48 protein-coding genes and 1 pseudogene are annotated in these 57,386 nt (G+C 70.0%); 26 read left to right on the plus strand and 23 right to left on the minus strand.

Translation table 11 applies throughout. The features are described 5' to 3' along the window. A partial coding sequence (locus Y09_RS17900; protein WP_053917783.1) for a hypothetical protein occupies positions 1–315 on the minus strand: 315 nt, incomplete at its 3' end. A 248-nt stretch (positions 316–563) separates the two neighbouring features. Between Y09_RS17900 and Y09_RS11195 the strand changes: the two genes are divergently transcribed. The 4 genes from Y09_RS11195 to Y09_RS11215 all read left to right on the plus strand — a co-directional run bounded on the left by Y09_RS11195 (position 564) and on the right by Y09_RS11215 (position 6,672). Beyond that, positions 564–1,649 carry a hypothetical protein gene (locus Y09_RS11195; protein ID WP_148639628.1) on the plus strand — a complete coding sequence of 362 codons (1,086 nt, stop codon included), beginning with the start codon at positions 564–566 and terminating at the stop codon, positions 1,647–1,649. 258 nt (positions 1,650–1,907) lie between these two features. Continuing rightward, complete coding sequence (locus Y09_RS11200) at positions 1,908–3,185, plus strand: exonuclease domain-containing protein (protein WP_053917785.1); 1,278 nt, start codon at positions 1,908–1,910, stop codon at positions 3,183–3,185. Positions 3,186–3,189: 4 nt separating this feature from the next. Continuing rightward, positions 3,190–6,027: a DEAD/DEAH box helicase gene (locus Y09_RS11210; RefSeq protein WP_159419654.1), complete on the plus strand. Its 2,838-nt coding sequence runs from the start codon at positions 3,190–3,192 to the stop codon at positions 6,025–6,027. Positions 6,028–6,099: 72 nt separating this feature from the next. Beyond that, positions 6,100–6,672, plus strand: coding sequence for a hypothetical protein (locus tag Y09_RS11215; RefSeq protein ID WP_053917788.1), 573 nt, complete (start codon positions 6,100–6,102; stop codon positions 6,670–6,672). A 361-nt stretch (positions 6,673–7,033) separates the two neighbouring features. Here the strand turns inward: Y09_RS11215 and Y09_RS11220 are convergent, their stop codons facing one another. Next, complete coding sequence (locus Y09_RS11220) at positions 7,034–7,531, minus strand: SRPBCC family protein (RefSeq protein WP_053917789.1); 498 nt, start codon at positions 7,529–7,531, stop codon at positions 7,034–7,036. A 312-nt stretch (positions 7,532–7,843) separates the two neighbouring features. On the opposite strand from Y09_RS11220, the gene Y09_RS11225 reads away from it, so the two are divergent. Continuing rightward, positions 7,844–8,878, plus strand: a complete 1,035-nt coding sequence (locus Y09_RS11225; RefSeq protein WP_053917790.1) for a Vms1/Ankzf1 family peptidyl-tRNA hydrolase — start codon at positions 7,844–7,846, stop codon at positions 8,876–8,878. Positions 8,879–9,124: 246 nt separating this feature from the next. Here Y09_RS11225 and Y09_RS11230 read toward each other — a convergent pair whose 3' ends face one another. Further along, positions 9,125–9,826 carry a class II aldolase/adducin family protein gene (locus tag Y09_RS11230; protein ID WP_371440362.1) on the minus strand — a complete coding sequence of 234 codons (702 nt, stop codon included), beginning with the start codon at positions 9,824–9,826 and terminating at the stop codon, positions 9,125–9,127. Between the two features lie 38 nt (positions 9,827–9,864). After that, positions 9,865–10,131: a hypothetical protein gene (locus Y09_RS11235; protein WP_053917792.1), complete on the minus strand. Its 267-nt coding sequence runs from the start codon at positions 10,129–10,131 to the stop codon at positions 9,865–9,867. 186 nt (positions 10,132–10,317) lie between these two features. Between Y09_RS11235 and Y09_RS11240 the strand changes: the two genes are divergently transcribed. Next, on the plus strand, positions 10,318–12,060 hold the full coding sequence (locus tag Y09_RS11240; RefSeq protein WP_053917793.1) for a helicase: 1,743 nt from the start codon (positions 10,318–10,320) through the stop codon (positions 12,058–12,060). A 42-nt stretch (positions 12,061–12,102) separates the two neighbouring features. Here the strand turns inward: Y09_RS11240 and Y09_RS17550 are convergent, their stop codons facing one another. After that, on the minus strand, positions 12,103–12,243 hold the full coding sequence (locus Y09_RS17550; RefSeq protein ID WP_159419655.1) for a hypothetical protein: 141 nt from the start codon (positions 12,241–12,243) through the stop codon (positions 12,103–12,105). Between the two features lie 129 nt (positions 12,244–12,372). Here Y09_RS17550 and Y09_RS11245 point away from each other — a divergent pair, with 129 nt between their 5' ends. Continuing rightward, complete coding sequence (locus tag Y09_RS11245; RefSeq protein WP_053917794.1) at positions 12,373–13,857, plus strand: C69 family dipeptidase; 1,485 nt, start codon at positions 12,373–12,375, stop codon at positions 13,855–13,857. 47 nt (positions 13,858–13,904) lie between these two features. On the opposite strand, the gene Y09_RS11250 is transcribed toward Y09_RS11245, so the two are convergent. Beyond that, positions 13,905–15,974 (minus strand): DUF262 domain-containing protein, encoded by a 2,070-nt coding sequence (locus tag Y09_RS11250; protein ID WP_053917795.1) that lies wholly within the window; start codon positions 15,972–15,974, stop codon positions 13,905–13,907. A gap of 732 nt (positions 15,975–16,706) precedes the next feature. Here Y09_RS11250 and Y09_RS11255 point away from each other — a divergent pair. Continuing rightward, entirely contained in the window at positions 16,707–19,346 is a 2,640-nt protein-coding gene (locus tag Y09_RS11255) for an AAA domain-containing protein (protein ID WP_371440363.1), read from the plus strand. A 266-nt stretch (positions 19,347–19,612) separates the two neighbouring features. Here the strand turns inward: Y09_RS11255 and Y09_RS11260 are convergent, their stop codons facing one another. The 8 genes from Y09_RS11260 to Y09_RS11295 all read right to left on the minus strand — a co-directional run bounded on the left by Y09_RS11260 (position 19,613) and on the right by Y09_RS11295 (position 31,311). Beyond that, entirely contained in the window at positions 19,613–20,626 is a 1,014-nt protein-coding gene (locus tag Y09_RS11260; RefSeq protein WP_234695707.1) for a LacI family DNA-binding transcriptional regulator, read from the minus strand. Positions 20,627–20,701: 75 nt separating this feature from the next. Further along, positions 20,702–21,799, minus strand: coding sequence for a sugar-binding protein (locus Y09_RS11265; protein WP_053917797.1), 1,098 nt, complete (start codon positions 21,797–21,799; stop codon positions 20,702–20,704). Between the two features lie 129 nt (positions 21,800–21,928). Beyond that, a complete protein-coding gene (locus Y09_RS11270; protein ID WP_053917798.1) occupies positions 21,929–23,209 on the minus strand; it encodes a sugar ABC transporter permease in 1,281 nt (426 codons plus the stop codon). A gap of 25 nt (positions 23,210–23,234) precedes the next feature. After that, on the minus strand, positions 23,235–24,782 hold the full coding sequence (locus Y09_RS11275) for an ATP-binding cassette domain-containing protein (RefSeq protein WP_053917799.1): 1,548 nt from the start codon (positions 24,780–24,782) through the stop codon (positions 23,235–23,237). Positions 24,783–25,014: 232 nt separating this feature from the next. Further along, complete coding sequence (locus Y09_RS11280; protein ID WP_234695708.1) at positions 25,015–28,050, minus strand: glycoside hydrolase family 32 protein; 3,036 nt, start codon at positions 28,048–28,050, stop codon at positions 25,015–25,017. Positions 28,051–28,548: 498 nt separating this feature from the next. Continuing rightward, positions 28,549–30,258, minus strand: a complete 1,710-nt coding sequence (gene dld, locus Y09_RS11285; RefSeq protein ID WP_053917800.1) for a D-lactate dehydrogenase — start codon at positions 30,256–30,258, stop codon at positions 28,549–28,551. Between the two features lie 159 nt (positions 30,259–30,417). Beyond that, positions 30,418–30,819: a GNAT family N-acetyltransferase gene (locus Y09_RS11290; RefSeq protein ID WP_053917801.1), complete on the minus strand. Its 402-nt coding sequence runs from the start codon at positions 30,817–30,819 to the stop codon at positions 30,418–30,420. Between the two features lie 30 nt (positions 30,820–30,849). Further along, positions 30,850–31,311 (minus strand): carboxymuconolactone decarboxylase family protein, encoded by a 462-nt coding sequence (locus tag Y09_RS11295; RefSeq protein ID WP_053917802.1) that lies wholly within the window; start codon positions 31,309–31,311, stop codon positions 30,850–30,852. Between the two features lie 309 nt (positions 31,312–31,620). Here Y09_RS11295 and Y09_RS11300 point away from each other — a divergent pair, with 309 nt between their 5' ends. From Y09_RS11300 to Y09_RS11330, 7 genes are all read left to right on the plus strand, one after another. After that, positions 31,621–33,342, plus strand: coding sequence for a glycoside hydrolase family 32 protein (locus tag Y09_RS11300; RefSeq protein ID WP_053917803.1), 1,722 nt, complete (start codon positions 31,621–31,623; stop codon positions 33,340–33,342). A gap of 108 nt (positions 33,343–33,450) precedes the next feature. Further along, positions 33,451–34,866 carry a family 43 glycosylhydrolase gene (locus Y09_RS11305; protein WP_053917804.1) on the plus strand — a complete coding sequence of 472 codons (1,416 nt, stop codon included), beginning with the start codon at positions 33,451–33,453 and terminating at the stop codon, positions 34,864–34,866. Between the two features lie 44 nt (positions 34,867–34,910). Continuing rightward, complete coding sequence (locus Y09_RS11310) at positions 34,911–36,251, plus strand: ABC transporter substrate-binding protein (RefSeq protein ID WP_053917805.1); 1,341 nt, start codon at positions 34,911–34,913, stop codon at positions 36,249–36,251. Positions 36,252–36,283: 32 nt separating this feature from the next. Next, positions 36,284–37,162 (plus strand): carbohydrate ABC transporter permease, encoded by an 879-nt coding sequence (locus Y09_RS11315; protein WP_053917806.1) that lies wholly within the window; start codon positions 36,284–36,286, stop codon positions 37,160–37,162. Positions 37,163–37,223: 61 nt separating this feature from the next. Then, positions 37,224–38,165: a carbohydrate ABC transporter permease gene (locus Y09_RS11320; RefSeq protein WP_053917829.1), complete on the plus strand. Its 942-nt coding sequence runs from the start codon at positions 37,224–37,226 to the stop codon at positions 38,163–38,165. Next, entirely contained in the window at positions 38,162–39,193 is a 1,032-nt protein-coding gene (locus Y09_RS11325) for a LacI family DNA-binding transcriptional regulator (protein WP_053917807.1), read from the plus strand. The genes Y09_RS11320 and Y09_RS11325 overlap by 4 nt, the downstream gene beginning before the upstream one ends. A gap of 176 nt (positions 39,194–39,369) precedes the next feature. Continuing rightward, positions 39,370–40,941: a glycoside hydrolase family 32 protein gene (locus tag Y09_RS11330; RefSeq protein WP_053917808.1), complete on the plus strand. Its 1,572-nt coding sequence runs from the start codon at positions 39,370–39,372 to the stop codon at positions 40,939–40,941. A gap of 130 nt (positions 40,942–41,071) precedes the next feature. Here the strand turns inward: Y09_RS11330 and Y09_RS11335 are convergent, their stop codons facing one another. Next, a complete protein-coding gene (locus Y09_RS11335; RefSeq protein WP_053917809.1) occupies positions 41,072–42,646 on the minus strand; it encodes a glycoside hydrolase family 68 protein in 1,575 nt (524 codons plus the stop codon). Between the two features lie 378 nt (positions 42,647–43,024). Between Y09_RS11335 and Y09_RS11340 the strand changes: the two genes are divergently transcribed. Beyond that, positions 43,025–43,261 (plus strand): helix-turn-helix domain-containing protein, encoded by a 237-nt coding sequence (locus Y09_RS11340; RefSeq protein WP_053917810.1) that lies wholly within the window; start codon positions 43,025–43,027, stop codon positions 43,259–43,261. A 19-nt stretch (positions 43,262–43,280) separates the two neighbouring features. Here the strand turns inward: Y09_RS11340 and Y09_RS11345 are convergent, their stop codons facing one another. Then, entirely contained in the window at positions 43,281–44,324 is a 1,044-nt protein-coding gene (locus tag Y09_RS11345; RefSeq protein WP_053917811.1) for a CPBP family intramembrane glutamic endopeptidase, read from the minus strand. Between the two features lie 391 nt (positions 44,325–44,715). On the opposite strand from Y09_RS11345, the gene Y09_RS11350 reads away from it, so the two are divergent. After that, on the plus strand, positions 44,716–45,204 hold the full coding sequence (locus Y09_RS11350; protein WP_053917812.1) for a helix-turn-helix domain-containing protein: 489 nt from the start codon (positions 44,716–44,718) through the stop codon (positions 45,202–45,204). Positions 45,205–45,212: 8 nt separating this feature from the next. Beyond that, positions 45,213–45,770 (plus strand): PIN domain-containing protein, encoded by a 558-nt coding sequence (locus tag Y09_RS11355; RefSeq protein WP_053917813.1) that lies wholly within the window; start codon positions 45,213–45,215, stop codon positions 45,768–45,770. Positions 45,771–45,783: 13 nt separating this feature from the next. Here Y09_RS11355 and Y09_RS11360 read toward each other — a convergent pair whose 3' ends face one another. Then, complete coding sequence (locus Y09_RS11360; RefSeq protein ID WP_053917814.1) at positions 45,784–46,548, minus strand: SDR family NAD(P)-dependent oxidoreductase; 765 nt, start codon at positions 46,546–46,548, stop codon at positions 45,784–45,786. Between the two features lie 150 nt (positions 46,549–46,698). On the opposite strand from Y09_RS11360, the gene Y09_RS11365 reads away from it, so the two are divergent. Together Y09_RS11365 and Y09_RS11370 are read left to right on the plus strand one after the other, a co-directional pair. Continuing rightward, positions 46,699–47,487 (plus strand): SDR family oxidoreductase, encoded by a 789-nt coding sequence (locus Y09_RS11365; RefSeq protein ID WP_053917815.1) that lies wholly within the window; start codon positions 46,699–46,701, stop codon positions 47,485–47,487. After that, the gene (locus Y09_RS11370; protein WP_053917816.1) at positions 47,484–48,173 is read left to right on the plus strand and encodes a FadR/GntR family transcriptional regulator; all 690 of its coding nucleotides are present in this window, start codon (positions 47,484–47,486) and stop codon (positions 48,171–48,173) included. Before Y09_RS11365 ends, Y09_RS11370 begins: the two co-directional genes overlap by 4 nt. Here Y09_RS11370 and Y09_RS18120 read toward each other — a convergent pair. Then, positions 48,145–48,270 carry a hypothetical protein gene (locus tag Y09_RS18120; RefSeq protein WP_255351683.1) on the minus strand — a complete coding sequence of 42 codons (126 nt, stop codon included), beginning with the start codon at positions 48,268–48,270 and terminating at the stop codon, positions 48,145–48,147. The two genes, Y09_RS11370 and Y09_RS18120, sit on opposite strands and share 29 nt — an antisense overlap. A 227-nt stretch (positions 48,271–48,497) precedes the next feature. Here Y09_RS18120 and Y09_RS11375 point away from each other — a divergent pair, with 227 nt between their 5' ends. From Y09_RS11375 to Y09_RS11395, 5 genes are all read left to right on the plus strand, one after another. Next, positions 48,498–49,121 carry a DUF4282 domain-containing protein gene (locus tag Y09_RS11375; protein WP_053917817.1) on the plus strand — a complete coding sequence of 208 codons (624 nt, stop codon included), beginning with the start codon at positions 48,498–48,500 and terminating at the stop codon, positions 49,119–49,121. Positions 49,122–49,210: 89 nt separating this feature from the next. Further along, positions 49,211–49,882, plus strand: a complete 672-nt coding sequence (locus Y09_RS11380; RefSeq protein WP_053917818.1) for an RNA polymerase sigma factor — start codon at positions 49,211–49,213, stop codon at positions 49,880–49,882. Continuing rightward, complete coding sequence (locus Y09_RS11385; protein WP_053917819.1) at positions 49,879–51,258, plus strand: protein kinase; 1,380 nt, start codon at positions 49,879–49,881, stop codon at positions 51,256–51,258. Before Y09_RS11380 ends, Y09_RS11385 begins: the two co-directional genes overlap by 4 nt. A 114-nt stretch (positions 51,259–51,372) precedes the next feature. Continuing rightward, positions 51,373–52,059, plus strand: coding sequence for a hypothetical protein (locus Y09_RS11390; protein ID WP_053917820.1), 687 nt, complete (start codon positions 51,373–51,375; stop codon positions 52,057–52,059). Between the two features lie 2 nt (positions 52,060–52,061). Further along, positions 52,062–52,637: an OmpA family protein gene (locus Y09_RS11395; protein ID WP_053917821.1), complete on the plus strand. Its 576-nt coding sequence runs from the start codon at positions 52,062–52,064 to the stop codon at positions 52,635–52,637. 96 nt (positions 52,638–52,733) lie between these two features. On the opposite strand, the gene Y09_RS11400 is transcribed toward Y09_RS11395, so the two are convergent. From Y09_RS11400 to Y09_RS11415, 4 genes are all read right to left on the minus strand, one after another. Then, the gene (locus tag Y09_RS11400) at positions 52,734–52,964 is read right to left on the minus strand and encodes a sulfurtransferase TusA family protein (RefSeq protein WP_010552177.1); all 231 of its coding nucleotides are present in this window, start codon (positions 52,962–52,964) and stop codon (positions 52,734–52,736) included. A 62-nt stretch (positions 52,965–53,026) separates the two neighbouring features. Next, positions 53,027–54,109: a YeeE/YedE family protein gene (locus tag Y09_RS11405; protein WP_053917822.1), complete on the minus strand. Its 1,083-nt coding sequence runs from the start codon at positions 54,107–54,109 to the stop codon at positions 53,027–53,029. A gap of 81 nt (positions 54,110–54,190) precedes the next feature. Then, positions 54,191–54,514: a hypothetical protein gene (locus Y09_RS11410; protein WP_053917823.1), complete on the minus strand. Its 324-nt coding sequence runs from the start codon at positions 54,512–54,514 to the stop codon at positions 54,191–54,193. A gap of 120 nt (positions 54,515–54,634) precedes the next feature. Next, positions 54,635–55,525 (minus strand): PD40 domain-containing protein, encoded by an 891-nt coding sequence (locus Y09_RS11415; protein WP_053917824.1) that lies wholly within the window; start codon positions 55,523–55,525, stop codon positions 54,635–54,637. A gap of 143 nt (positions 55,526–55,668) precedes the next feature. On the opposite strand from Y09_RS11415, the gene Y09_RS11420 reads away from it, so the two are divergent. Next, positions 55,669–56,919, plus strand: coding sequence for an MFS transporter (locus tag Y09_RS11420; protein WP_053917825.1), 1,251 nt, complete (start codon positions 55,669–55,671; stop codon positions 56,917–56,919). Positions 56,920–57,038: 119 nt separating this feature from the next. Here Y09_RS11420 and Y09_RS11425 read toward each other — a convergent pair. Continuing rightward, a pseudogene (locus tag Y09_RS11425) lies at positions 57,039–57,321 on the minus strand (DUF2277 domain-containing protein). Positions 57,322–57,386 lie beyond the last annotated feature (65 nt).

A 57,386-nucleotide genomic window follows, 5' to 3' on the forward strand; every position in this document is an offset into this window, starting at 1 on the left:
CCGCTCCACCGGCGCGCCCACACTCAACTCTGAAGAGCCTGATACCCCCTGAGCGATCCTGTTCCGTACCTGCCTGTCGAAGCCCACGACGTCCCGGGCTCGAGGCTGCCCGTTGAGCATCTCGGCCCAGAGGAACGACCAGGGAGAGACGTCATCGAATACCCCGTGCTCGCGGGCCGCACAGGCAGGCCGGTCGTACGTATGCCATCCGCTTGTGGGGGATGTGCAGTACGCCCTCACTCGGGCGATTCCGTCCTCGACGGGTATCGGCTCGATACCGCCGACTGAGGGCGGAGTGAACTTCAGGATCGGCATGGTGTTCTCCCTTGTGACTGCGGCGCATTGGAGCTGCGAACCTGCTCAGGGATAGCTTCGCCCGAAGGACCCTTCCGTGTCCGGCAGATCTGGGAGCACCGGTGCACAAGGCTCTTGACCGTCACAGTCGGATGAGAAGATGCGTCCAACGACTCAGGACTGGAGAGACTGTGGATTCCTCGCAAGAAGCTGTCATCGTTCCGCTCATCCCGCTGACGACGGAGCCGAGCACAGAGATGGCGCTCCGCATGCTTCTGAACCGCGATGCGCTCCTCATCGATCATGTCCCCACGCCACAGAAGAGCGCATCGTCCGGGATGGTGGCGCAAGGGTCCGGCGCATTCGCCAAGGCGATCAGCCAGGTCACGGCGCAGTTCAGCCGTTCCGAGACCTACCAGGGCCTCTACCGTGCAGTGACTCCCACCGGCGCGATTGCGCGGGATCTCGTTCCCGCCGTAGGCGGAGGGTTCAGAGGACTCGTACGTGGGGCGAACTCTACGAAGATCGCAGGTCAAGCCCGGCTGATCCCCGTCGCCGCGGGCGCGGGCGCTACTGTTGCTGCTGGCCCGCTCATTGCCACAGTCGGCCTGGCGGTCTCCGCCGAGATGCTCGCGCAGCATCAGATGAACAAGAAGCTCGAGTCCATCTCCAGAGTGCTGGTGGATCTGCAGAGCAGGGCAGACCAGGAGGAGCGGTCGATCCTCGCGACTGCAAGCCGTCAGGCCAGCAAGGTCGCCGGTTACCTGTTGGACCAGGCGAGCATCCCCTCCATCTCCTCCGCCTCTCATGCCTTCGGTGAGCTCGACACGCTGACCAACAGCTACATCAGCCGCCTCGACCGCTGGTCCGGTGCGGTCGCCAAGCACGCCGATGCGGACCGTGTGTACGCCCCCGATCTGCTGAAAGAGCTGGTGGGAAAGCGAGACGATCCGACTGTGGACTTCGAGCGGATGGTCGCCCAGACCTACGAGGCTCTCGCCCTCCGGGCCCGCGTGGTGGTCTTGGAGAAGGTGGCTGCCGAGTTCTCGAATCCCCACCGTTCCCTCTCGCACATCGAGGGCGTGCTGCGCAGCGAGCTCTCCGATATCGCGGAGAACCAGTCTCGGCTCGTGCGGCTGCTCGAGGATCTCAGCGTCATGCAGCTCGACTCCAGCAAGGTCCCCGTCGCCTTCGCCGGCAAGGGAACCCTCACAGCGCGCACGAGCTTCAGTCTGCTGTCTCGCATGCTCCACTCCGCCCCCGACGGGATCCCCATCCTCTCCGAGTCCGATCAGACCGTCCTCGAGCTGGAGCCCGGTACCGGCGGGATGAAGGTCGTCAAGCCGGCGGAGTGATGCATCCACCACCTCGATGGCCAAGCCGGCCCTGAGGACCACTCCGGACTCGCCGCTTCATGTTCCCTTCATATCTCCGTGCGGGCCGGCTCGACGGCGAAAACTGGCCCGGGACCCCGACCGAGCCGATCTGTGCCCCACCCATGTCTTTCCCCGCACGAGTCGCTACGTGATCACCTCGAAACCTGGTTCCCCCATCATCTGTCCCCTGGTGATGCAAGGATCCCAGTAACCACAGGCTGACAGAAGGGAAACTCCGTGCCGGGCTACGCAGTCATCGACCTCGAGACCACTGGGTTCTCGCCGGAGAAGCATCATCGGATCCTGGAGATCGGAGTTGTCGAGGTCGACGAGACTGGAGAGATCGAACGCGAGTGGGCCTCGCTCGTGAACCCCGGCCGCGATATCAGCAATTCTCACGTCCATGGGATCACCGCAACCACCGTCGCGGACGCGCCGCGCTTCGCAGATCTCGCCGGCACCGTGCTGCAGAGCCTCCAGGGCCGGACGATCGTCGCCCACAACGCCCCCTTCGATCTGAGATTTCTCGAAGCGGAGCTGCTGCGGGCCGGCGTCGCCCCGTCTCAGCTGCCCCTCACAGGGCTGTGCACCATGCAGTGGTCGAGCGTCTTCCTCGAAGCCCCGTCCCGGAAGCTCGCCGACTGTTGCGCTGCATGCGGCGTCGAGCTCGTCGAGGCGCACTCGGCCCTCGCGGACGCACGCGCTGCCGCTGGTCTCCTCACGCACTACCTCTCCCTTGCCGAAGGTGCCGGCGCCCTCCCGTGGCAGGGCCAGCTCGATTACGGAGCGAGAGTGACGTGGCCGGCCCCCGTCGGAACGTCGACCGCACGCCTGCTGCCCCGGGAAGCCGCACTATCCGCGCGGCCTGATAGCTGGCTCGACCGAATCCTCTCGCGCATGCCCCGCACTGCGGACGCACGCGTCGACTCGTACCTGGAGACCCTCGAACGCGCGCTGCTGGACGGCGTGCTCGCCGAGCACGAGAAGGACGAACTGGTGGAGGTCGCCTCCGGACTCGGCCTGACGCGCGGCGCAGTGCTCGACCTCCATGCCCGCTACCTCGAGGCCATGGCTGAGGTCGCATTTGAGGACGACATCGTCACCGACGAAGAGCACGCCGAGCTTGCTCGGATCGCGTCTCGGCTCGGCCTGCGCCCGGCCGACGTCGGCCGGGCCCTCGATGCTGCAGCCACACGGCGCTCCCGGGTCGAGCCTTCCACCAGCGCAGGGACCTCCGATCCGAAGGAGGGTGCGGCATCGCTGCGTCTGGGCACAGTCGGGATCGATCTCGCTCCCGGCGACCGGATCGTCTTCACCGGGGCGATGGTCCGGGACCGCTCCGCGTGGGAGGAGCACGCGCGCGAGCTCGGCTACGTTCCCGGCGGGATCACGAAGAAGACCAAACTCGTCGTGGCCTCCGACCCGAACTCCCAGTCGGGCAAGGCTGCCAAGGCACGCTCCTACGGGATCCCGATCATCACCGAAGCGGCATTCGCACGGCTGGTCGGGGCCTAGCTCGATGGCCACCATGGATCGAGCAGCCCGGACTCAGCTGGTCGCCGACGCCACCGCGCTACACGAGTTCGCCGGCCGGTTGCTGGCCGCCCGACAGACAGCACGCCGTTCTGGCGAGAGCGCGCGCCGGATCATCTCCTCACGAACATTTCCCTTGTCTGTGCCCGGCGCCTTCGAACTCGATGCGCATGACCGCGATGATCCGAGCAGTACCAGGGAGCAGGCCTCCGGGCGGCTCCTGCTGCTCCGCCCGGACGATGCATCGCTGCTGCGCACCGTGAGCGAAGCACAGCGGCTGGACGAAGTCGATCCCGGAGTTGATGACTGGCTCGGCCTCGTGACCGCCACCTTCCCCGAACAGATTCCTCTGGCAGCACCACAGGGCTTCTTCCGCCGGCTCTTCGGCCAAGGAGCCGACTCGACCACTCAGGAACGGGCTACCGAAGAGCTGACTCGTCATCTCACCTTCATGAACACCCCGGAAGCCAAGCAGGGCATCGAACGCGCCTGGCCAGCCCGTCCGAGCGAGCCGACACTCGGGATAGAGCAGATCCGCCATGCTGCAGCCACCTCCCTGGGGAGCACACCACGGAACATCGTGGTCCTGCCCACCGAACAGCTGCACGACGCCGCTCTCGCTATTCGCTCCACAGCACGAACGGCGGCCGCGGGCGAGAGCCTCACGCACGACGTCCATGCTGCAGTGGCCGCGCAGGCGAGGTCCACTGCCACCGCGCTGCTGGCAGACATCGACATGGAACGCTTCCGCTCGCGAGTGCCCCTCACTCGATTCCCGGCGAGCGCACTCGAACGGGCAGGTATCCGAACCGTCACCGATCTCCTTTCCCGCACGCACGGACGGCTCACAGCAGTCGACGGCATCAGCTCGTCGACCGCCAGCACCCTTCTGAACACTGCCGAGAAGTTGCGCACCGTGGCGCAGGACGAAGCCCGAATCGACCTCACCGCCGGCCCGGCGAAGGGCACGCCCCGATTGTTGATCGCACTGAAAGCAGTCCTCGATCACCGGCTGCGTACGCGCGGTGCCGACCACGATGGTGCCTTCAGCATGCACAGCGCAGAGCTCGCTGAACGAATCATCAACGAGACGCAGCGCCGTCCCTCGGATTCGCCGTATGCCTCGGAAGCTGGCCCTGCGCCGGCGCTCCTCGTCACCGACAGCGCCTACTCGTCAGAGATTCTCCGAGAGGCATTGCTGTCGTTCACGCGACGGGCGGCGCATCGGGACGCCGGCCTGCACCTGCTCCCTGAAGAACGAGAACGGCTGACCGCGCGTTCCACCGACGACTTCGCCGCGCACGGGAGCGAGTACTTCGCTCTGCTGACCGAACTCGGCTACGAGGACCGGATCGCGCAGAACACGCACGGCGACCTCCCGGATGAACTGATTCAGCTCGTCGAACGCACCGAGCTGGATACCGAACTGCTCACTCTGGACAGCCTCCGCCAGTACCAGCACTTCGCCGCACGATTCATCGTCCGTCAGAAGAAGGTGATCATCGGGGACGAGATGGGGCTCGGCAAGACGGTCGAGGCGTTGGCCGCCATCGCCCACCTCACCCGTGCAGGGAGCAGCCACACGCTGGTGATCTGTCCTGCCGCAGTCCTCGCGAACTGGATCCGGGAGATCGAGTCGAAGTCATCGATTGCCGCACATAGGCTTCACGGCGCTGACCGCGACCATGCCGCCGCACAATGGCAAGCCCACGGAGGCATCGCCGTCACCACGTTCGATACTCTCGGGCAGCTGCTGGCACGACGCGACTTCCCGCGTCTCGACACCGTCGTCGTCGACGAAGCGCACAAGATCAAGAACCCCGCGGCGAAGAGAACCCGTCACAGCGTCGCCCAGATCCAGCGCGCATCTCACGCCGTCCTCATGACCGGCACTCCTATCGAGAATCGACTCGAGGAGTTCCGCACGCTCATCAGCTATCTCGCGCCCTCGCTCTCACACTCCGCCGAAGGTCTGCTGCCAGCAGCATTTCGTCGCCACATCGCACCGGCCTACCTTCGCCGCAACCAGGAGGACGTGCTCAAAGAGCTGCCCGAGCTCAATGAGATCGAGGACTGGATCGAGTTCTCCGACGCAGATCGTCGCGCCTACACCTCGCGCGTTGCCGACGGGCACTTCATGGGCATGCGCCGAGCAGCGATGGAAGCAGGACGGAAATCGAACAAGGTGGAGCGGCTGCTGGAGATCGTCGACGATGCGACGGCCAATGGCCGCAAGGTCATCGTCTTCTCGTTCTTCCGTACCGTCATCGACGAGCTGGTGGAGCTCCTGCCGGGACCTGTGCACGGCCCGATCAGTGGAAGTGTGAGTGCCGCCCGGCGACAGGAGATCGTCGACGAATTCTCCGACTCACCCAAAGCCGGCGTTCTTCTGTCCCAGATCCAAGCCGGAGGCGAGGGCCTCAACATTCAGGCAGCCTCTGTCGTGGTGCTCTGCGAGCCCCAGCTCAAGCCCTCGCTCGAAGTGCAGGCCATCGCTCGAGCGCACCGCATGGGACAGAAGCGATCCGTACAGGTTCACCGCCTTCTGTCCGATGAGGGGATCGATCCGCGCATCGTCGAACTGCTCGGAGAGAAGACGAGGATCTTCGACGAGTATGCCCGCGAGTCGGCTACGAAGGATGCCGATAGGGATGCCGTCGAAGCCGGGGAGATCGCCATCGAGAAGCGGCTGATGGCAGAGGAGAAGGCTCGCGTGCTGGGTGAAAGCCTTGCGACGACAGACTCCATCTCCAAGGAGCCTTCAGCGGCGAGGGACGGCAGCGATCAGAGCACTCGACCGCCGAGCGCGGATCCCGGTACCTGACCGCGCACCCCGTCCGAGACACATCGGTAGATTGATCAGAGTCAGAGTTCCCGCCACGTAGGAGCAGGCACAATGGAGACCACTACTCTCGCCGAGGCGTTCGCGTTCTTCGACTCAGCTCCCGCAAATCCCAGGTGGTCCTGGTCCGCTGTGAGCCCCGATTCAAAGAAGGTCACCATCACGATGTGGGAACACGAGGTGGACGCCGACGGGTCGGTCAACTTCTTCGGCGACCCCGCCTTAGCGACCTGGTCCTCGAAACCGGGAAACCAAGAGCGCATCCGGAATCTGCGGATCGCCCGCGACAACTGTGACTCTCTCTGTCACGTCATCTGGGTCACTGCACGCGATCCCGAGGAGACCCCTCTGAAGATCGCAGGACGGTATCCCGAGCAGCACCTGATGATGAGAATCATCGACCTGGACGAAGTGACCGGTGAGTTCTCGGCCGCCCTCGTCGATCCGACGACTCCGGGCCATGCACGACGAAGGATGGCCGACCGACCCACCCTCCCGCCCACGCCGAGCCGACCGGACAGAGCCCACGGAAGAGTGAGTGACAGGACGCCCCAACGCGCCCTCGCAACCTGCCCGAACTGCTTCATCCAGCTCCCCGCGACCGGTGTCTGCGGAAGCTGCGAATAGGAACAGTCGACAACGAAGGGACCGGTAGCGGTGTTCCGCGCAACGGGCCGAGGGCACCAATTCTTGGTGCCCACCAGGAGGTCGCGGCCAGCGCCCTCACCGCTACGGCAGCACGTTCCCTGGCCCTCAATCCTCCTGAGTGGAGTACGCGAGCACGATCAGCAGCTGCCCTGCCTGGTAGCCGCCCAGCGGGCTCTTGCGCCACCTCGTGGTCTCCTCGAGGAAACTGACGAACAGGAGCAGATCTGCGGCGGCGGGGTGCGGGAGCGGGGCGGGCGGCTGCTCGGCGTTGAAGGGGCAGGGTATCCGGCGGCACCGCTGCGCAAGCCCCGCCGACGGGCCGGCGCCTCGCCCGCGAGGCTCAGGCCTCCAGATCAGCCTTCAGCCGCTCCAGGGTGCGGCGGATGTTGCCCGCCTGGAACTGATCGAAGGTGCTGCCGCGGGTGACCAGTCGGTCGAACCGCGCCGCCCAGGCGTCCGACCACCCGGTCCGGTCGTCCTGCCAGGTCTCGGTGACGCGGCAGCGCCCCGCGCCCACCGGCTCGAGGGTGTAGCTCCAGGTCGCGATCGCGCCGCGCAGCAGCGGCCGACGCAGACCGATCCGGTTCACCCTGAACGCGAACCTCTCCCCCGGCTCGGCGGCGATCACGGTGCAGGCGGTGGACCATCGGCCGGGGCCGCGCCGGTTGCGACCCACGAACCCGTCGCCCACCGTGAGGGGGCCGCAGCTCGGCGCGGCCGTGCCCAGGTTCTCCGGGCTCCAGCGGCCCATCCGGGAGGGGTCGGCGAGCTGGCGGTAGATCGTCATCGGGTGGGCGTCGATCTCGATGCTGTCGGAGACCTGCATGGGGCGTGACATCGCGCCAGGGTGTCACAGGGTGACGCCAGCCGGTGCGCACGGGCCGAGCCGGTGCGCCCCGGGCCGACGGGGCCGACGGGCGCACCGGTCGACGGGGCTGAGCCGCGGGGCGGCAGGGCCGAGCCGCGCGGCGGCGGGCCCCACCGCCGGCCGGCACGGTCGGACTCGCGGCGGTCAACCCCCGCCTGCGTCCGTTGACCTCGCGAACGCGCCGTCCGTAGCGTGCGGGAGTGTCCTGGCGATAGGCGGAACGGCCCCGTCGGCCGCGCCGACGGCCCGCCACGTATCGCCCCGCCGAACAGAGGAGGGACCGTGGAACTGGACGAGATGCGCAGTCTGTACGAGGGTCGGCCGCCGTTCGCGACCGTCTACCTGGAGGCGCGTTCTCCCGCGGAGGACTCGGCCCAGCAGGTGAGGCTGCGATGGGAGGAGCTCCGCCGCGACCTGGTCGCCCAGGGCGCCGGCGAGGAGGCGCTCGAGGCTCTCGACCGGGCCGTCCTCGGCGAGGAGGCCGGGGAGGTGCAGTCCTCCGGGCGGGTGCTCGTCGCCGACGCGTCCGCGGTGCGTCTGGACGCCCCGTGGGATGCCGCGCTCGGCGCCGGCGACGCGGCGCACCTGGCGCAGGAGCCGGAGCTCGGCGCCTACCTCCGCGAGCGCGCACGCTCCGTCTCGATGCTGGTGGCCGTCGCGGACCAGCACGGCGCCGTGATCCGCGACCTGACGGTCTCCGAGAGCGACGTCCCCGAGCCGGAGGACGAGACCGTCGTGGCCGATGACTCGGGTACCGTGGACAAGCCCCGGGAGGGCGCGCTGTCCCACAAGCAGATCCAGCGCCGTGCCGACGAGGTCGCCAAGCAGAACCTCCGCGAGGTGGCCGAGCACCTCGAGGACTCCGCGACCCGGCGCAGGCCGGATCTGGTGGTGCTCGCCGGCGAGGTGCAGGGACGCACGACGCTCCGGGACGAGCTGCCCGCGAACCTGCAGCAGCACTACGCGGAGGTGCAGGCCGGAGGGATCTCCGACGACGGGGCCGAGGAGGCCCTCGCCGACGAGCTGCGCGCACTCGCGGCCGGCATCAGCGAGGACCGGGCGCGGGAGCACCGCGAGCGGTTCGAGGCCGGGAAGGCCCACAGCCTCGCGGTCGAGGGATCCGAGGCCGTCGCGCAAGCCGCCGAGAGGGGCGCCATCGAGATGCTGCTGCTCGAGGAGGACCGGTCCGCGAGAGAGGAGGCCGCCCACCTGGGCGGCGCCGTGCGGACGGGCGCCGCCGTCGGCCTCGTCGACACCGAGCTCGCCGACGCCATCGCCGCGATCCTGCGCTTCCAGATCGCCGAGGGGACGCGCTGAGCGGGGCGCGGGGCGGTGGTCGGAGTAGACCAGCTGGTCCGGGCCTCCGTGGCCGTGCAGCTGCACGGCGGTCATGGTCTCGGGGATCGACATGGTCGCCGCCTCACGAGCGCCCGACATCTCGAGGTACCGGTCGGACTGCTGCTGGTCGAGGCGGTGGCCGAGCTGATGGAATACCCCCATGAGCCGACGCCACCGCGACCACAGCCCGCTCGGCCAGGGTGCCGCCCGCCAGCGCCGGAACCGTCACGCCACGCGACGCGCGTCAGCGCCCGCCCAGCAGACGGCGGCCTTCGAGCAGCCGACGGAGAACCCCCTGATCCAGATGCTGCGCCCCGCACTGCGCTCGGAAGTCCCGACGGACTTCTGGGTGCTCACCGCGCCGCTGGTCAGGGAGCTCACCGAGCTCGAGCGCAACGCCCCGCAGCAGCTGCCCGAGGACGTGGACCTGCTGGACACCTTCCTCGAGGGCGCGAGGCTGACGGCAAGCCGACACGCCTCGTCGATCTCGACCGTCGCGACGATCGCCGCATCGACTGTCTCGGCGTACAGGATCAGCCCGTGGTGCGCCAGGAGGGCCGCGCGGAAGTCCAGCTCCCTCTCGTCGAGCAGATCTCCTAGCGTCGGGTCGCCCGGGTGCCGATAGGGGCTGAGCAGGAGGTTCCCGATGGTCATCGCGAAGTACGGCGCATAGGGAGGAACGGCGCAGTGCTCCGCCCACGGGGGCAGGCAGGAGGCCTGCACCGCGAGGAACGAATGGGTGTGGACGACGACTCCGGCGCCGAACCGCCGGTACATCGCCGCATGCATCGCCATCTCCTTCGACGCCTTCGGGCCGGACTCAGGCACGAGTTCCAGTCGCCCCGTGCTCGGTGAAGTTGTACGACTAGTCGATTCCGGCCCGCTCCTCGCCGTCCGAGGGACAGCCGCGGCCGGTGCGGCGCGCACCGCTGTGAGCGATCAACGTCGCTCCCAGCGGGCGGGCCTCATGCCTTCGGCGAGTTGCCCCTTCCGGCATTGCGGGAGGCGTCGGACTCCTCCGGCTCGAAGGTGTCCTTCGAGCCGACCGTGCCGCCGACGCCCTCGTCGTTCAGCTCGTCGAGATCGGTGTCCGAGGAAGCGGCGTCCTGGGAGGATCGCGACGAGCCCGCGTCGGCGGAGTCCTCCGAGCCACCCTGGTGGGAAATTCCCTGGTCCTCCGGGTGGGGATTCGCCTCGTCGTCATCGGGGTGGTACAGCGGGGTGCTGCTCATGTCCGAACCTCCTGAGATGGGGTCGTGCGGACACCCACCTTCTCACCGGCATCTGCCCAGTGCCACGGGAACGCCACGACCTGCGCGTCCTGCAGGAACCACTCGGTAGCGCGGATCGCCGTCGAGGCGCCCGCGAGCACGCCGAGCAGCGAAGCACCCGCCGCCGCGCCCCGCTAACCTCGAGCGGTGCCCACCTCCCGCCGCTCCCCCTCCACTCGCCGCCGCAGGTCCTCACGTCGTCGCTCATCGAGCACCTCCCGCCACGCTCCGCGCGAGCTCCCCTTCGTCGGCCCCGGCGAGCGGCTGTGGATCCTCGACGTCCCCTACGGCACGCAGGTCGAGGGCGCCTCCTGGCATCCCGCGGTGAAGATGCACGTGCACGTCGGCCGGACGCTCCCCGACCATCTCGCGCCCTACTCCCCCGGCCCGCACACGCTGGGCCGCTTCTTGGAGAACCTCCACAACCCCGGCTCCCCCGCCGAGCTCCCGGCGCCCACCGACGGCTTCGAGCCGCGGCAGAACCAGTACGAGGCGGCCGACGCGATCGCGGCCCGTGCGGAGGCGGGCGGGCGGATGTTCCTGCTGGCCGACGAGCCGGGCGTCGGCAAGACGATCTCCGCCGTGCTCGGCGCGTCCGCCGTCGGCGATCTGCGCGGCGCGGAGCGGGTGCTGGTGGTCGCGGACCGGCCGGCGGCGATCACAATCGGGCACTGGTGCCGCACCATCACCGCCCTCGGCGACAGCGGCCTGGAGTGGGTGGTGATCACCTGGGACCGGCTGGAGAAGGTCGCAGGCCACGACTGGGACGTGATCATCGCGGACGAGGCGCACGCCCTGCGCCGCACCACCACGAAGCGGTGGAAGCTGTGGTCGCGGATCTCCGGGCACACCCGCTCGCACGACGCGGCGCCGTTCGTCATCGCGACGACCGCCACGCCGGGCCACACCCCGCTCGAGCTGCCCTATCTCGCCCCCGCCTACGCACAGGCGCACGGGGAGCCGATGACCGCCTGGGCTACGGCGAAGGAGCCCGCGAACACCTTCACCTCGGCACTCGAGCGGCACGGGATCGGGCTGGAGAAGGGCCGCTACGGCGCGACCTGGACGACGGATCCGGTCCGTCGGGCGGAGGATCTCGCGCGGGTGCGCAGCTGGCTGACGGACGACGAGCCCGCCGCGATGCTGCACCGTGCCGCGCCGTGGGGGCCGGTGCCGATCTCGGGGATGCCGGTGGCGCTGACCCCGGTGGAGCGCGAGGCCTACGAGGCGGAGTGGGGCGAGTTCTGCCGCGAGATGGACCTCGCCCGGCGCGGCCGCAACACCGCGAAGGGTCGGGCGGCGCTGCTGCGCTTCCGGCAGAAGGCGGGACTGCTCCGCGTGGACTCGACGGTGCAGTGGATCGCGCAGCAGGTCGAGGCGGAGCGGCAGGTCGCGTGCTCGGTCGAGTTCGTGACCACCGCCGCGGACCCGATCACGGAGCGCCTGCAGGACGCCGGAATCGAGGTCGCGACGATCTTTGGCCGGGACCGCTTCGACGTCGAGGAGCAGCGGCTGCGCTTCCAGACCGGGAAGGCGAAGGTATGCGTGTTCACCACCGTCGCCTCGATCAGCCTCCACGCCGGCGAGATGCTCCCCGGCGGGCAGTGGGCGAGCACGGCGCCGCGCGTCGGGATCTTCCACCAGGCCCGCTTCTCCGGCATCGCGGGCCGGCAGGTTACCGGCCGCACCCATCGCGACCACCAGGTCTCCCCCTGGCACATCGCCTACGCCGAGGACACCGTCGAGGAGCAGGTCAGCAAGGTGATGGTGGAGCGGATCGCCGCCGCCTCCGACACCGTCGGCGGCGACACCGAGGGCCTCTCCGGCGTCGCGCAGCTGCTCGGCGCGGACTGGCTGCCGATGGCGAGCCTCACGGAGGGCAGCGCCTGACGGGCGGGCCCGCTGTGCGCACTACCCCGCGACTCTGCACGCTCAGCTGAACAGGCGCAGGATCAGTAACGGCAGGCGCCACAGGAGCTGTGCCACGCCCGCGATGAGGTCGAACAGCTCCAGGAACAGGGACGCCCCTTCGCTCCGGGAGAATCGTGCTCGTCCCTTGCGTCGCCGTCTCATCGTTGCTCCGCTCCCCCACGACGCATCGGTGCCGCCGGACACGGCACCATGGTGCGGACCACCCTATGTCGGGAGCAGTTCTACGGTGGAGAACGCACACCGTCCCCGCGCCCCAGGAGCCACCCGCCCATGCCCTGCACCACCCTCCTCGTCGGCCGCCGTGCGAGCGCCGACGGCTCCCCGCTCGTCGCCCGCACCGAGGACTCCTCGGCCGGCAGCTTCGATCCGAAGCGCGCCGTGGTGGTGCGTCCCGAGGACCAGCCGCGCACCTACACCTCCGTGCTCGGCGGGCGCACGATCGAGCTGCCCGAGAACCCGCTGCGCTACACCGCGATCCCGAACGCCCTGCCGGACGAGGGGATCTGGGGCTGCGCCGGGATCAACGCGGCGAACGTCGCGATGAGCGCGACCGAGACGATCACCTCGAACCCGCGCGTGCTCGGCGCGGATCCGCTGGTCGAGCGCCGCGGGGGCCAGCCGGGCGGCTTCGGCGAGGAGGATCTCGTGACCCTCGTGCTGCCCTACATCCGCTCGGCCCGCGAGGGCGTGGAGCGGCTCGGGGCGCTGCTGGCCGAGCACGGCACCTACGAGATGAACGGGATCGCGTTCAGCGACGCCGAGGACATCTGGTGGCTCGAGACGGTCGGCGGGCACCACTGGATCGCGCGGCGCGTGCCCGAGGACCACTACGTGACGATGCCGAACCAGCTGGGCATCGACTCCTTCGACCTCGCCGACGCCGAGGGGCCCGGCCGCAACCACCTCGCGAGCCCCGACCTGCGCGCCTTCCTGCGCGAGCACCACCTCGACCTCACCCTGCGCGAGGACGGGCAGAGCGCGGACGTGTTCAACCCTCGTGAGGCCTTCGGCTCCCACAGCGAGCACGACCACGTCTACAACTCGCCCCGCGCCTGGTACATGCAACGCACCCTCAGCCCGCACGCCGAGGACTGGGACGCGGGAGCGCCCGGGACGAGCCCCGACTCCGACGACCTCGCCTGGAGCCGCAGGCCTGAGCGCCTGCTCACCGTCGAGGACGTCAAGGACGTGCTCAGCTCCCACTACCAGGGCACCGTCTTCGATCCCTACTCCCCGCGCGGCACCGACGCGGAGCGCCGCGCCTTCCGCCCCATCGGCATCAACCGCCACAACGCGCTCGCGATCCTGCAGATCCGCCCTGAGCTGCCGGAGTCGCACCGAGCCGTGCAGTGGATCGCCTACGCCTCGCTTCCGTTCACGACGCCGATCCCGATGTTCACGAACGTCGAGGAGGCGCCCGCGTACCTGGGGACGACCGAGGCGACCGTGAGCACGGACAGCTTCTACTGGGTTTCCCGCATGATCGCCGCCCTGGCCGACGCGCATTACAGCGAGGTCATCCTCGCGATCGAGCGCTACCAGCAGCGCACCCTCGCCCTCGGCCACGCCGCCGTACACGCAGCGGACCAGGAAGCAGCCGGGACCGACGACCCGTCGGCCGTGCCGGGCCTCCTCGCCGCGGCGAACACCGCCGTGGCCGAGAAGATCCGCGAGGCGACCGACGCGCTGCTCGGCGAGGTGCTGTTCACCGCGAGCAACCACATGACGAACCGCTTCTCGCGGTCGGACGGGTGAGCGAGAACGAGGCCTACTGCGCGAAGCCGTGACTGCCCTATGCGGCCTCACCCGTCAGCGAGAGCCAGCAACTCTTCGGCGTCGACTTTCTGCTCCGGGTCCGCGGTAGCACCGGCGAAGCTGACCCCCTCACGTGACAGGACATCCTTGGGGTCACGACCGTCGGATGCATCCCTCCAGCGGAAGGCCTCCGCCACGCGCCCGTCGGACGTGAGCACTCTGTAGGCGTTCGAGCACTCCGCACATGTGGAGACGTGGTTGGCGAGCGGCTGCGGGGCCGTGCCCACAGCCTCGGCAAGAGCGGCGTAGGTGGTCCATCGCCCCGCAGGGAGCGCGTCGAGGATGCGATGCACCGCCCGCCAGTCGAATCGTCGCCGGTTGTCCCGGAGCCGGCGGCGCACGGCCTCGAGGGCCGCTTCCGGGGCATCGGGCAGCGGCCACAGAGCGATCGCCTGGTGTGCGAGGCGCTCACCCCGCGCGACGATCTGCTCCTCGTTCCACGTCTCGATCTGCCCCAACCCAGCGTTAAGTCGCAGGGGGCTCTCACGGAAGCCGCCCACGATGTCTCGCTTCTGCGGGAAGGGACGGTCCTGGTATTCGGAGTTGTATCCGGTGAGGGTCAGGTTCCCCAGCGTGTGGAGGTACTGCCCGTGCACCCGTTGCCACTCCTCGCCCAGCGCCTCCTTCCATGCCTGAGGAAGATTCTCGTTCTGCGGCATGATGTGCTCGATCGTGTAGTCCGCGACGGAGATCGGTTCCTTACGGCCGGCGTTCTCCAGTTTCCGCAGCAGGTAGGCGGTCCGCGGGAAGTGGTAGAGGTCGGCAGTGCGCAGCGAGGTGTCGAACTCGTCGTCCCGAGGGAATCGCTGAGAAGCGGTGAGCGTGAGGAAGCGAGCGGCGATGCTCGTGACGTAATCGGCCTTGTCGATCGAGGAGCCGAAGGTCGCGAAGGTCGTCCGATGCGTGTTCGTCGGTACCTGGCATACAGCTCGACGAAGCAGATAGGTCGACGTCATCGCGACGATGTCGAGGACGTCGACCTCAGTGATCATGCCGTCCCGGTAGTCCGCATAGACCTCCAGCAAGAGCGGGTGCACGACGGTGGCACGGAGCTGATCGAGATCGCGGAAAGCCCTGGCGAGACGTGGGTTGGGCTCGGTCCCCAGCGCGAATGCGGCGTAGTGCTCGGCATGTCGGTACAGGTCTTCGACGAGCTCACGGCGCGAGCCGCCTGAGAGTTCCCGGTCCAGCGCGTACTCCTTGAACGCCTCGTAGATCTCGGCCTTCCGCAGCGTCGCGTCGTGGGTCTTGAAAGTGAGGTAGTGGCGGACGAACTCGTCGAAGCGTCCTTCCTCAGCTGATGTGAAGCGCTGCTCCATCGGCTGCCAGTACCCCGTGTAGAGCGACTCCTGGTCCCGAGGTGTCGCGTCCATGAGGACGAAGTTCCGGATGAGATCGGCCTGCGACAGGCGCTTGCCGGTCGAGTTCATCGTCTCGAACACCAGCTGCGGATCGTCCTTCCCGCGAGTCAGTCTCACGTCGACGACGACAAGCTTGCGCAGGCCGTTGCAGAGGTCGACGAGGTCGAGTCCCGGCTCGGCGAGCTTGTCCCGGAAGTGCGCGACGTTCTCGACCACACGGGAGTGGGCGCCGTCCGGGACGGGAGTCTGCGCGATGACAGCCTGCATCGCCGGCTTGTCGGACTTCGACAGGATCAGCTTGAAGTAGCGATCACCGTCCTCGTCGTCGTTGGTGAGGAAACGCTTGCGGATCTTCTTCGGCGAGAAGCCCTCGACGGGCTCCTGCTCGTCTGCCGGGAGCGTCTCGAGATGCTCGGCCAGAGCAGCCAGCAGCAGCATCACCGTTGTCACACGCTGCTGACCATCGATGATGAGATCCGGCTCCGCCGAAGAACGCGTCCCCTCGGCCCGCTCCACGTACACGATCGACCCCGTGAAGTGACTCTCCAGCCTCGACGTCGAGCCGGCGTGCAGGACGTCCGCCCAGAGCCGATCGCATTCGACCTCCGTCCACGAGTACACCCGCTGGTAGATCGGGACCATGAACTGGGAGACCGACTTGAGCAGGATCAGCAGGTTCGCGTCGTACGCCTTCATGCCCCGATGATCTCAGAAGGAACGGACATCTGAGGCGCCCAGCGGCGCCGATGCCGCGCACTGGACCGAACCGCGCTATCAGGTACGAGGACGGCACTGTCCACAGCGATGTGGCCACGCTCGCCACGCGTCCGTCCGGCGCGGCAGAATCGCAGCATGGTGACTGGGAACGCCAACGACGAACGCCGACGGATCGTGCAGTACTGGACCCTGCTCGAACTGTTCAACCCGCAGTCCGTCCCGAAGCTCACGCGGAGTACCACCCGACCCGCTGATGAGCAGGTCGTCGAGTGGTCACCCGGGGAACCCCTGCCCTGGAACACCCTCACCCCGCCCAAGCCCGCGTGGAAGAAGACGCGGGCTTGGCAGCACACCGTGTACCTCGGGGTGTACGACCTCGAGAACAGCTACGAACATCTGCACCGTGCCTTCGGCGAGGACCGGGATGCCTACGACGCCCGCCGAGCCGGGCAGAGCGCGTGTGCGGCCGTCGTGCTCGATGACAAGGGTGTAGTGAGCATCGAGTCGTCCGTGCTCTCCTCGGGACTCTGGGCTCTCGCCAAGCTCAGCTCCGGCTCCCCTTCCCGCAACCCGCACTGGGCAGCCGACTTCCCCGGCGTTGCTCGCGCCTTCCCCGAGCAGGTCGACGAGGTCGAAGGGGCCCGCAGGGACCTCCTCGGCGCCGAGCATCCTCTCCCTCATGATGAGGAGTCCCTGCAGACGCTGCTGCGCGTGGCGCACGGCGCCGCCGGCATCACCGCGATCCCCGAGATCGCGAGCACGCGGATCATCATCTCGTCCGTCGCCCGGACGGTCGACGGTACCGGGCAGGCCGGCGATACCGACTTCCTCAACAGCTTCTTTCTCGAGGACCTCTCCACGGTCCAGAAGGACATGCGCCAGCAGTCCCCACCGGCAGCTCTCGCGGAGTACCTCACCCCCTCCGGTGCGGTGCGCGAGAACAGACGCGTCGACGTCATGTCGGCCCATCGGACGGTGGACGCCGGCGCAGGCATCGACCGACTCCCGCGCGGTCGATGGCCGGCGAAACCCGAACACGGTCTGGCCCTGCGCCAGCAGTTCGCCGTCAACACCGCACTGTCCGACCTCGCCCCGACGGGCGGACTGATGGGAGTGAACGGTCCACCCGGCACCGGGAAGACCACTATGCTCCGGGACGTCCTGGCTGGAAATGTCGTCGAACGAGCCCGGCTGCTCGCGAAGCTCAAGAAGCCCACGGACGCCTTCACCTCCGTCGCGCATACCTGGAAGACCGGAAAGTACACCCGGACGATCCGTCAGCTCCGCCCTCAGCTCACCGGGTTCGAGATGGTCGTCGCCTCCGCGAACAACGGCGCCGTTGAGAACGTCTCCGCCGAGATCCCCGCCCGCGACGCGATCTCGAAGCCATGGCGGGCGGAGGCCGACTACTTCTCCGACATCGCGACCGCGGCCCTGCGAGCGTCGGCGAAGAGCAACACCCAGGAGTTCGACGCGTGGGGCCTCGTCGCCGCGCGGCTGGGCAACAAGAGCAACCGCGGCGACTTCTACTCCAGCTTCTGGTTCGACCGGAAGACAACACCCGCAGGCGCCGAGGAGCCCGAGTGCGCACCTGGCATGCAGACCCTGCTCAAGGAGTGGGAGAGCGGGGCGCAGCCACATAGGAGCTGGTCCGAGGCACGGGCTGTGTTCAGCGCTAAGGAAGCCCGAGTGGTCACGCTGATCCGGCAGCGGAAGGCGGCGCAGTCTCGGATCGAGCAGCTCGCGCCCGCCGCCCAGGCAGCCGAGGACGCTACGCATCAGGCCCAGCAGCTCGCCCGGGACCTCTCGGTCGCGCGGCAGGCGACGAAGGACCACAGGACCGCCCTCGACGCCGCCGAGGCCGAGCTGGGTGAGGCCACCATGGCATGGGACCGTCATCTCGCCACTCGCCCTGGCTGGCTCGAGACGCTGTTCACCTGGGGCGCCGCCATGCGCACGTGGCGCTCCCGCGCCACCTCCGCCGAGGAGCGTTATGAGGCGGCCGAGGCCTCCGTGGCCCAGGCGCGAGCTCTCGCCCAACGGCTCGCGCACCAGGAGAGATCGCTCGAGGATGGTGCCGCCTCCGCGACGACCTCACTCCAGCGCACCGAGGACGAGCTGCGCGCTCTCCGGCTCCAGCTGGCGCAGGACACCACGTCCTTCGGCCCGGGCTATCCGGACACCGACTGGACCGGAGAAAAGCGCGAACTCCATGCCCCATGGCTCGACGCCGAGCTCGACGCCGCCCGTTCGGAGCTCTTCCTCGCAGCGCTGCAAATGCACGAGGACTTCCTCGCGAACGCCCCGACGGACATGCGGAAGGGCATCCATGGCGCGATCGAGGTGGTCGCCGGGAAGGCGCCCCGAGATCTCGAGCCGGAGAAGCTCCTCGCCGCCTGGCAGACCTTCTTCCTCGTCGTCCCCATGGTCTCGACGACCTTCGCCTCCTATTCGCGCATGTTCGCCGGCCTCGGTCGCGAGTCGCTCGGATGGCTCTTCGTCGACGAAGCCGGTCAGGCGAGCCCGCAATTCGCGACCGGAGCGATCTGGCGCGCGAAACGTGTCGTCGCCGTCGGAGACCCGCTGCAGCTGCCGCCGGTCGTCACCATGCCACACAAAGCCCAGAGGGACATCGCCCAGGCATTCGGAGTGTCCGACGAATGGATCCCGCCCCAGGCATCTGTCCAGACCCTCGCCGACCGCGTCTCCCGAGTGGGCACCACGCTGCGCAACGGAGAGGAGGACGTATGGGTGAGTGCACCGCTCACCGTGCACAGGCGCTGCGACGACCCGATGTTCGGCCTCTGCAACGCCCTCGCCTACAACGGCATCATGGTGAGCGGCGTGCACCGCACGCTCGATGACCCCGAGGACCCCGACCTCTTCGACACGCCCGACGGTCCTCGCATCGCGTCCAGCCGCTGGCTGCACGAGCCCGCACCGACGGCCGGGACGCATCTCCAGGAGAACCAGATCGATCGGCTCCGACGAGCGATCGACTCCCTGAGGGCGGAGGGCGTCGATCCGTCGGAGATCATCGCGATCTCCCCTTTCCGGACGGTCGCCAATCGTCTCCGGTCACTGACCCGCGATTTACCCGACCTGAGCGCCGGCACCATCCACACCGCACAGGGCCGCGAGGCGGACGTCGTGTTCCTCGTCCTCGGCGGGGATCCCACGGCGCCCGGTGCCAAGACCTGGGCCTCGGAGACCGTGAACCTCGTGAACGTCGCGGCCAGCCGGGCGAAGCGCCGGCTGTACGTCATCGGCGACCGCGAGCAGTGGTCGAGGTACCCCTACTTCAAGGAGCTCTCCACCGCGCTCGGCCAGCTCGACACTCGCGAGGGATGAGGTTGCGGGAAGCTCGGCAACACCGCACTCCCGCCGACACCCAGCACAATGGCCCCACCCGCGGATGCGCGATCCGCCGCGGCCCCCTGACACCTCGTTCGCGCCAGGAGCTCGCATGTCCACCAGGCGCCGGGACATCTCCCTCGGCGCGGACTGGCTGCCGCAGGCCAAACTCACCGAGGGCGGATGAACCGGGCCGGTGGTGTACGGAGCGGTCGCGCGGGGTGGCGAAGACGTGCCCGCCCCCTGAGCCGAGTCCCCCACGCTCAAGCCTCGCATCCGCAAGATCGTCGCCGGACCAGGCGGGTCTTCACGGTCAGCTGCTCCACAGGGAGGGAGCGGTCCTCGAGACGCGCGAACAGTCGCTGTGTCGCGAGCTCGCCGAGTCGCGCCGGGTCCTGTCTCACGACGGTCACCGCGGGATCCAGCAGATCCGCGTGCCCGAAGTCGTCGAAGCCGATCAGGGCGATCTCGTGTTGCTGGGCGCGGCGCTGGAGTGCCCGAACCGCGCCGACGGCTATCTCGTTGCGCGCTGCGAACACCGCTGTGGGGGGATCAGCCCCGTCCAGCAGGGCGTCAAGGCTGCGGGCTGTGTCCTCATCCGTGGATACCCCGTCGACGACCTGCAGAGAATCCGCCGGCAGACCGGCGGCGGACCAGGCGGCGCGCGCGCCCGCGATCCGCTGCGCGGACGTCACCAGGGTCGCCAGATGCGCCAGGACCGCGACCCGCCGGTGGCCGTGCTCGATCAGGTGCGTGAGTGCATCTCGGGCTCCGCTCTCATTGTCGACCATGAGCGTGTCGATGCAGATGCCCTTGGGCGGGCGGTCCACGGCGATCACCGGAGTGCCGAGGTCCAGCTCGTGCTGCAGGTAGGCGAGATCTCCGCTCGAGGGCATGAGCACGAGCCCGTCGACCCTCCGTGCCAGGAGGGTGAGGGCACGCTGATGCTCACGATCAGCGTCCTCATCGGTACTCGACGAGAACACGCTGACACGGCGCTCCTGGGCGGCGTTCTCCACGGCGCGGTGCAGCTTCGCATCGAACTCGTTGTCGACGCTCGCGACGAGGAGCCCGATGCTGTCGGTGCGCCCCGCGGCACGGCGAAGGTTTCCCGCGGTCATATCGCGCCGGTAGTTCAGCTCGGACGCGGCTGTGCGGACCTTCGCCGCCGTCTGTTCGGAGACCCCCGCTTCTTCGTTGATCACCCGGGAGACGGTCTTGAACCCCACCCCCGCGCGTGCCGCGACATCCTTCATGGTGGCGCGCTTCTTCGACATCTGGTCTCTTCCGATCCACAGCGATGGACGGTGGCCCCGGGGCGAGGAGCCCCGGGGCCACCAGTGTGTCCTCTATCAGCCTTCGAGGAGCGCGAGGCGGTCGGGATCGTCTGCGAAGACCTCCTCCGCGTTCGCCTCGGTCACGACGATCGGATCGAGAGCATAGATCGGCACGTCGATCACGCCGTTGTTCTCCGACTCCTCGGTCGCCGGCGCCTCCTCACCCTTCTGGAAAGCGGTGATGATCTCGACGGTCTTGGCCACGAGGTCCTTCGTCGGCTTGTGCACAGTGGAGTACTGCTCACCGGCCCAGATCGACTTGATCGACTCCGTCTCGGCGTCGAGGCCGTCGACCACGGGGATGTCCTGCCCGGCGCCCTTGCAGGAGGTGATGATCGCGCGGGCGATGCCGTCATTCGGAGAGAGAACGCCATCGAGGGGCTTGTCCGAGTAGTTCGCGGCGAGCAGCGAGTCCATGCGGGACTGCGCCTTGCCGTTGTCCCAGTCCTGGGTCGCGACCTGCTGGAAGTCCGTCTGCCCGGAGACGACCACGAGGGTGCCGTCGTCGATCTTCGGCTGGAGGACCGACATCGCGCCCTCGAAGAAGTTCGGTGCATTCGGATCAGCAGGACCGCCGCCGAACAGCTCGATGTTGTACGGACCTTCGCCCTTGCGCTCGGCGAGACCATCGAGGAGGGACTGGCCCTGCAGCTCACCGGTGCGGATGCTGCCGAACTGCACCACACCGTCGACGGCATCGGTGTTCTCGATCAGCCGGTCATAGCCGATGATCCGCACGCCCGCGTCCTTGGCCGCCTTCAGCGCGCTGCCCAGCTGGGTGCCGTCGATGGGGCCCACCACGATCGCCTTCGCGCCCTGCTGGACCATCGCCTCGATCTGCTGCTGCTGCTGCGGCACCTTGTTGTCCGCCGCCTGGATCAGCGGGGTGAAGCCGGCGCTCTTGAGCTGCTCCTCGAACATGGCCTGGGCCTCGGCCCAGTTCTGCGTCCCCAGCCACGGCAGGGACACACCGATGGTGGCGTCGGCCTCGAAGCCGCTGCCGGCTTCTTCACCGCCGGCCGTCTCGCCACCGCTGCGGCCCTCGCCGCAGGCTGCCAGGAGCAGTGCACCGGCTGCGGCTGCGCTGCCGAGTGTGAAAGTCCTTCTCTTCATGATTTCTCCTCAGGTGATGTGGGGGCCCGCCATCGGGCTCCCGGGTGGGGTGAGAGGGTCAGGTGGGTTCAGTGACCAGGGCTGCGGGCAGGATTCAGGGGGTTGGGGCATGCCCGGAGCACGGATGGGTCAGCTCTCGGCGGTTCCGGGCGCCGCGGGCGCTGTCGGCGCGACCTGGGTCGAGTCGGTGGTGCTCTCCGACGTCCGCCGATCACCGAAGAGCCGGCCGGTGATCGAGGGGCGGCCCTGCTGCTTGTTGTAGACGTCGAACGCGACCGCGGCGAGGAGGACGAGACCCTTGATGACCTGCGTCTTGTCCTGCCCCACGCCCATCAGGAACAGACCCGAGTTCAACGTGGCCATGACGAGCCCGCCGATCATGGTCGCCGCCACGGTTCCGATCCCACCGGAGACCGCGGCCCCGCCGATGAACACGGCGGCGATCGCATCGAGCTCCCACATATTGCCGTCGGTGGGCCCGGCGGACGTCGCCCGGGCGACGAAGAGGATCCCGGCGAGCGCCGCGAGGAACGACATGTTCATCATGACGAAGAAGTGCACCTTGGCGACGCTCACGCCCGAGAGCGCGGCGGCCTGCTTGTTGCCACCCACCGCATAGATGTGGCGCCCGAACGTGGTGCGCTGTGTGATCACGTGGTAGATGATCACGAGGAAGACGAGGATCAGTCCGGGGACAGGGAAGGACGTGCCAGGACGACCGCTGCCGAACAGGAACGTCACGTAGGCCAGGACAGCACCGACCAGCACCAGGCGGATGATCACCGCCGTGAAGTTCAGCCCGGTCTCGCCATCGGCGACGCGCTGGCGGTACGTGCTGATCTGGCTCCAGGCGTAGAAGGCGATCGCGAGGATGCCCAGCAGTAGCGTGGAGTTGTTGAGGTTCGTGAAGGCCGGTCCCCACTCGGGCAGGTAACCCGCGCCGAGCACATTCAGCTCCGGCGGCACGGGAACACTGACCGAACCGCTGAGCCAGATCACGCCTCCGCGGAAGATCATCATCCCTGCGAGGGTCGTGATGAATCCAGGGATGCCGATCTTCGCGAGCCAGAAGCCGTGCCAGGCACCGATCAGGATGCCCACGACCAGGCCGGTGAGCAGCGCCGCCCACCAGGGGAAGCTCAGGTCGCGGGCGGACAGCGCCACGCACATCCCGACGAAGCCCGCGACGGAGCCGACGGAGAGGTCGATGTGACCGATGACGATGACCATGACCATGCCGATCGCGAGGATCAGCACGTAGGCGTTGCCCGCGATGAGGTTCTGCATGTTCCCCGGCGTCAGCATGTTGCCGCCGGAGGCGATGTGGAACCCGAGGAGTAGGGCCACGAGGGCGAAGACCATCGTGAACTGACGGAGATCCGTCCCGAAAATCTGCTTCACAACATTCATGGGTGTGCTCTCTCGTAACTGCGTATCAGGCGGCGGAGCCGACGGTGGTGGTCATCATGCGCATGAGCGTTTCCTGATCGGCCTCGGAGCGGGGCACCTCACCGGTGATGCGACCTTCGCAGATCGTGTAGATCCGGTCGCAGATCCCCAGGATCTCGGGCAGCTCGGAGGAGATGACGACGATTGCCTTGCCCTGATCAGCGAGCTCCTGGATGAGCTTGTAGATCTCGAACTTCGCTCCCACGTCGATCCCGCGGGTCGGTTCGTCAAGGATCAGCACGTCAGGTTCGGGGAACAGCCACTTGGCCAGAACGACCTTCTGCTGGTTGCCTCCCGAGAGGGTCGCGACCCCGACGTCGATGCCGGGGGTCTTGATGCGCAGCGACTTGCGGTACCGTTCCGCGACTGCGCGCTCCTTCGAGCCGTCGATCAGGCCCCGCCGCACGACGGCGCCCAGGTTCGCGGAGACGATGGTCTGCTTGATGCTGTCGAGAAGGTTCAACCCGAGCAGCTTGCGGTCCTCGGAGACATAGGCGAGGCGATGACGAATGGCGTCCCTCACGGTGTTCAGCACCACGGATTCGCCATGGAGGAACAGCTGGCCGGAGCGGTGGATGCCGTAGGAGCGCCCGAACAGTGAGCGGGCGAGCTCGGTCCGGCCGGCCCCCATGAGTCCGGCGAAACCCACGATCTCTCCGCGACGCGCGACGAAGCTCTCGTCGTCGCACACGAGCTTGCCGGGCACGTTCGGGTGCTCGACCGTCCAGCCCTTCACCTCGATGATCGTCTCGCCCCCGGTGTTCGGCTCGTGCTCGGGGTAGCGGTTGTCGAGCGATCGACCGACCATGGAGCGGATGATGCGGTCCTCGTCGACATGGCCGGCCTCGACCGGGTAGGTCTCGACCGTGCGGCCGTCGCGGATCACCGTGACCGCATCGGACACCGCGGCGATCTCGTTGAGCTTGTGCGAGATCATGATCGAGGTGATCCCGCGGCCCTTGAGACCCTTCATCAGCAGGAGAAGATTCTCCGAATCGTCCTCGTTCAGCGCCGAGGTGGGCTCGTCGAGGATCAGCAGCTTGACGTTCTTCGACAGCGCCTTCGCGATCTCGACGAGCTGCTGCTGACCCACGCCCAGGTACTTCACCGCCATATCGGGATCGACGTCGAGGCCCACGCGAGCGAGCAGATCGCGGCAGCGCCGCCGGGCTTCGCGTCGGTCGATGAGCCCACCGGCGACGATCTCGTTGCCCAGGAAGATGTTCTCGGTGACGGAGAGTTCGGGGATGAGGGCGAGCTCCTGGTGGATGATGACGATGCCGGCGCTCTCCGAGGACTTGATGTCCTTGAACGCCATCTCTTCGCCCTCGAACACGATCTGCCCGCTGTAGGTGCCATGGGGGTACACGCCGGACAGCACCTTCATCAGCGTCGACTTCCCGGCGCCGTTCTCCCCGCAGATCGCGTGAATGTCACCACGTCGAACGGTCATCGTGACCCCGTCGAGCGCGCGAACGCCCGGGAACAGCTTGGTGATGTTCCGCATCTCGAGCACTGCGTGCGGATCGACCATCTCTACCTCCACTCCTCTTTGAGTGCCACCGTGCAGTGGCGTCGCCGACCCGACGGCGCCGACGCGTGGTCGCCGTCACATCGAGAGACAACGTTGTCAGTGTAGGGCAGCACATACTGCCCTCGACCCCGCGCGCATCACGATCCGGTAACTCGTGCGCGGCCGCGGGTGCGGATCGGTGCGGGCACCGCGCCCCGCGACAGCCGTGCAGTCGCGGGGCACCGCAGCCGCCTCAGAGTCGCCGCCGCCGGGCTCGGGCGATGACGATTGCTGATGTTCCGGCGACGACCAGCACGAGCGCTGCCGCCGCTCCTGTGAGGGCGTTGATGCCGGTCATGGCGAGTCCCTCACCGGCGCGAGGCGGCCCGGAGCTCTCCGGAGCGCCGCCCTGCGACTGGCCCCCGCCGCCGTGCCCGCCGGACGGCACTGCCTGCCCAGTCGGATCTGCCGGCCCGGTCGGATCAGCCGGATCTCTCGGCTCCGTCGGCGCTGCAGGCTCCGTCGGATCGGCCGGATCGGCAGGCTCCGTCGGATCGGCCGGATCGGTCGGCTCCGTCGGATCGGCCGGATCGGTCGGATCGGTCGGCCTTGCGTTGAACAGTGTCTGCTCCACCGGCGTGATCGTCGCGTGGACGATCCGCGCATCCCCTCCCTCAGCGAACGCGAGAACCTGCTGGGAGTCGACGTCAGGGAAGACCAGCTCGGTCAGCGTCCTTGTGCCGTCCTGTGCAAACACCTCGACGGAAGAACGGTCCAGCCAGATGCTGAACGAGACCGTTCCATTCTCCTCGAGCGTGACAGGCGCTTCCACCTGGCCGGGGAAGGCGCTGTGGAAGTCGACTTCGCCCGAGCGAGTCCGGTCGACGAAGACTCTGCCGCGCTCGGCGTCGTAGCCCACCAGAGTCCCCTGCGCACCATCAGCACTGGTGGATGGATCGGCGGTGAATCCATCGGAAGCGCGCAACACGATCCCCGCGCGGTCCGATGATCCCGGATCGAGACTCAGATCGATGCGCAGCATGTCGCCGCCGATCGATCCGCCGTCGGCGCTGAGCGGTGCAGTGCCCGCCGATGCCAGTGCATCGGTGACTGTGCGGCTCGACGCCTCGTCGAGAAAGCCCTCGGCCTGCTCGACCGGGTGATGGACGAGCTCGATGCCGTGGTCGGTGCGGGTCAGCCCGATCTCGCGCGGAAGGGTCATCGCCGAGACCCACGGCGAAACCGGGACATCACCTGCATAGAGCCAGTTGTTCATCCAGCCCTGAGTGATTCGCTTCCCGTCAGGGGCATCGGAGTAGGAGACGGTCGCGTAATAGTCGCTGCCCCAGTCCAACCACTGATAGTTCTCCAACGAAGAGGCGATCGGCGCGTCCGTGGCGACGAAGTGATCGACGAGGATGTGCCCCCACCCGCCGCTGCTGTTGTCGGTGATGCGGAGCGAGGCCCGCTGACCCTCGAACTCCGCCACGTCCCAGCTCTGCCAGTCCAGGTTCTCGCTGTCAGAGCCAGTTGCGGTGCGCACAACTTCGTCGTCGACCACGAGGTTCACGGTGGTCTCATCACCCCGGGGTAGCGCGGCCTGGTCACCCATGACGACGTGGTCGAGGGTGAGATGGCCCCAGCCTCCCGTGGCCTCGTCGACCACACGCAACTGCGCAGTACGCCCCTGCAGATCCGAGATGTCCCAATGGCGCCAGTTCAGTGCACCATCCCCGGGACCGGTCAGTCTCCGCACCACCTCGCCGTCGACCAGCAGCTGCACCTCGAGCGACTCCTCGGACGCCTCCGAACGTGCACCGCCGCCCACCAGCATGTTGAGGTGGTCGGCATCGATGGTGAACTCGGGGGACGTCAGCGTCCCCACGTTGTCGTCGCCGTGGGGCCCGCCTTCCCAGGTGTTGATGCGCTTGTCGCCGATCGCGTACTCGCCACCCTCGGTCACCGGGTTGTCGGCGGCGGCGAGGTCGCCGGTTCCGGTCCAGCCCATGTCCTCGAGGGTGACCGTGCCGTCGGCTTCCTCGAAGCCGTTCCAGAGCAGGGTCCCCACCGGCGGGTCGTTATCGGGCCGGGTGCCTTCCTGGTGCGGATTGCTCCCACCACCGATGAGGAAGCCGAGATGATCGCGCTCCACGGTGAACGGCTCGGACTCCATGGTGCCGACGGGACCATCGCCGCCGTGGAACGAGTTGACGAAACCCTCGCCCTCGACGCCGTGGACGGTTTGCTGCCCGCTGACAGGCCCCGACGCGGGGGCCTGCCCGAAGGGCCCGTTCTCGTCATGGTCCGCCTGGTTCGTGACGTCCCATCCGGAGAAGTCCCCGCCCTCGAAGTCCCACAGGACGTCACCGTCCGGAGCGGGGAGGTCTTCGACGATGTTCTCGGCGGTGAAGGTCTTCCCGTCGAAGTCGCCCACGAAGTACTGGCCTCCGCTGCCTCCGGCCACAGATCCTGGGTTGAGGTTCACGATCATGACCCAGCGTGTCTCCTGCGGATTCCCGTCCACGGGCAGCTCGAACAGGTCAGGACACTCCCAGATGCCGCCGACAGCATTGGCCGGCCCGAAATCGGAGGCGAACTCCCAGTGGAGGAGATCATCCGAGGTGTAGACGACGACCTGGTAGTCGGTCGCCTCGACCGCCACCATGACCCAGTGGGATTCCGCCTGCGTGTCCCCCTCGTACCAGAACACCTTCGGGTCGCGGAAATTGCCCGAGTCGCGGTCCACGACAGGATTGCCCTTGTACTTCTCCCAGGTGAATCCTCCGTCCGTGGAGAATGCGAGGGACTGCGCCTGCTTCCCTGCATGCTCGGGGTGACTGCCCGTATAGGCACTGGTGTACAGCGCGATGAGCGGGTCCTCGCCGGCCGTGCCGAGTCCGCTGGTGTTGCCGTGATCCACCACGACGGACCCCGAGAAGATGTCCTCGATGCTGTTCCCGTCATCATCGAACGTCTGCCCGATCGCAAGGGGCTGCTCGGTCCAGGTCATGAGGTCGGGACTGGTCGCGTGCCCCCAGGACATGTTTCCCCAGGCGCTCCCCTCAGGGTTGTACTGGTAGTACAGGTGGTAGAGGCCGTCGTGGTACACCATGCCGTTGGGGTCGTTCATCCAGTTCCGCTCGGGGGTGTAGTGATAGCCCGGACGGTTCGGCTCGGAGCCGATGGAGCCCTCGGAGAGGGCCGGGGCTGCACCCAGTGCGAAGGCCAATGCGGCGGCGGAAGCGCACAGCAGTCGCAGCGCGCGACGCGGCACGGTGGTATGGAGCATGGTCGTTTCCCTCCATTGGGAGTGCTCGGGCGGAGTCCTAGCGTCACGCATCGGAGCAGGTGAAGCGTTGACGTCCTGACAACGTTGTCTAACAGGTTCCGAATGCACCCTACCGATCGCTCTGCCGGGTGTCCACCGATCGCTCCACGCCGCAGAGTTCGCAGCGCAGCGTTGCCGGGAGCCGCCGACAGGTCGCTGTCCTCGCCCGAGGCTGCCTCTGCGCCGGCGCCGGCGTGGCTGCGGCGGCACCATGGTGCGGTTCTGTCAGACCACGCTACGGGCCATCAGCGTTGAGGAAGCACTGCAGCTGGCCGAACTTCAGCCTGTGATGTGGGGTTCTCCGAGCGCGGGACCTCGCACCGCGCATCTGAGCTCGGAGCCCTCTCGGGACGATGGGCGAGCAGCCTTCCAGACAGAAGAGGAGGACGGGGACCGGTGCACGGTCAGGTCACCTACCGGTGCACCGGTCCCCCGGAGTCGCAGCGACTGTCGCGCCGCTCAGCCCCACCCCTTCTTCGCCGACGTCTCCCCCACCCCGGCGTTGAACATGTTCAGCGGGTCGAGCTCACGGTAGTGGGCGACCAGATGCTCGGGGGCCGGGTAGATCCGCCCGTAATTGTGCTCGGCGGGGACTGCAGCCCCGCGGTCCACCAGCAGCTGCGTCATCCGCTTCTTCAACGCGACCGGGTCCACGCCCTTCTTCGCCACATGGTCCTGGTGCAGGACGTGGCAGAAGAAATGGCCGAAGTATGCGCTCTCGAGCAGCTGGTCGGCGATCTCCTCGGGCAGTCGCTCCAGCCAGTCCTCGTCGTCGCGGCGCAGCGCCACGTCGAAGGTGACCATCGCTGAGGCCTCGGCGCGGTACATGACGTAGTAGCGGCTCGCGGCGCTGGCGACGCCGAAGCGGATCAGGGTCGCGCTCTGGGCCTCGTCGGCGTCGCACTCGAAGAAGTCGCCCTCGTGCTCGGGGCCGGCGAAGAACTCTCGGAGCAGCTGGGCGGTCGCCGCGCGCTCGCTGCCGCTGACCACCAGCAGCAGGTGATGGTCGAAGCGGTCGCGGAAGTCGGTCAGTCGCCGCGGGATCCTCTCCGGCACCAGGGAGAAGAGCTTCTGGGAGATCGCATCGGCGGTGGAGGGTCCGAAGCCGGGCAGCTTCGCGAACACGCCGTTGGCCCAGGCCTTCAGCGCGAACATGCGCACCAGGGTGGCCGAGCCGGCGTGCTTGAGGGAGACGTAGGTGTCCTTGCCGTACTCGGTCGCGAGGTCGAAGGCGTGCGCGCTCATGTACTCGCCGGAGATCGGCAGCGGGCCGTCGGCGGCGAGGATGCGGCGGCGCAGCGACTCGAGATCGGAAGGGCGGTCGGTGCCGATGTAGAAGGTGGCCTTGTCCTTCTCGAGCGGGAAGGTGCGGGTGCGCACGGCGAACACCATGATCTTGCCGGCGCTGCCGGAGGCCTCGTGGAGGAAGGTCGGGTCGGCGTTGAAGCGCGCCGGGGTGTCGACCAGCTGGCGCACGTGGTCCGCGTAGTCGGTGCCGGTGGAGTCGGGCGGCGGCGGGGTGACGTCGGCGGCGTCCCAGTCCCCGCGCTCGAGCCGGTCGAGGATGTGCGTGGGATCGGTCCCGAGATCGATCCCGAGGTGGTTCACCAGGTGAATCCGGCCGTCCTCATCGACGCGGGCGAAGATCGCCTGCTCCGTGTAGGCGGGGCCCTTGCGCATCTGGGAGCCGCCGGAGTTGTTCGCGATGCCGCCGACGACGGTCGCGCCGATGGAGCTCGAGCCGATCACCGAGTGAGGCTCGCGGTCGTGCGCGGCGAGCTTCTCCTCGAGCGAGAACAGGGTGGCGCCGGCCAGGCTGATCACCTCGCGGGCATCGTTGATGAGGTGGATCCCGTCGATCCGCAGCGTGGAGAGGATGACGATGTCGCGGTCGTAGTCCTGGTCGCCGGGGCCGGAGCCGCCGGTGAGCCCCGTGTTCGCGGCCTGGGTGATGACGATCAGATCGTGGTCCACGCACACCTGCAGCGCCCGCCACATGTCGACCAGCGAGCCGGGCCGCAGCACGGCGAGCACGTCACCGGCGCCGAAGCGGCCGCCCGTGGTGAACGGCGCGGTCGCACGCGCCGAGGTGAGCACGTGCTTGCGCCCCATGATCTGGGTGAAGGCCTCGACGGCCTCGGCCGATCGTTGATTCCTCGGTGTGCGCATATCCGCCTGCTCCTTCGCCTCGGGTGCTGCGAGCACGCTGCGGTGCTCGGGGCCGTCGCGACCCCCTCGACAGCGTAGTCATCTCCGAGCGTCGCATGCTGGGCGGGCGCGACGACAGCGGCGTTCTCGGGCGGTGAGAGGCGCGGACGGCTGCTCAGCTCAAGATGCCGTGCCGTCGGCCTCGGCGTTCACGGCGCGCACGGCCTCGAGGTGGACGGACTTCACCCGGTCCACGGAGTCCGCGAAGTCGTCGTGGCCGCGGACCCAGCGCGCGACGTACGGGCAGACGGGCACGATCCGCTTGCCCTGCTCGACGCTCGCGGCGAGCGCGCCGCGGGTGAGCACGCCGGCCAGTCCCCGCCCGCCGAAGGCGTCGTCGATGACGGTGTGGTAGAAGATCCGCTGGTCATCGGGGTTCTCCGCCGGGGTGGTGAACATCGCGAAGCCTGCCTGGCGGCCACCGACGAGGATGTCGAAGCGGTGCCGCTCGGGGTTCTCGCGCACCTCGACGGTCTCGTCGGCCGGGTCGACGGTATCTGCGGGGGTGGTGTCGTCGGTCATCGGGGGTCCTTCCTGAGGAGGGCGCGGCGGTCAGCGGGCGCCGGGCACGGGGTGGTGGGAGAGCACGGACAGACGGTTGTACGTGGTCATCAGCACCGCGGACCACTCCAGCGCCGCGAAGGCCTGCTCGCCGAGCACGTCGCGGGCGACCATCAGGTCGCGGTCGCGGACCATCGGCTCGGGCAGGGTCGTGACCGTCTCGCCGAGCAGCAGCGCGGCGCGCTCGACGGCATCGAAGCTGGGCGAGTCGCGCCAGACGGGCAGCTGCGCGACCTGGTCGTCCGGCGCGCCGGCGCGCACGGCGCGGCGGTGGTGGAGGTCCACGCAGAAGGCGCAGCCGTTGAGCTGGGAGATGCGCAGGTACATGAGCTCGAGCGTCGTCGTCGCGATCCCGGCGGCCTCGTTCTGCTCGGCGACGGCGCGGCGCACCTCGCCGAGCAGGTCCCAGGCCTCGGGCGCGGTCCTGTCCAGGAACGGCAGCGGCCGTCTCATCACGCGCTCCCTTCGTCGGGTCCGTGCTCGCACACTAGTTCACCGGTGCCCGGACGCGGGGCGGTTCCGCAGGACGGCCGAGAGGACGCCCGGTCCGAGCAGGACGATCGCGTGCGGAGGCTCGGTCTGGACGTGCCCGGGCCATGACCTCCCCAGCACGGACTCTCGACCGCACCAGGCGGGTCGACGCGGGCACCGCTCTCCCGCGGCCCCTCTCACACCCGATGGAGATGCGCCCCACCCCTTCGCTACCGTCGGATGACCGCGTGATGAGGCGCACCCATCCAGTCGCCACGCCCCGGAGCCGCCATGACCCGCCTCGCCCGCCGATCCGTCCTGCAGCGCACCGCCGCGGGGATGATCCTCGCCCCGCTCGTGCTGGGAGCGGCCTCCTGCACCGGAGTCGAGGACGACCCGGGGCCCGCCCCCGGCGACAGGACGGACACGCCCGACGACGGGGCCGAGAGCCTCCGCCCCCGCTTCCATCTCACCCCTCCCACCGGCTGGATCGGCGATCCGCAGCGCCCCGTGCGGATCGGCGACACGCTGCATCTCTACGGGCTGCACCACAGCGAAGACACCGTTCCCGGCCCCACCGCCTGGGCGCACTGGACCAGCACGGACCTGGTCACCTTCACGCACCAGGGCACGGCGCTCACAGGGGCCGACGGGGTCGACGTGTGGAGCGGCTCCGCGGTGGTGGACGAGCAGGACACCGCCGGCCTCGGCGCCGGGAGGGTGATCGCGCTGGCCACTCGGCCCACGGACGGCCGCGCCGAGCTGCAGGAGCAGTACCTCGCCGTCTCCGAAGACGCCGCGACCTTCGCTCTGGAGCCGGATCCGGTGCTGGCGAACCCCGACGGTCCCGCCGCACGCACCGAGGAGGAGATCGCCCAGGCCTCCTGGTTCCGTGATCCGAAGCTGCAGCGGGACGAGGAGCGGGAGCAGTGGGTGTGCGCAATCGGCCGCGACCATCGCGTGTCCTTCTGGACCTCCCCGGACCTGCGCTCCTGGGAGCAGCGCGAGGAGTTCGCCTACCGCGACCTGGATCCCGACGGCCCGGACCTGGGCGGGGTGGAATGCCCGGACCTGTTCCCTCTCACCGCGGACGACGGCACCGCGCACTGGGTGCTCGGCGCGAGCCTGGACGGCAGCGGCGCCGGCGAGCCGACGAACTACGCGTACTGGGTGGGCGTCTGGGACGGCGAGCGCTTCGCCCCGGCGGACCCCGCGCCGCGCTGGCTCGACCGCGGAGAGGACTGGTACGCCGCGGTGACCTGGCCGTCCGCGGATGACCCGGAGCACGTGCGCCACGCGATCGGGTGGATGAACAACTGGGCCTACGCGCGTGCGGCCTCTGCGACCGCAGCCTCCGACGGCTACGACGGCCAGTACTCGGTGGTGCGCGAGGTGCGCCTGGTGCGCGACGACGATGGCGCGCTGACCCTCGTCTCGACCCCGGTGCCGACGCTCGCCGCGACGGCGACCGCCGCGCGGGACCTCGAGGATCAGGAGGTCGTCCCCGGGGAGACCGACGGCACCGGATCCGACGACGCAGAGGGGGCCGAGGGGCTCACGGAGCTCGGTGCGCTGGGGCGCGCTGTCGCCCTGGAGATGGACGTGAGCTGGGACGATGCCGCCGAGGCGGCGGTGACCGTGGTCGGCTCCGCAGACGGCTCCCGCGGCACCCGGATCACGCTCGGCGGCGGGCAGATGCGGGTGGACCGCAGCGGCAGCGTGCTCACGCAGAGCGCGGCCGACGAAGGAGCGGGCGCCGAGGACGACGCCGACCCGGACGGCCCCGCGGAGCCCTTCTCGGGACTGACCGCGGCGATCGCCCCGATCGATCCGGCCGCTCGCTCCGCGCACCTGCAGATTCTGGTGGACACGCAGAGCGTGGAGGTGTTCCTCGACGACGGCCGCACCGCGATGTCGATGACGGTCCACCCCTCCCCCGGCGAGGAGCACGTGCGGCTGCACGCGGTGGGCGGAGCCGCCCGTTTCACGGGACTGCGCCTGCGCGAGCACTGAGCCGTCCGGTGCCGCACCCCTTCGGCACCGAATCTGCGCAAACGCTTGACCACCGACCGGCGAGCGTTCTACAGTCCCTGATCAAACGTTTGATCACGAGGGAGTGACATGCACCGCGCGCCGTTCTTCACCCCGACCCCCGCCTGGGTCGGTGACACCATTCCGTTCGTCCACGAGGACGTGCTGCACGTCTACTACCTGCACCACCAGCGGGAGGCACCGGGCCAGGGCACCTCCTGGCACCTGGTCACCACCACCGACCTGGTGACCTGGGAGGACCACGGCGAGGTGCTCCCCCATGGCACCGCGGCCGAGGAGGACCTCAACTGCTACACCGGCAGCATCGTCACCGACGAGGACGGTCTGCACCACCTCTTCTCCACCGCTCAGAACCCCGCGTTCACCGCCCCGGACGGCCGCCCCCTGCAGCGCGTCGCCCATGCCACGAGCACCGACCTGCTGCACTGGACCAAGCACCCCGAGCATACGTTCAGCGCGCCCGAGGGATACGACCCGGCGGACTTCCGCGACCCCTTCGTGCATCGGCCCGACTCGCACGGACCGTGGGAGATGCTGCTCGCCGCTCGGCACGCCGCCGGTCCCGAGCGTCGCCGGGGCACCGTCGGCCGCCTCACCAGCACGGATCTGCACACCTGGGAGCCGGCTCCGCCGCTGTGGGACCCGCAGCGCTTCCTCACCCAGGAGTGCCCCGAGGTGTTCCGGATCGGTCAGTGGTGGTACCTGGTGTACTCCGAGTTCACCGACGCCTTCGTCACCCGGTACCGCATGTCCCGCTCCCCGGAGGGTCCCTGGCACGCGCCGCGCTACGACTCCCTGGACGGCCGGTCCTTCTACGCGGCGAAGTCCGCCCAGTGGCGGGGGCGGCGGATCGTCGCCGGCTGGATCGCGACCCGGGAGGGACGGCGCGACGACGGCCCCTGGCAGTGGGCGGGGACGCTCTCGCTGCTCGAGGCCGTGCCGCGCGAGGACGGCACTCTCGACCTGCGCCTGCCCCCGGAGGTGCTCGCCCACGACACCGTCACCGTCAACCCCGGGCTCGAGCCCGTCGTCCTCGAGGCCACCACCGGCTACGCCTCCGCCGTCGGCCGCACCGAGCTCCCCTCCCGCGCGACGATCCGCGCGGACCTCGCCCTCGACCCGGACGGTCGCGCCGGCGGGCTGCTGCTGCGCACCGACGTCGAGGGCGAGCACGGCTACGTTCTGCGGCTCGAGCCTCAGGCGGGACGAATGGTGCTGGACCGCTGGCCCCGCACCATCACCGGCACCGAGCAGTGGCAGATCTCCGGGGACGTCCCCCACCTGCTCGAGCTCGAGCGCCCCGCGGATCTCAGCGCCCCGCACCACCGCCTCGACCTGGTGCTCGAGGACGACCTGCTGGTCGCGGTCCTCGACGAGAGCGTGGCCCTCTCCACCCGCCTCTACGACCACCCCACCGGGCGTCTCGGCGTGTTCGCCGAGGACGCCTCCCTCACCCTCACCGCCCTGCACGTCACCACCGCCTGACCCCACTGCCCGAACCGCTCATCACCTGTCGAAGGAGACATCCCATGAAGCGCAAGCAGTTCCTGGCCCTCGCCGCCGGTGCGGCCTCCCTCCCCCTGATCGCCGCGTGCGGTGGCAGCACCGGGGGTGCGAGCTCCACCGCCGCCGCCGTTGAGGGGGAGATCGAGCCCCGCACCATCTCCTGGCTGCTCTCGCGGCCCGCCAACGGCGCGGTCATCGAGATCATGACGGCCCTGGCCGAGGAGTACGCCGCCGACCACGAGGGCTTCTCCCTCGAGCTCATCACCACCCCGGACCGCCCCAGCTACATCCAGAAGTACGAGACCCTCGCCGCCGCGAACGAGCTGCCCGAGCTGTTCGACACCGACGCCACGCCCTTCGCGGCGAAGCTCAACGCGGCCGAGCGCATGGTCGACGTCGAGGACCTGCTCACCCAGCTCGGCGTGCTCGAGGACTTCCGCCCGGCGGCGCTGGACTACCAGCGCTTCGACGACGGGACGCTGCGGATGATCCCGCTCGAGTTCGGGGTCGAGGTGTTCTGGTACAACAAGGCGCTGTTCGCGGCGGCCGGGGTCGAGGTGCCCACCACGCTGGACGAGATGGTGCCGCTGTGCGAGGTCCTCGCCGCGTCCGGCGTCACCCCCATCGCCGTCGGCGGCGCGGAAGCCTGGCCGCTCGAGCGCTACGTCGCCTACCAGCCGTTCCGCATCGCCGGACCCGACTACATCACCGACCTCAAGCGGGGCGACGCCGCCTTCGCCGATGAGCCGGGAGAGGCTTCGGCGGCGTGGCTCGCCGAGCTCGGCGAGGTCGGCGCCTTCCAGCAGGGCTTCTCCTCCGTGGGCTACGCGGATGCGCAGGCCCTGTTCACCTCGGGCAAGGCCGCGATCTACAACATGGGCACCTGGGAGCTGCCCAACCTCGCCACCACCGAGCTGCCCGCGGAGATGCACGAGCAGATCGGCTTCTTCACGCTCCCGGCCGCCGACGGCTCCGTCACCGGGGCCGACGAGTTCGTGGCCCCCTCCGGCATCGGTGTGGCCGTCAACGCCCAGACCTACGACCCGCTGGTGCGGGACTTCCTCCGCTTCGCCCTCGAGCGCTACCCCGAGGAGTACGCCAAGAGCGGCCTGCTGGGCCCCACCAGCATCGACCCGGTGATCCCGGACAACGCCCTGCCGATCTACCAGGAGGCGATCGACGTCGCCGCGGAGCTCGGCGAGGCGACCCTCATGCCCTGGGACACCCAGCTGGATCCCTCGACGAACTCGCGGCTCCAGCAGGAGCTGGTGCTGCTGGTCCAGGGAGACATCACCGCCGAGGAGTTCCTCACCACCATGGACGACACCCTCGCGAAGAACGCCCCCAAGTACTTCGAGGACTGAGCGGCACGCCGCCTGTCACGGACGGAGGACCCATGCTCCCCTATCGCTCACGGCTCTCGGTGGCCGTGTTCCTCACCCCGCCCCTGCTGCTCTTCGGCGGCGGCGTGCTGCTGCCGATCGTGCAGTCGCTGGGCCTGAGCTTCTACGAGTGGGACGGCATCACCGGTCTCGACTTCGTGGGGCTCGCCAACTACCGATCGCTGCTGCTGGACGACGACGTGTTCCGCACCGCCTTCGTCAACCAGCTGGTCTACCTCGTGATCTGCCTGCTGCTGCAGGTGGGCGGCGGTCTGCTGGTGGCGACGCTGCTGATGACGATCACCCGGGGCCGCGAGATGCTCAAGGTGCTCTACCTGATGCCCGCGGTCATCTCGACCCCCGCGATCGCGCTGCTGTTCCAGCGCATCTACTCCTTCGAGCCGGTGGGGCTGGTCAACACGCTTCTCGGCGCGGTGGGTCTGGACGCCCTGGCCCGGCCCTGGCTCTCCGACGTCTCGACGGTCCTCGCGGCGGTCTCCGCCCCCGAAGGCTGGCGCTTCCTGGGGCTCTACACGGTGATCCTCTACGCGGCGCTGCTCGCGGTGCCGAAGGAGCTGGAGGAGGCCGCGTCCCTGGACGGGGCGAACCCCTTCCAGGTCTTCACCCGGATCCGGTTCCCGCACATCATGCCGGTGTTCGTCACCACCCTGATCATGGCGACCACCTACGCGCTGCGCGGCTTCGACATCCCGTTCCTGCTCACCAACGGAGGCCCCGGACAGGCCTCCGAGCTGGTGACCACCTACATGTACAAGACGGCGTTCACGTCCGGGCACTTCGGCTCCGCGAGCGCGATCTCCGTGATCATCGTCCTCGAGTGCCTGGTCGCAGTGGGGCTGATCCTGCTGCTGCTGCGCAGGAAGGCGGACTGACATGGCGTCTGCATCCGCACCCTCCCCCGCCCTGCCCGAGCCCGCCTCGAAGGAGCGGAACATGACCCGATCCCCCGCTGGCGGCCCCTCCCCCGCAGGCGGCCCCCCCGACGGCTCCTCCACCGACCGGTCGTCCACCGCCGGCGCCGCTCCGCGCCGCCGCCGCCGGCCCACGCCGCTGCGGATCTCGACGATGATCTCCCGCGCGCTCATCGCCGCGGTGCTGGTCCTCCAGGTCTATCCCTTCCTGTGGCTGCTCCAGACCAGCCTTCGCGACCGGCAGGACTTCGCCGCCTCGAACCCGTTCTCCCTGCCCACGCAGCTGACCCTGGACAACTTCGCGCGCGCCATCGAGCAGGGCGATCTGCTGCGCAACATCCTCAACAGCCTGCTCATCACCGGCGGCGCCTGCCTGCTGCTGGTGGTGTGCGGGATGGCCGGGGCGTACGCGATCGCGGTGCTCGGCTTCCGGTTCTCCGGCCTGGTCAAGGGCCTGTTCCTGCTGGGCATCGTGGTGCCGGTGCAGGTGGCGCTGGTGCCGCTGTTCATCGACTACTCGCGCCTGGGCATCCTGGACACGCGAGCGGCGGTGATCATCCCGCTGGCAGGCTTCGCGCTGCCGATGGCGCTGTACCTGTTCCTCTCCTTCTACAGCTACATCCCTCGCGAGATGTACGAGGCGGCGACCCTCGACGGCGCCGGCCCCTACCGCATCTTCGCCCGGATCACGCTGCCGATGTCATGGAACACCGTGGTGACGGTGGTGATGGTCAACGCGATCTTCATCTGGAACGACTTCATCTTCGCCAACACCTTCCTCCTCAGCGAGGAGCTGAAGACCATCCCTCTGGGCCTGCAGAACTACATCGGCGCGATGGGCAACACCGACTGGACGGCCACCTTCGCCGCCGTGTCGATCACCGTGACCCCGCTGCTGCTGGTGTTCCTCGTGCTCAACCGTGCCATGATCTACGGTCTCGAGAGCGGGGCGAGCAAGGGATGACATCGATGACGGGCACGGGGCGAGCGGACCGCACGGTGACGATGCGCGAGGTCGCCGAGCGCGCCGGAGTCTCGGTCACCACGGTCTCCCACGTCGTCAACGACAAGCCGGGGGCCCGCATCGGCGCCGAGGCCCGGGTGCGCGTGCAGCAGGCCGTCGCGGACCTCGGCTACCGCCCCAACGTGCTGGCCAAGAACCTGGTGCAGGGCACCAGTGCCTTCATCGGCCTGGTCGCGGACTCCATCGCGACCACGCCCTTCGCCGGTCAGATCATCCGGGGCGCCCAGGAGGAGGCCTGGCGGCACGGGCACGTGCTGCTGGTCGCGAACACCGAGGGCGACGAAGCCGCGGAGCGGGACGCGCTGGGGATGATGCTCGAGCACAAGGTGCGCGGCATCCTCTACTCGACGTGGAACCACCGCGCCACGGAGATCCCCGACGCCCTCGCCGAAGCCGACCATGTCCTGGTCAACTGCTACACCGCGGGCACCGCGACCCGGGCAGTCGTGCCCGACGAGGTCGGCGGCGGCCGCACGGCGACCGACCTGCTGCTGGCGCAGGGGCACCGGCGGATCGCGTTCGTGAACACCACATCCCCCTCCCCCGCCCGGGAGGGCCGCCTGCAGGGGTACCGCGAGGCGCATGCCGCCGTCGGCGCGGAGGTGGACGAGGCACTGATCCTGGACGCGTCCCCCGAGCAGGAGGGCGGGTACGCCGTCGCTGAGCAGCTCCTCGCCCTCGGCGTGACCGGCGTGTTCTGCCACAACGACCGGGTGGCGATGGGTCTGTACGACGCGCTGCGGGAGCGGGGGCTGCGGGTGCCCGGCGACATGGCGGTGGTGGGCTTCGACAACCAGGAGGTCATCGCCGGCCACCTGCGGCCGCCTCTGTCCACCGTGGCGCTGCCCCATTACGAGCTCGGCGTCCGGGGGGTGCGGGTCCTGCTGGGCGCCGAGGAGCTCGCGCCCGGCGAGCAGCTGCGCGTGAGCTGCCCCGTCGTCGCCCGGGACTCGATCGCCGCGCGCTGAACCGCGGCCCCCGCTCGACCGCCCCCGCTACGACGCGACCCATCGGCCGCAGCGCTGCGCTCCGCAGGAGCACGCCCCTCCCCGCACCGTCGCACAGCCGTCGCGTCACGCACCGTCCCCGAACCGAACCGATCCGATCCGTCCCCGATCCCACCGATGATGATGGAGAACGCCCGATGATGATCAGACCCACCCGACGCGACCTGCTTCGCACCTCCGGCAGCGGAGCCCTGGCCCTCACAGGAGCCCTCCTGAGCACCACGACCTCCCCCGCCCTCGCCGAGGAGCCCGCCTCGCTCCGCGCCCGCTTCCATCTCACCCCGCCCCGCGGCTGGCTGTGCGACCCGCAGCGCCCGATCCTCACCGGAGGCACCACGCAGCTGTACTACCTGCACTCGGAGCGGAACTCCGGGGACGGCGGGTGGGACCGGGCGTCCACTGCGGACCTGGTCACCTTCGAGCACCACGGGGACGCGATCCCGCTGCGCCCGGACTTCCCGGTGTGGTCGGGCTCGCTGGTGATCGACGAGGAGGACACCGCCGGCTTCGGCGCCGGCGCCGTGATCGCCCTGGCCACCCAGCCGACCGGCGGCGTGCGCCGGCATCAGGAGCAGTACCTGTACTGGTCCCTCGACGGCGGCGCGAGCTTCACTCAGCTCGATGACCCGGTCATCGTCAACGAGGACGGCCGCGAGGCGGAGACCCCGGCGGAGGTCGAGAACGCGGAATGGTTCCGGGACCCGAAGGTCCACTGGGACGCCGCGCGCGGGGAATGGGTGTGCGTGATCGGCCGCCACCGCTACGCGGCCTTCTACACCTCCGCGGACCTGCGCACCTGGACGCTGCGCCGCAACTTCGACTACCGCCTCTCCCCCCAGGACCCGGACCTCGGCGGCATCGAGTGCCCGGACCTCTTCGAGATGACGGCCGACGACGGCACCGCCCACTGGGTGCTCGGCGCGAGCATGGACGCCTACGGCGTGGGGCTGCCGATGACCTACGCCTACTGGACCGGGACCTGGGACGGCGAGCAGTTCCTGGCCGACTCGCTCACCCCGCAGTGGCTGGACCACGGCTGGGACTGGTACGCGGCGGTGACCTGGCCCGCCCCGGAGGACCCCGCGCGTGTGCGGTACGCGATCGGGTGGATGAACAACTGGAAGTACGCGAACCGCGACGTGCCCACCGACCTCTCCGACGGCTACAACGGCCAGTTCTCGGTGGTCCGCGAGCTGCGCCTGCGGCGCGAGGCCGACGGGCGCTGCGCGCTCGTGTCCACGCCCGTGCCGGCGCTCGCGGCGGCCGCGCGCACGGTGCGCACGCTGCCTGACGTGACCGCGGACGGCGCGGCCGTGCTGGACGTCGACGCCCGCGCCTACGAGCTCGAGCTCGACCTGACCTGGGAGGAGGCCACGAACGTGGGCGTCTCCGTGGGACGCTCGGCCGACGGGTCCCGGCACACGAACGTGGGCGTGATCGACGGACGCGTCTACGTGGACCGCGGCCCCTCGGATCTCGAGGGATACTCCTTCGGAGAATTCCGCCAGGCGGAGGCGCCCATCGACCCCGCCGCGCGCGTCGTGCACCTGCGGATCCTCGTGGACACACAGAGCGTGGAGGTGTTCGTCGACGACGGGTACACGGTGCTGTCCCAGCAGGTGCACCTGCTGCCCGGGGACACCGGCGCCTCGCTCTACGCCGACGGCGGCCCGCTGCACGCCACCGCGATCACGCTGCGGGAGCACTGAGCCCCGCCCCGGTCGGCGACGCGGCGCCGCCCCCTCTCGGGGACGGCGCCGCGTCGGTGATGCCGGGCTGCTCCTCCTGCGCGGTCGTCCGCGGGCCGTCAGGCCCGGGGCTCCCGGCGCAGGCCGCCGATCACTTGTAGTGACCGACACCGCCCTTGCGCTTGTTGGTGGGGAGGTACGCGTACGGGCCCAGGCCGTCGTCGCCGAAGGAGTAGTCCACCGCAGAGGTCGCGGTGGCACCGTCGACGTCCACCTTCACGGTGGGCGAGAGGGTGCCGCCGCGGCGGCCCTCGACGTTGTCGATGAAGGACTGGACCAGGCCGCCGGGCTGGATGTAGTGCGAGTACGCCTGGAACTGGCGCGGGTTCTGACCCTCGGTGGGCGACTCGGGGGCGTCGGCCGGGAGGTTCAGGTCCACGGGACTGCCCAGCACCACGCCGGAGGAGTTCAGCGGCTGGAAGTCGGAGCGGATGCCGTCGCCGACGAAGCCGTAGACGCCGTCGGGGCCACGGAGGTCCGCCGCGTAGGTGAACTGGTGGGAGATCGTGAACAGGAAGTACTTCCCGTCCTCGATGATCATCTGGGGGCGCTCGGTCTGGTCGTTCACGCCGTAGGCGGTGAGGATCGGGGGGAGCATGGTCCAGGAGGTGAGGTCCTTGGAGTCCGCCCAGGCCAGGCCGATGTTGCCGCGCTGCCACTGGACGCCCTTGGCGTTGACCTCGTCGACGGTCTCCGCGAAGGGGTCGCCGTCGACGTAGCCGAGGTCCTCGGCGGTCGCGTCGGTCTCCGCGGTGCCGGGCACGCCCGCGCCGCAGCCTTCGAAGAGCATGAAGGTGATCCCGGGGGTCGCCGGGTCCTCGAAGGTGAAGGGGTCACGGAAGGAGAAGTACTGGTTCTGCTCCTGGGTCTGGTACCAGACGCCGTCGGGCTCCGCGATCTCGAGGTGCTCGCCGAAGTCGGAGAAGCTCACGCCCTTCTTGGTGGCCTTGATCTTGCCGAGCACGGTCGCGAGCACGGCGGGCTTGCCGTCGGTGCCGGGACGCTTCTCGCCGAAGGTGGTCGCGGTGTAGAACACGCGCACCTTGTTGCCCTGCAGGAGGCGGGCGGAGCCGGACCACTCGGTGTTGGACAGGGAGGTCTCGTCCTCGAAGAGGTAGCCGCCGTAGGTCCAGGCCTCGTCGGGCTCGGCGCTGGAGGGACGGGTGAAGTAGCCGATGCGGGCGCTCCAGTGGCGCTCGTCGAAGGGGATGTCGCGCGGGGCGACGAGGGAGAAGATGACGTCCCAGCCCTTGTAGCTCATCTGGTTGGAGTACTCGTCGGTCAGCGACCAGGTGTCCCACACCCACACCTCGTCGGTCATGATCGGGAAGTCCCTGGGGATCTCCGGCATGGTGATCGACTCCGGCATGGAGTTCTCGCCGCGCTCGACGCTCGTGTCGTTCTGGGTGCGCATGATCTGGCGGGCATCCGCACGGGTCCAGCGGGCGTGGAAGTCACTGGTGATCGGGTCGTAGGCCTGCTGGGTGTGCGGGGTGGGCTGCGGGCCGTCCGCGGTCGGGGCGGCGGGAGCGGCCGAGGCTGCGGGGGCTGCCTGGGCCGCGGAGGAGCCGAGCGCCGAGGCGGTGCCGGCGGCGGCCAGCGTGCCCAGGGCGAGGGCGCCGAAGCCGCGGCGGGTGGGGTTCAGGGGGGTGGTGTGACGGGACACGTCTACTCCTGGATCGGGGATGCGGGAGACGGTTGCCGGCGTCGAGGCGGACGTGCCGCCGTCGACCCACGGCGCTCGTCGGTCACGACCTTGACACGTGCTGAAGCGGGCGCGTCAAACAGTCGTGACGGCGGCCACAGGGGCGCTCGTTCGCTTGAGTCCAGGCACAGCGGCTTCCTTCAGTGCAGGTCAGAGCGCCAGAGCCGCGTTCAGGTGAACGTTCCCGTGAAGCTCGGCAAGGCGTGACGGAGACCTCACGCAGACCGTCGGATCAGCGACGCGCCTCGAGCGGTCGACCAGCCGCCGGTCGGGCTCAGACCTCCCGCAGCCGCTCCGCATCGTCGCTCCCGGCTGCGCATCGCCGACATCGCCGCGGCCGTGCAGCTGACCCCCTCGCATGCGATGACGGTGTTCCGCCGCACCGTCGGCGTGACCTTCGGGCAGTACGTGACCATGTGCCGCGTCGCCGAGGCGCAGCGCCTGCTGCTGACCACGTCGCTGCGCATCACCGAGATCGCCGAGGAGGCCGGGTCCGGCTCCCTGTCGAGCTCCTACGAGCACGTGAGCTCCGCATGCGGGATGACACCACGGGAGTACCGGCGGCAGAGGCGATGAAGCGCCCGCCCCGGCGGGCTCACCCGTCGGCCCGGCTCGCCTGCCGGGCCCATCCGTCGCCGAGCGGGTCCAGACGCGGCAGCGCGGGCTCGCGCCGGCCGAGGAGCAGCAGTCCCCCGGCCACGGCCATGAGGACCACGCCGGTGATCCCAAGGGCACCGTCGAGGAAGTGCGAGTAGTGCGCCATGGTCTGGGTGGTGGCGGCGATCCCGAGGAGCACGCCGGAGAGGGTGTTGATCCCGGCGTGCGCGAGGGCGGCGGGCAGCGGGCTGCCGCCGGCGCGGTCGGTGAGGGCGCCGAACAGCAGCGTCATCGCGATGCAGGGAAGCAGGAACATCGCCACCGCCGCCGCCCGGTTCGCGCCGGGGTAGTTGTAGCCGATGAGCACGACGGGCAGGTGCCACAGCGACCAGATGACACCGCCGACGAGCGCGGCGGGGGTCCGGCCCAGCGGGGTCAGCGCCGGCCACAGCCAGCCGCGCCAGCCGATCTCCTCGCCGAGGGTCGCGAGCATCGTCACGGCGAGGCCGGCGAACACGGTGGCGGCAGTGATCAGCACGAGGGCGATCGCCGGGATCTCCTGCCCGGTCTGCTCGGCGAACTGGGCCGTGCCGGTCTCGAGCCAGGTGCGACCGGTGAGGTCCATCGGGACGCCGCGCACGGCGGCGACCAGCTCGCTCAGCAGCAGGATCGCGACGACCAGCACGAGCCCGAGCGGCATCCACGCGAGGATCCACGCCCAGCGTCCGCGGAACCGCAGGCCGACGCGGGTGCGCCACGAGACGCGCTCGACCCCCTTCGCCATGATCAGGGAGGCCGCGGCGGGCGCCCACATCCCGACCGCGATCACGGGGGTGAAGGCAGGGTGGGCGATGCCGTCGGGCAGGAACCAGAACGGCGCGGCGGCCAGCGCGAACAGGCCGTAGGAGATCAGCATGAACAGGCCGACGCGCCGCCACGGCACCCGGGAATACCGGATCACGGGAGCGGGCTGCGGGGTCGCGGCGCGGGCAGGGTCAGGAGGAGCGGCAGGGGCGGGAGCGGTGAGGTCGGCGGTGTCCATGTCCTCCACCACACGCCCGCCGCGTCCGGAAGTCCACGGTCAGGTGCCGCATCGCGACCTCCGTCGGCCGACCGTCGACGATCGTCGTCGCCCGCCGGCGCACACCCCCGCCCCGGCGACGCAGTGGCCGGGACGGCAGTCGCCCTTCGTCCGCGTCGTCGGCCGCACGCCCCGACGGCAACCGACATCACCGGACCGCCCTCGTTGCGGCTTGCTGCGGTGACGTCACCGCGCGATGAGGATGGCGGACTGCGGCGAGAACGGCGACCGCGACTGTCGAACAGAGATGAGCAAGTCACCGGTGGGCTGGTCGTCATCGATCCGGGGTGCGCCACCCGTAACAGCTTTCGTTTGTTTCGACTACGATGGTGCGACGACTCCAGGAGCCCCCATGAACACTGCACAACGACGCATCCCCGAGACCTATCTGCCCCGCGACGACGAGCGTGGACAGCTGCTCGACCTCGCCTCCGCCCTTCGCGAGCGCGCCACGCTCATCGCGCCGCAGCCAGCGCTGATCACGGCCGACGGGCGTCGGTTCGAGCTGCCCCCGGACGTCGCGCGCGCGTTCGAGCAGATCGTCGACCACCTGGCCCAGGGGCAGGGCGTGACCGTCGTCCCACACCATCGGCTGCTCACCACCCAGGAGGCAGCAGACCTCCTGAACGTCTCTCGCCCCACCCTCGTGAAACTGCTGGAGTCGGGCGAGATGCCCTTCGAGATGCGCGGACGGCACCGTCGCGTCCGCCTCCAGGATGTCCTCACGTTCCAGCACTCGCTGCGGCAGGACCGAGCAGACACACTCGACGAGATGCAGGACCAGGCAGCAGAGGACGGACTCTACGATCTGCTGGACGGCCCTCCCCCCAGCACCCGCTGAGCCGCCGCGTGTTCACCGTCGTCCTGGATGCCTGCACGCTCGTGCCGATCACCTTGTGCGACACGCTGCTACGGATCGCCGAGACCGGTTCCTACGGCGTGCGGTGGTCGGCGACGATCCTCGACGAGGTCGAACGCACCATGGTCGGCAAGCTGGGCATCCCGCCCGACTCTGCGGCTCGCCGGCTAGGCGCGATGAGCAGGGCGTTCCGTTTCGCGGAGGTGCATGACCACGAGCGACTCGAAGGCCTTCTGACCAACTATCCGAAAGACCGACACGTGCTCGCCTGCGCGATCGCCGCACAGGTGCACACGATCGTCACCTTCAACCTCAAGGACTTTCCCCAGCCTGCTCTAGAGCCGTGGGGAGTGGAGGCCGTCCACCCTGACCAGTTTCTGCTCAACCAGCTGGATCTCGCGCCTGGTCACGTCACGAGCGCCATCGAGGCCATGCTCACGTCTTCCTCGCGGCCACCGCGCACCGTCGATTCCGTTCTCGGCGCGCTGGCCCGCTCCGGAGTCCCCGACTTCGCCGACGAGCTCCGCAGGCACGTCCCCCTCAGGTGACGCGCCGCGCCGCTCACCGCCCGTGCGCCACCGCCGGGATCTGCGTCGCGAGCTTCCCGCCGGAGACGTCCACTAGCGTGCCCGTGATGTACGAGGCCTGGTCGCTGGCGAGGAAGATCAGCAGGTCGGCGACGTCGTCGGGGCTCTCCCAGCGACGCAGCGAGAGGGTGTCCAGCAGGCGGTCCTGCCGCTCGGCGGGCATGTCGGCGAAGCCGTTCATGGAGGTGGGGACCATGCCGGGGGCGTAGGCGTTGACGGTGATGTCGTGCGGGCCGAGCTCGGAGGCGAGCACGCGGGTCAGCTGCACCACGGCGGCCTTCGAGGCGGCGTAGGCGGCGCTGCCCACGCTCGGCACGATCGCGGCGAACGACGCGGCGTTGAGGATCCGCCCGCGCCCGGCCCTCTGCATGTGCGGGGCCACTTCCCGGCACATGAGGAAGGTGCCGCCGGTGTTCACGTCGAAGCACTTCTGCCAGGTCGCCCAGTCGGTCTCGACCACGGTCGAGTCCGCGACGATCCCGGCGTTGTTCACGAGCACGTCGATCGTGCCGTGGCGCTCCACGACGGCCTCGACCGCGCGGTGCACGGAGTCGGGGTCGGCGACGTCGCAGACCACCTGGTCCACGGTCGGCGCACCCTCCGCCGCCTCGTCCGGGAAGGCGAGGTCGAGCGCGACCACGCGCGAGCCCTCCTCGGCGAAGCGTGCGGCGATGGCCGCGCCGATGCCACGCGCCGCCCCGGTCACCACGACCACCCTGTCCCGCAGATCCAGCTCCATCGCCCTGTCCTCTCCTGCGGCTGCCGTGCCGCGCTCGGTGTGCGGCCCGCCGGCCGCGCTCAATAGTCATACTATTGGGTGACGGCGGCCGGTGGGGCCGCGAGCTCGCCGCGGAGAACCGGACGGCGAGGACGCCCGAGGAGGAGCGAGATGACGTCGGACGGGACGACGGCGAGCGGACGAGGCGCGCAGGACGAGCCGAAGCACGGCGCGAGCGCGACCGGCCCTCGCACGGTGTGGATCACCGGCGCGGGCAGCGGTATGGGGCGCGCGACGGCGCTGCGGGCGGCGCGCACGGGCTGGACGGTCGCGCTGAGCGGCCGGCGCCGCGAGGTGCTCGAGGAGCTCGCGGCCGAGATCCGCGAGGCGGGCGGCAACGCGCTGGTCGCGCCGCTGGACGTGCAGGATCGCGAGGCCGTGCGGGGCACCGCCGAGCGGATCGCCGAGCAGCTCGGCGGGATCGACGCGCTGGTGCTCGCGGCCGGCCTGAACGCGCCGAAGCGGCGCTGGGACGATCAGGACCTGACGGAGTTCGACGCGATCGTCGCCACGAACCTCACCGCGGTCGCGAGCGCCGTCGACGCCGCCCTCCCCCACCTGCGCGAGCGCGGCGGGCAGGTCGTGGTGATCTCCTCCTATGCGGGCTGGTCGTTCCAGCCCGGTGCGGGGGTCGCCTACTCGGCGAGCAAGACGGCGCTCGGCTCCCTGGTGCGCACGCTGAACCAGCAGGAGGCGGGTCATGGCGTGCGGGCCTGTCATCTGTGCCCGGGCGATGTCGCGACCGGCTTCCTCGATCAGCGCCCCTCCGTGCCGGATGCCGAGGCTCGCGCCCGGATGCTCATCGCGGAGGACATCGCCCGCACCGCCTGCTTCGTGCTCGACTCCCCCGCGCACGTGCGCATCGACGAGCTGGTCGTCTCCCCCGTCTCGCAGGCATGACCGCCGGGGCGAGCGCCTTCGAGCAGGCGCTGGACCAGCTCGGCGCCGAGATCGTCGGCGGCGAGCTGGAGGCCGGCGCCGCGGACACGATCGAGGGGTTCATCGCCCGCACCGGCGCCTCCCGCAGTGTGGTCCGCGAGGTCACGCGCGTGCTGGGCGGGCTCGGGATGCTGAGCGCCGGCCGACGGGTCGGCCTTCGTATCCTCCCGATCAGCGAGTGGGACCTGCTGGATCCACGGGTGATCCGCTGGCGCCTCGAGGGCCCGGACCCTGCGCGGCAGCTCGCGGAGCTGCGCTCGCTGCGTCATGCGGTCGAGCCCGCGGCAGCAGCGGCCGCCGCCCGGGAGATCCGAAACGGGCGCGGGAGCACCCGCGCACTCGACGCCGCCGCGAACTCGATGGTCGAGGCGGCCGACGGGCCCGAGTCCGGCGCCTTCCTCGCCGCGGACCGGGCCTTCCACGCCGAGGTCCTCGCCCTCTCCGGCAACGCGATGCTCGGCCGGCTGCGGGCCGTGATCGAGGAGGGCCTGCGCCACCGGGCAACTGTGGAGCGGGGCGAGCAGGCCCCCGACCGGCACGACTTCGGACTGCATCAGGAGGTCGCGGCCGCGATCGGCGCCGGCGACGAGGCGCGGGCCGCGGCGCGGATGCGGGAGATCATCGAGCGGGCGACGGCGGCACGCTGAGCAGTCCGGCGACGAAGCTGACCGCGGCGGAGCCTGCGGTCTCGGAGCTGAGCAGCTGCTGCAGGGCGCGGCTGAGCGGAGGGACGCCGTCGATCATGATCTCCATGGTGCGGTCGGCCCGCCGAGCTTCGCATCCGCTCGCGATGCCATTGGGCGGGGGCCGCGGGCGCCCTCCGGTCGGAGTGCCAGGGCCGACTCCGCTCCGCAGACACCTCCCCATCGCCGTCGCCCGCAGGCTACGGTGAGCGTCGGGGTGAGAACGGCGGCGCGGGGGCGCCGCTGCGCTCCTCCTCGCCCATCAGACCTCGCAGAAGGAATCGCACCATGACGCAGCCGCCCGAGGGCAGCAACCCGCTGGATCCGCAGCACGGACAGGGCTCCGCGCCCGAGCCGACGAGCAGCGGATACGGCGCCCAGGAGCAGGCCCCCTCCGCGGGCGGGGCCGGGCAGGATCCCTACGCCGCCCCGTCGTCGGACCCCTACGGCCAGCAGTCCGCCGCGGCGCCCGGTCAGCAGCACGCCTGGGGTGCGCAGAGCCCCGCGGCGGCGCCGCACCCCGTCGGCGCCGGCCCCTCCGGCGGGGGCGCCTCCGGGGACGGCCGCTTCGGCGAGGCGGGCTTCTTCAAGGCGCTGTTCGACTTCAGGTTCGAGCACTTCATCACCGTGAAGTTCTCGTCGTTCCTCTACGTCATCGCGTTCGTCGTCGCGGCGCTGATGTGGCTGAGCAACATCGTCAGCGGGATCATGTTCGGATTCGCCTGGGGAAGCATGAACAGCTACTTCGGCGAGCCGAGCTTCAGCCCGGTCCCGCTGATCCTCTCGATCCTGTTCGGCTGGATCCCCTCGGTGATCGCGCTGATCGCGATGCGCCTCGGCCTCGAGTTCGCGGTCGCGACCGTGCGCACGGCCCAGAACACCGGTCGCATCGCGGAGGCCTCGCAGCGCTGAGCCTTCTCCGGGCCCGCCCGGTCCGCACGTCGTCCTGAACGCGGCGTCCGCCGCTCGGCGGGCGCCCCGTTCGCGATAGGCTCGCGACCATGGGGACGGAGTGGGGACCGCCGCCGGGGTCGACGGCGCAGCACGGCGATGAGCTGGCACGACATCTGCAGGCAGGACGCCTGGACGCCGCTCGCCGCTCGGCCGACGAGCTCCTCGCGGCCGACGGCCAGGACGAAGCGCTCGATCTCCTCGCCGAGCACGCCGGATCGAGCCCCGCCGCGCTCGAGCTCTTCGTCGAGGTGCTGGACGGCACCGGGGTGGTGCGCCGCTTCGCCGGGGCCGCGCTGCTGGATCCCGGAGCGGTCGAGGACGTCGCCCAGGACTCGCTGATCTCGATCGCGGAGTCGATCCACCGCTTCGACAGCCGCTCCAAGGTCACCACCTGGGTGCATTCCATCGTCCGGCGCCGCGTCGCGGACCATCTGCGCCGCCTGCGGGCCACGGTCGAGCTCGAGGAGCAGCACCGGCCCGCCGAGCGGATGAGCTCGATGATCGCCGAGCGCGTCAGCGTGCGGCAGGTGCTCGCGGATCTCCCGGACCTCTACCGCGTCCCGCTCGAGCTGCGTGACCTCGAGCAGCTGTCCTACGCGCAGATCGCCGCGCAGCTGGACCGCGCCGAGGGGACCGTGAAGTCGCAGGTCAGCCGCGGCCGGGCGATGCTCGCCGGACGACTGGGCGAGGGCGATCCCGCTGCCGGGGCTCCCGCGTGACGGCGCTCGGCCAGCGCTACCGCCTGGGTGGGGTGATCGGCGCGGGCTCCTTCGCGACCGTGCACCGCGCCCGCGACGAGCGGCTCGACGCGGACGTCGCGGTGAAGGTGCTCGCGGAGAACCACAGCCTGAACCCGGAGATCCGCGAGCGGTTCATCGCCGAGGGCCGCAGCCTGCGCCGGGTCGGCGGGCGTCACCTCGTCTCCGTCCACGACATCGACCAGAACGACCACCAGCAGCCCTATCTGGTGCTCGAGCTCGCCGACCGCGGCTCCCTGCGCCGCCGCGTCGAGCAGCTGCGCGCAGACGGCTGGCGCGCCACCGACGCCGACGTGCTCGCCGTGGCGAGGCCCCTCGCGGCTGCGGTCGCCGCCGTGCACCGCGCCCAGCTCGTCCACCGCGACCTCAGCCCAGGGAACCTGCTGCTGACCAGCACCAGCGGCGAGGCGGCGCGCGCCGTCGGCATCGAGTCCTCACCGTCGGCGGTGGTGCGGGCCGACGAGCGGCTCCTCGTCGCCGACCTCGGGATGTGCAAGGACCTCGCCCGCAGCTCGGGGCTGACAGTCGCCGCCGGCACCGACGGTTTCCGCCCGCCGGAGCAGTCGAGGCCCGGCACCGTCGACATCCGCGCCGACATCTGGGCGATGTCCGCACTGCTTCGCTGGCTGATCGACGACACGGACATGCCGCAGGCGCTCCAGGACGTCCTCGCCCGGGGCCTCTCCGAGGATCCCGGCTCGCGCCAGGCGGAGGCGACGGAGTGGATCGCCGAGATCGAGGAGGCGCTGGCACCGCCCCCGCCCGCGCTTCCGGCGGGCGGCACGGCTCCCGGGGCCGACGGCGACTCCGCGGCGAACGCCCCGGCGGGCGCAGTCGCCGGCTCGACGAGGGCCGACATCGGCGCGCGCACCGGCCCCGGCACGGCAGAGGGGACCATCGCGCGCACCACGACACCGCACGCCGACGACGTCCCCCGTGGTGCCGTCGGCGCCGTCGACTCCGACCGGGGTTCCACCGCTGCCAGTCCGCGCCGGCGTGCTCTCCTCATCGCGCTGCCCGCACTCACACTCGGCCTCGGCCTCGGGGCGGGGAGCCTGCTCGGGCTGGACGCGTCCGCTCCGTCGGCCGCCGGCGACTCCTCCCTCGCGATCGCCGGCCCGGACGAGATCCAGGTGGGCGAGCAGGCGGTGTTCACCGCCGAGGTGGAGGGCGTGGACTCATGGGTGTGGACGCTGCCCACCGGCGAGCACCTCGTCGATGCCGAGCAGGCGACGCTGACCGCCTCGGGGCCGGGACGCGCCGAGCTGGTGCTGCGCGCCCGCACCACGGAGGGCCAGGAACTCGAGGCACGGCGCGTGGTGAGGGTCCGCGCGTGACCGCTCGAAGAATTGGTCGAGATCCGATGCAACCGATCCGCTCCGGCCGACGACATACACCGTGAGAGAACATCCCCGGCGGCCGCGCAGCCGCCCGAGAGAAGGAGTCCGACCATGACCGCTCACCGCACTTGTCCCACCACTCGGCGCGGGGCCCTGCTGGCCCTCGCCTCGCTCGGCGCGTTCTCGCTCGCGGCCTGCTCCACCGGCGGCGACGCCGAGTTCGAGGAGTCCGGCGGGAACGGTGCCGGCGACGGCGGCTCCGACAGCGGCTCGGACGGCAAGGAGCAGCCGGCCGCGTCCGACGGCGGCGGGGAGGAGGGCTCCGCGGGCGGTGCGGACGATGCGCAGGCGGCCTCCTCGGTCGACCCGGCCGACGCGATCGCCACGCTCGAGTACCCCATCGCGTCCGACGAGGCGGAGGGGACGATGACCGTGGGCCTGCACCACCTGCGCCGACGCGGCGAGACCCTCGAGCTGCTGCTCACCTTTACCCCGGAGTTCACCGAGCCCGGCGCCTTCACGCTCTGGGACCTGCACGGCGACGACCACTCCGTGGTGGCGCCGGCCCTCGTGGACCGTGCGAACCTCACCCGCTACGACATCCTGACCACCAACGGGTCCTATGACGGTCCGACGATGTGGAACAGCAAGCAGGCCGCGGTCGAGCTCGCCTCCGGCGACACGCAGGCGTACTGGGCGAACTTCGCCGCCCCGATCGACGACATCTCTGCGATCGACGTCGTGATGGGCGCGGGTCCCTCCTTCGAGGACGTGCAGATCGAGGCCGAGGAGGGATGAGGATGCACCGCACCGCACTGCGCCGCTCCACCGCCGCCGCCTCGCTCGCGGCGTCCGCCCTGCTGCTGGCCCTCGGAGCGCCCGCGGCGCTTGCCGAGGGCGAGACGGAGGGCCCGCCCGAGCAGCCCTTCGAGATCACCGACGAGATCCTCCAGCGCTCGATCACGGTCTACGACCCGGCACGCTCGATCACGGAGCTCGGCGGCAGCGAGCCCGCCGAGGACGAGGTGATCGTGCTCGAGGCCGACATCCTCTTCCCCTCCAACGCCTGGGACCTCTCCGACGGGGCCGCCGCCCGCATCGTCGAGCTCGCCGCCGAGATCCCCGAAGGTGCGACCGTGCAGGTGGGCGGGCACACCGACTCCCTGCCCGTGGACCGCTCGCAGTACGACTTCGACAACCAGCAGCTCTCGGAGAACCGCGCCCAGGCGGTCGCCGACGCGCTCACCGCGGAGCGCCCCGATCTCACCCTCGAGGTCACCGGGCACGGCGATGCGAAGCCCGCCGCCGCCGGAGGCGGAGGCGACGACGCCGGCAACGCGGCGGACCGCCGCGTCGAGCTGCGCTACGGCGACTGAGCGGATCGGCTGAGGGGACGACAGGATCCGAACGCCCGACGGGCCCCGCCGCGAGAACTCTCGCAGCAGGGCCCGTCGGAGGCGTCGGCCGGGCTCTCAGGCGCCCTTGCGGACCGTGATCGTCCAGCCGGCCTCGCCGGTGCGGTCGAAGGCGACGACCTCGTGGCCGTCCGTCGCCGCCCACTGGGGCAGGGAGTCGGTGGCCTGGGTGCAGTCGAAGTCGATGATCAGGTCATCGCCCGTGCTCAGCTGCTGCATCGCGTTCTTCGCGTCGATCAGCGGGAACGGGCAGACGGAGCCGTTGGTCTGGAGGGTGTAGGCGGCCATGGGAGGGGTCCTTCCGTGGGAGGGTCGGGGCAGTTCTGGGGGCTGTGCGGTGAGCGGGACGATCAGGAGGCGGGGGTGAGCACCGGCGCGGGGCGGTTGGCCTCGGCGGCGCGCTGGGGGCGCTGCAGGAAGAACCAGGCCGCACCCCAGGTGCCGAGCATGATCGCGACCAGCGAGACCCAGCCCTGGTAGCTGAACAGGCTCGTCTCCACCAGGGAGTTGCCGATGGTGCAGCCGCCGGCGAGCGCGGCGCCGACGCCCATCGCGACGCCGCCGCCGGCGCTGCGCAGCATGGTCTGGACGTCCGGGACGCGCCAGCGGAACTCGCCGGAGAGCTTCGCGGCGAGGAAGGAGCCGACGAGGATCCCGAGCACGAGCATCACCGACCAGTCCACGAGGGTCACGTCGCCCGTGGTCAGGAAGGTGACGATCTTGGCCGACGGGGTGGTGATGCCGAGCCCGCCGTTGCGGCCCGCGGCGGTGGACAGCAGCCACGCGGCGATCGCGATCAGGCCCAGCAGCACGCCGCCCACCCAGGGGCTCCAGGGGATGTCGGCGAGGTAGTGGCCGAGGCCGGTGCGACGCGCCGGCAGCGTCACGGAGGGACGGCCGGAGGCGGCACGCGCCTTGGCGGCGCGGTACCGGCGCACGACGAGCACGGCGACGATCGCGCTGAAGACGAGGGTGGGGACCCAGACGCTCACGCCGAGGGTCTCCTGGATCGTGGCGTCGGCGACAGTGCGGGCGCGGGCGGCCTCGGTGAAGCCGCCGAGCGGGCCGTACTTCATCACGGCCGCGAACAGGGCGTAGAAGATCAGCGCCACCCAGGAGCCGATGAGGCCCTCGCCCGCGCGGTAGTAGGTGCCGGTCGCGCAGCCGCCGGCCATGATGATGCCGACGCCGAAGATCAGTCCGCCGCCGATCACCGCGAGCGGGGCGAAGGAGGCGGGCTCGGGGGCGAGCATGCCCATGCCGGTCAGCGCGGCGACGCCGACGGCCTGTATCGCGATGGCGAGCAGGAAGGGGGTGAAGTAGCGGGCGGAGCGGGTGAGGTAGAGGTCGCGGAACGCGCCGGTCACGCAGAACCGGGAGCGCTGCAGGACATAGCCGAGCACGGCGCCGAGGAGGAGGCCGGTGAGGATCATGCGGGCCAGGTTAGCTAATGGGCGCCATAAGCGAAACCGCGGGGTGGGGGGTGAGACGCGGACCCTCCCCGCCACCGAACGTCAGCCGATGCGACCGCCGTAGCCGCGCTGGGCGGCCCTGTCCTTCAGATCGGCGAAGACCTTGCCGAGTCCGGTGGGCTCGGGCTCGTCCTCCGAGGGCAGCTCGATGTACTCCACGATCGAGCGCATCGTCGCCACGTCGATGCTGAGCATCCCGCCGGCGAGCAGAGTGCCGATCCGCTCGCCGACCAGGTTCTCGAGGGTGTCGGCCGCGTCGGCCCCACGCTTCTCGCGGGTCTCCTCCAGGCGCTCGCGCAGCATGCGCGCGGCGACGGGCGAGGCAGGGATCGGCTCGGGGTGTCCGGCGACGGTGATCTGTTCCATGGCGCTCCGCATCGGATCGAGGGGCCGGGCGGCTGCGACCGGCTCCGAGCAGGGTACCGGGAGGCCCGGGGAGCGGCCCGGGGAGTCTGCAGAGCAGCGGTCGCAGCAGGCCGCGCCCTCTCAGTCGTGCAGCCCGTCCACGGGGTAGTCCACATAGGCGATCGAGCGGCCGTCCGGGGACCAGCTGTGCACGTTCATCGTGCCCTGGCCGCCGAACACACGGGCGAGGTCGCGGATCCCCGTGCCGTCGGCCGCGCACAGCCGCACGATCACGTCCTTGTCCGCGGGATGGCCCTCGGTGCCGGGCGGGAAGCTGACATAGGCGAGGCGGCTGGAGTCGGGCGAGACGTGCGGGAACCAGTTCACGCGCTCGTCGTAGGTGAGCTGCTCGATGCCGGTGCCGTCGGGGCGCATGCGGAACAGCCGGGCGTGGCCGGGGACGGTGCGCGCCCGCTCGGAGTTGAAGTAGATCCACTGCCCGTCGGGCGAGTACTCGGAGCCGTCGTCGGGGAACTCGTCGTCGGTGAGCTGCACGTCCTCCCCGGCCGCGGCGGGAATCGTGAAGATGTTCGGCGGGGCCCAGTTCCCCTCCGCGTCGGCGGTCAGGCCGATGTAGGCGAGGGTCGTGCCGTCGGGGCTGACGCCGTGGAGGAAATGGAGACGGCCGTCGTCGTTCGTGATCCGTCGGGCGGTGCCGCCCGCGAGCGGGGCGCGGTAGATGTGCCAGTGCATGCAGGAGACGAAGACGTGCTCCCCGTCGGGAACCAGGACGTGGTCGTTGTTGAGCTCGGGAAGGTCGCCGAGGTCGATCCGCTCCGGCGCGGAGCCCGGGCCGACGGGGAGGCGGAACAGGTGGCCGTCGCCGTTGATGTACAGCGAGGCGCCGTCCAGGGACCAGTTCGGGGCCTCGTAGAGCGTCTCGGCGGACTCGTGGACCAGCGTCCGCTCGCCGTTGTCGACGTCGAGGGTCCAGATGCGGGAGCGCCGGCCGGGAGCGAGGGGGCGTGCCATGAGGGGATTCTGCCCGACCCCGTTCCATCCCTCACCCCGCCCTGGCCCGGGCCCCTCCCCCGCACTTAGGATCGACGGGTCCCCCCTCCGCTTCCAGCGTCGGCAGCGAGCCCCCACCCCGTCCCGCCGCTGGAGGTCCCCCGATGACGCAGCCGCATGCTCCCCAGGCGCCGCTCTCCCCCGGGCGTCTGCGCCTGGTGATCCTCGCAATGGCGCTCGGCGCCTTCGCGATCGGCACCACCGAGTTCGCCTCGATGGGGCTCCTACCGCAGATCGCGCGGGACCTCGAGGTCTCCACCCCGCAGGCCGGGATGCTCATCACCCTGTACGCGCTGGGCGTCGTGATCGGCGCACCGCTGGTGACGATCGCAGCCGTGAAGATGCCGCGGGCAAGGCTGCTGGTGCTGCTCATCGCGCTGATCGGGCTGGGGAACCTGCTCTCCGCCATGGCGCCGAGCTTCTCGGCGCTGGCCGCCGCGCGCTTCGTCGCCGGCCTCCCCCACGGTGCGTTCTTCGGCGTCGCGTCGCTGGTCGCGGCGCGCCTGTCCCCGCCCGGACGCCGTGCCCGCTCCGTATCCCTGGTGATGCTGGGCCTGACGATCGCGACGATGCTGGGCGTGCCCGCCTCCACCGCCTTCGGGCAGGTCGTCGGCTGGCGCTCCGCCTACGTGATCGTCGTGGTCGTCGCGGCGCTCAGCACGATCGCGATCTGGCGACTGGTGCCCGAGCCCGAGGGCGCCGGAGTCACCGGCTCGATCCGCGGTGAGCTGCGGGCGCTGCGCCGGGCGCAGGTGTGGTTCGCGCTCGGCATCGGCTCGATCGGGTTCGGCGGCATGTTCGCGGTGTACAGCTACATCGGCGAGATCGTGCCCGGGGTGATGGGGCTCGGCGAACGGGCGGTGCCGGTGGCGCTGTTCGTGTTCGGCGTGGGCATGACGGCCGGGAACATCCTCGCCGGCCGCCTCGCCGACCGCTCGATCTACGGCACGATCTTCGCGGGTCTGCTCGGCATGGCGGCCTCGCTCGCCGTGTTCGCGCTGGTGGCGCCGCACGCGATCGCGGGGATGGTGCTGCTGTTCGCGATCGCGATCACCTCGCAGCTCATGGGCCCCTCGCTGCAGCTGTTCCTGCTGGACGCCTCCCCCGACGCGCCGTCGCTCGCCGCCGCGCTGCACCACTCGGCGCTGAACATCGGCAACTCCCTCGGCGCGGCGCTCGGCGCGGCCGTGCTCGCGGCCGGCTGGGGCCTGCTCGCCCCGGCCTGGACCGGCGTGGCGCTCGCGATCGCCGGTCTCGGCATCGCCGGCTGGTCCTTCGCCGTGCACCGTCGTCAGCAGGCGCGCGCCGCCGTCGAGGCGCCCACGACGACCGACGGGGTCCCCGCGGTCTGCTGACCCGGCACGGGTCACTGATCGGGGACCGACCCGCACAAAGGGGACTCCAGCGGCACGGCGAGGAGCTGAGCTCCGCGGCGTGCTGCTGGAGTCCCCTTTGTGCAGACGCCGCCCTCGGCTCAGGACGCGGCGGGCGTCCCGAACCGCTTCGCGCTCCGGGCCCGGGCCTTCTCCCGCTCGACCTCACGGTCCTTCGGCGGCGCTGCGGTGACGAGGTCGGCGAGCAGGTGCTCGGTGGCGTGGACGATCTGCGCCACCGCCCGATCGAACACCTCGGCGTTGGCCTGCGAGGGCCTGGTCATCGCGCTGACCTTGCGCACGTGCTCCAGTGCGGCATCGTGCACCTCCTGCGAGGTGGCCTCCGGGCTCCACGTTGTGGAGGGGTCGGATGCTGCGGCACATGCCGTCAGGCTGGCACGTGCCGCGCGAGCCGTCGAGCCGGCCCTGCCGTCACGATCCTGCGCAGG

This window comes from Brachybacterium sp. SW0106-09 (assembly GCF_001293905.1).
Classification (GTDB): Bacteria; Actinomycetota; Actinomycetes; order Actinomycetales; family Dermabacteraceae; genus Brachybacterium; species Brachybacterium conglomeratum.

Excerpts from the sequence above, each read along its gene's own strand:
- Y09_RS11195 (WP_148639628.1), top strand. The coding sequence starts at position 564 with ATGCTTCTGAACCGCGATGCGCTCCTCATCGATCATGTCCCCACGCCA.
- Y09_RS11210 (WP_159419654.1), top strand. The coding sequence starts at position 3,190 with ATGGCCACCATGGATCGAGCAGCCCGGACTCAGCTGGTCGCCGACGCC.
- Y09_RS11215 (WP_053917788.1), top strand. The coding sequence starts at position 6,100 with ATGGAGACCACTACTCTCGCCGAGGCGTTCGCGTTCTTCGACTCAGCT.
- Y09_RS11220 (WP_053917789.1), bottom strand. The coding sequence starts at position 7,531 with ATGTCACGCCCCATGCAGGTCTCCGACAGCATCGAGATCGACGCCCAC.
- Y09_RS11235 (WP_053917792.1), bottom strand. The coding sequence starts at position 10,131 with ATGAGCAGCACCCCGCTGTACCACCCCGATGACGACGAGGCGAATCCC.
- Y09_RS17550 (WP_159419655.1), bottom strand. The coding sequence starts at position 12,243 with ATGAGACGGCGACGCAAGGGACGAGCACGATTCTCCCGGAGCGAAGGG.
- Y09_RS11245 (WP_053917794.1), top strand. The coding sequence starts at position 12,373 with ATGCCCTGCACCACCCTCCTCGTCGGCCGCCGTGCGAGCGCCGACGGC.
- Y09_RS11250 (WP_053917795.1), bottom strand. The coding sequence starts at position 15,974 with ATGAAGGCGTACGACGCGAACCTGCTGATCCTGCTCAAGTCGGTCTCC.
- Y09_RS11260 (WP_234695707.1), bottom strand. The coding sequence starts at position 20,626 with ATGTCGAAGAAGCGCGCCACCATGAAGGATGTCGCGGCACGCGCGGGG.
- Y09_RS11265 (WP_053917797.1), bottom strand. The coding sequence starts at position 21,799 with ATGAAGAGAAGGACTTTCACACTCGGCAGCGCAGCCGCAGCCGGTGCA.
- Y09_RS11270 (WP_053917798.1), bottom strand. The coding sequence starts at position 23,209 with ATGAATGTTGTGAAGCAGATTTTCGGGACGGATCTCCGTCAGTTCACG.
- Y09_RS11275 (WP_053917799.1), bottom strand. The coding sequence starts at position 24,782 with ATGGTCGATCCGCACGCAGTGCTCGAGATGCGGAACATCACCAAGCTG.
- Y09_RS11280 (WP_234695708.1), bottom strand. The coding sequence starts at position 28,050 with ATGCTCCATACCACCGTGCCGCGTCGCGCGCTGCGACTGCTGTGCGCT.
- dld (WP_053917800.1), bottom strand. The coding sequence starts at position 30,258 with ATGCGCACACCGAGGAATCAACGATCGGCCGAGGCCGTCGAGGCCTTC.
- Y09_RS11290 (WP_053917801.1), bottom strand. The coding sequence starts at position 30,819 with ATGACCGACGACACCACCCCCGCAGATACCGTCGACCCGGCCGACGAG.
- Y09_RS11295 (WP_053917802.1), bottom strand. The coding sequence starts at position 31,311 with ATGAGACGGCCGCTGCCGTTCCTGGACAGGACCGCGCCCGAGGCCTGG.
- Y09_RS11300 (WP_053917803.1), top strand. The coding sequence starts at position 31,621 with ATGACCCGCCTCGCCCGCCGATCCGTCCTGCAGCGCACCGCCGCGGGG.
- Y09_RS11305 (WP_053917804.1), top strand. The coding sequence starts at position 33,451 with ATGCACCGCGCGCCGTTCTTCACCCCGACCCCCGCCTGGGTCGGTGAC.
- Y09_RS11310 (WP_053917805.1), top strand. The coding sequence starts at position 34,911 with ATGAAGCGCAAGCAGTTCCTGGCCCTCGCCGCCGGTGCGGCCTCCCTC.
- Y09_RS11315 (WP_053917806.1), top strand. The coding sequence starts at position 36,284 with ATGCTCCCCTATCGCTCACGGCTCTCGGTGGCCGTGTTCCTCACCCCG.
- Y09_RS11320 (WP_053917829.1), top strand. The coding sequence starts at position 37,224 with ATGACCCGATCCCCCGCTGGCGGCCCCTCCCCCGCAGGCGGCCCCCCC.
- Y09_RS11325 (WP_053917807.1), top strand. The coding sequence starts at position 38,162 with ATGACATCGATGACGGGCACGGGGCGAGCGGACCGCACGGTGACGATG.
- Y09_RS11330 (WP_053917808.1), top strand. The coding sequence starts at position 39,370 with ATGATGATCAGACCCACCCGACGCGACCTGCTTCGCACCTCCGGCAGC.
- Y09_RS11345 (WP_053917811.1), bottom strand. The coding sequence starts at position 44,324 with ATGGACACCGCCGACCTCACCGCTCCCGCCCCTGCCGCTCCTCCTGAC.
- Y09_RS11350 (WP_053917812.1), top strand. The coding sequence starts at position 44,716 with ATGAACACTGCACAACGACGCATCCCCGAGACCTATCTGCCCCGCGAC.
- Y09_RS11360 (WP_053917814.1), bottom strand. The coding sequence starts at position 46,548 with ATGGAGCTGGATCTGCGGGACAGGGTGGTCGTGGTGACCGGGGCGGCG.
- Y09_RS11365 (WP_053917815.1), top strand. The coding sequence starts at position 46,699 with ATGACGTCGGACGGGACGACGGCGAGCGGACGAGGCGCGCAGGACGAG.
- Y09_RS11370 (WP_053917816.1), top strand. The coding sequence starts at position 47,484 with ATGACCGCCGGGGCGAGCGCCTTCGAGCAGGCGCTGGACCAGCTCGGC.
- Y09_RS18120 (WP_255351683.1), bottom strand. The coding sequence starts at position 48,270 with ATGATCGACGGCGTCCCTCCGCTCAGCCGCGCCCTGCAGCAGCTGCTC.
- Y09_RS11375 (WP_053917817.1), top strand. The coding sequence starts at position 48,498 with ATGACGCAGCCGCCCGAGGGCAGCAACCCGCTGGATCCGCAGCACGGA.
- Y09_RS11380 (WP_053917818.1), top strand. The coding sequence starts at position 49,211 with ATGGGGACGGAGTGGGGACCGCCGCCGGGGTCGACGGCGCAGCACGGC.
- Y09_RS11390 (WP_053917820.1), top strand. The coding sequence starts at position 51,373 with ATGACCGCTCACCGCACTTGTCCCACCACTCGGCGCGGGGCCCTGCTG.
- Y09_RS11395 (WP_053917821.1), top strand. The coding sequence starts at position 52,062 with ATGCACCGCACCGCACTGCGCCGCTCCACCGCCGCCGCCTCGCTCGCG.
- Y09_RS11400 (WP_010552177.1), bottom strand. The coding sequence starts at position 52,964 with ATGGCCGCCTACACCCTCCAGACCAACGGCTCCGTCTGCCCGTTCCCG.
- Y09_RS11405 (WP_053917822.1), bottom strand. The coding sequence starts at position 54,109 with ATGATCCTCACCGGCCTCCTCCTCGGCGCCGTGCTCGGCTATGTCCTG.
- Y09_RS11410 (WP_053917823.1), bottom strand. The coding sequence starts at position 54,514 with ATGGAACAGATCACCGTCGCCGGACACCCCGAGCCGATCCCTGCCTCG.
- Y09_RS11415 (WP_053917824.1), bottom strand. The coding sequence starts at position 55,525 with ATGGCACGCCCCCTCGCTCCCGGCCGGCGCTCCCGCATCTGGACCCTC.
- Y09_RS11420 (WP_053917825.1), top strand. The coding sequence starts at position 55,669 with ATGACGCAGCCGCATGCTCCCCAGGCGCCGCTCTCCCCCGGGCGTCTG.